At 63.1% G+C, this 55,900-nt stretch carries 51 protein-coding genes and 1 tRNA gene (1 of these 52 cut by a window edge); 28 read left to right on the top strand and 24 right to left on the bottom strand.

Annotated elements, in window-relative coordinates:
* Nucleotides 1-93: 93 nt before the first annotated feature.
* The 3 genes from HOY34_RS01990 to HOY34_RS01980 form a co-directional block, all read right to left on the bottom strand.
* Nucleotides 94-687, bottom strand: coding sequence for a TadE/TadG family type IV pilus assembly protein (locus HOY34_RS01990; protein ID WP_172359613.1), 594 nt, complete (start codon nt 685-687; stop codon nt 94-96).
* Nucleotides 688-759: 72 nt separating this feature from the next.
* The gene (locus HOY34_RS01985; protein WP_172359612.1) at nt 760-1,320 is read right to left on the bottom strand and encodes a TadE/TadG family type IV pilus assembly protein; all 561 of its coding nucleotides are present in this window, start codon (nt 1,318-1,320) and stop codon (nt 760-762) included.
* Nucleotides 1,317-3,188, bottom strand: coding sequence for a TadE/TadG family type IV pilus assembly protein (locus HOY34_RS01980; protein WP_172359611.1), 1,872 nt, complete (start codon nt 3,186-3,188; stop codon nt 1,317-1,319). The genes HOY34_RS01985 and HOY34_RS01980 overlap by 4 nt, the downstream gene beginning before the upstream one ends.
* Before the next feature lie 655 nt (nt 3,189-3,843).
* On the opposite strand from HOY34_RS01980, the gene HOY34_RS01975 reads away from it, so the two are divergent.
* From HOY34_RS01975 to HOY34_RS01955, 5 genes are all read left to right on the top strand, one after another.
* Nucleotides 3,844-5,094 (top strand): sarcosine oxidase subunit beta family protein, encoded by a 1,251-nt coding sequence (locus HOY34_RS01975; protein ID WP_172359610.1) that lies wholly within the window; start codon nt 3,844-3,846, stop codon nt 5,092-5,094.
* 112 nt (nt 5,095-5,206) lie between these two features.
* On the top strand, nt 5,207-5,503 hold the full coding sequence (locus tag HOY34_RS01970; protein ID WP_172359609.1) for a sarcosine oxidase subunit delta: 297 nt from the start codon (nt 5,207-5,209) through the stop codon (nt 5,501-5,503).
* Nucleotides 5,500-8,415, top strand: a complete 2,916-nt coding sequence (locus HOY34_RS01965) for a sarcosine oxidase subunit alpha family protein (protein ID WP_172359608.1) — start codon at nt 5,500-5,502, stop codon at nt 8,413-8,415. The genes HOY34_RS01970 and HOY34_RS01965 overlap by 4 nt, the downstream gene beginning before the upstream one ends.
* Nucleotides 8,408-8,971 carry a sarcosine oxidase subunit gamma gene (locus HOY34_RS01960; protein ID WP_366926894.1) on the top strand — a complete coding sequence of 188 codons (564 nt, stop codon included), beginning with the start codon at nt 8,408-8,410 and terminating at the stop codon, nt 8,969-8,971. Before HOY34_RS01965 ends, HOY34_RS01960 begins: the two co-directional genes overlap by 8 nt.
* A gap of 178 nt (nt 8,972-9,149) precedes the next feature.
* Complete coding sequence (locus tag HOY34_RS01955; protein ID WP_172359664.1) at nt 9,150-10,346, top strand: DegT/DnrJ/EryC1/StrS family aminotransferase; 1,197 nt, start codon at nt 9,150-9,152, stop codon at nt 10,344-10,346.
* A 70-nt stretch (nt 10,347-10,416) separates the two neighbouring features.
* Here the strand turns inward: HOY34_RS01955 and HOY34_RS01950 are convergent, their stop codons facing one another.
* The 4 genes from HOY34_RS01950 to phaC form a co-directional block, all read right to left on the bottom strand.
* Nucleotides 10,417-11,373, bottom strand: coding sequence for a LysR family transcriptional regulator (locus tag HOY34_RS01950; protein WP_172359607.1), 957 nt, complete (start codon nt 11,371-11,373; stop codon nt 10,417-10,419).
* 26 nt (nt 11,374-11,399) lie between these two features.
* Entirely contained in the window at nt 11,400-11,957 is a 558-nt protein-coding gene (gene phaR, locus HOY34_RS01945) for a polyhydroxyalkanoate synthesis repressor PhaR (RefSeq protein WP_172359606.1), read from the bottom strand.
* Between the two features lie 228 nt (nt 11,958-12,185).
* Entirely contained in the window at nt 12,186-12,632 is a 447-nt protein-coding gene (locus HOY34_RS01940; RefSeq protein ID WP_172359605.1) for a Phasin, read from the bottom strand.
* Nucleotides 12,633-13,013: 381 nt separating this feature from the next.
* Nucleotides 13,014-14,834, bottom strand: coding sequence for a class I poly(R)-hydroxyalkanoic acid synthase (phaC, locus tag HOY34_RS01935; protein ID WP_172359604.1), 1,821 nt, complete (start codon nt 14,832-14,834; stop codon nt 13,014-13,016).
* Nucleotides 14,835-14,987: 153 nt separating this feature from the next.
* Between phaC and phaZ the strand changes: the two genes are divergently transcribed.
* The gene (gene phaZ / locus HOY34_RS01930; protein WP_172359603.1) at nt 14,988-16,304 is read left to right on the top strand and encodes a polyhydroxyalkanoate depolymerase; all 1,317 of its coding nucleotides are present in this window, start codon (nt 14,988-14,990) and stop codon (nt 16,302-16,304) included.
* A gap of 116 nt (nt 16,305-16,420) precedes the next feature.
* Here the strand turns inward: phaZ and HOY34_RS01925 are convergent, their stop codons facing one another.
* Nucleotides 16,421-17,389 carry an alpha/beta hydrolase gene (locus HOY34_RS01925; RefSeq protein ID WP_172359602.1) on the bottom strand — a complete coding sequence of 323 codons (969 nt, stop codon included), beginning with the start codon at nt 17,387-17,389 and terminating at the stop codon, nt 16,421-16,423.
* Nucleotides 17,389-18,144 (bottom strand): alpha/beta fold hydrolase, encoded by a 756-nt coding sequence (locus tag HOY34_RS01920; RefSeq protein ID WP_172359601.1) that lies wholly within the window; start codon nt 18,142-18,144, stop codon nt 17,389-17,391. The genes HOY34_RS01925 and HOY34_RS01920 overlap by 1 nt, the downstream gene beginning before the upstream one ends.
* A 280-nt stretch (nt 18,145-18,424) precedes the next feature.
* Here HOY34_RS01920 and thrS point away from each other — a divergent pair, with 280 nt between their 5' ends.
* Complete coding sequence (gene thrS, locus HOY34_RS01915) at nt 18,425-20,371, top strand: threonine--tRNA ligase (RefSeq protein WP_172359600.1); 1,947 nt, start codon at nt 18,425-18,427, stop codon at nt 20,369-20,371.
* Between the two features lie 280 nt (nt 20,372-20,651).
* Nucleotides 20,652-20,858: a cold-shock protein gene (locus HOY34_RS01910; RefSeq protein ID WP_172359599.1), complete on the top strand. Its 207-nt coding sequence runs from the start codon at nt 20,652-20,654 to the stop codon at nt 20,856-20,858.
* Nucleotides 20,859-21,081: 223 nt separating this feature from the next.
* Here HOY34_RS01910 and HOY34_RS01905 read toward each other — a convergent pair whose 3' ends face one another.
* From HOY34_RS01905 to HOY34_RS01890, 4 genes are all read right to left on the bottom strand, one after another.
* Nucleotides 21,082-21,411, bottom strand: a complete 330-nt coding sequence (locus HOY34_RS01905) for an arsenate reductase family protein (RefSeq protein WP_172359598.1) — start codon at nt 21,409-21,411, stop codon at nt 21,082-21,084.
* Between the two features lie 38 nt (nt 21,412-21,449).
* A complete protein-coding gene (locus HOY34_RS01900) occupies nt 21,450-21,836 on the bottom strand; it encodes a hypothetical protein (RefSeq protein WP_172359597.1) in 387 nt (128 codons plus the stop codon).
* Nucleotides 21,837-21,994: 158 nt separating this feature from the next.
* Nucleotides 21,995-22,486 carry a dihydrofolate reductase gene (locus HOY34_RS01895; protein ID WP_172359596.1) on the bottom strand — a complete coding sequence of 164 codons (492 nt, stop codon included), beginning with the start codon at nt 22,484-22,486 and terminating at the stop codon, nt 21,995-21,997.
* Between the two features lie 24 nt (nt 22,487-22,510).
* The gene (locus HOY34_RS01890; protein WP_172359595.1) at nt 22,511-23,407 is read right to left on the bottom strand and encodes a thymidylate synthase; all 897 of its coding nucleotides are present in this window, start codon (nt 23,405-23,407) and stop codon (nt 22,511-22,513) included.
* Nucleotides 23,408-23,736: 329 nt separating this feature from the next.
* Here HOY34_RS01890 and HOY34_RS01885 point away from each other — a divergent pair, with 329 nt between their 5' ends.
* From HOY34_RS01885 to HOY34_RS01875, 3 genes are all read left to right on the top strand, one after another.
* A complete protein-coding gene (locus HOY34_RS01885) occupies nt 23,737-24,165 on the top strand; it encodes a VOC family protein (protein WP_172359594.1) in 429 nt (142 codons plus the stop codon).
* Between the two features lie 254 nt (nt 24,166-24,419).
* On the top strand, nt 24,420-26,213 hold the full coding sequence (locus HOY34_RS01880; protein WP_172359593.1) for a DUF4153 domain-containing protein: 1,794 nt from the start codon (nt 24,420-24,422) through the stop codon (nt 26,211-26,213).
* Nucleotides 26,214-26,424: 211 nt separating this feature from the next.
* On the top strand, nt 26,425-28,248 hold the full coding sequence (locus HOY34_RS01875; protein ID WP_172359592.1) for a diguanylate cyclase: 1,824 nt from the start codon (nt 26,425-26,427) through the stop codon (nt 28,246-28,248).
* A 155-nt stretch (nt 28,249-28,403) separates the two neighbouring features.
* Here HOY34_RS01875 and HOY34_RS01870 read toward each other — a convergent pair whose 3' ends face one another.
* Together HOY34_RS01870 and hpbA are read right to left on the bottom strand one after the other, a co-directional pair.
* Complete coding sequence (locus HOY34_RS01870) at nt 28,404-29,168, bottom strand: lytic murein transglycosylase (protein ID WP_172359663.1); 765 nt, start codon at nt 29,166-29,168, stop codon at nt 28,404-28,406.
* 213 nt (nt 29,169-29,381) lie between these two features.
* Complete coding sequence (gene hpbA / locus HOY34_RS01865) at nt 29,382-31,418, bottom strand: N-methyl-L-proline N-demethylase HpbA (RefSeq protein ID WP_172359591.1); 2,037 nt, start codon at nt 31,416-31,418, stop codon at nt 29,382-29,384.
* A gap of 124 nt (nt 31,419-31,542) precedes the next feature.
* On the opposite strand from hpbA, the gene HOY34_RS01860 reads away from it, so the two are divergent.
* Nucleotides 31,543-32,178, top strand: a complete 636-nt coding sequence (locus HOY34_RS01860; protein ID WP_172359590.1) for a TetR/AcrR family transcriptional regulator — start codon at nt 31,543-31,545, stop codon at nt 32,176-32,178.
* Between the two features lie 51 nt (nt 32,179-32,229).
* Entirely contained in the window at nt 32,230-33,042 is an 813-nt protein-coding gene (locus HOY34_RS01855) for a YdcF family protein (protein ID WP_172359589.1), read from the top strand.
* 88 nt (nt 33,043-33,130) lie between these two features.
* Here the strand turns inward: HOY34_RS01855 and HOY34_RS01850 are convergent, their stop codons facing one another.
* Complete coding sequence (locus HOY34_RS01850) at nt 33,131-34,192, bottom strand: quinone-dependent dihydroorotate dehydrogenase (protein ID WP_172359588.1); 1,062 nt, start codon at nt 34,190-34,192, stop codon at nt 33,131-33,133.
* A 97-nt stretch (nt 34,193-34,289) separates the two neighbouring features.
* Nucleotides 34,290-34,628: a DUF952 domain-containing protein gene (locus HOY34_RS01845; protein ID WP_172359587.1), complete on the bottom strand. Its 339-nt coding sequence runs from the start codon at nt 34,626-34,628 to the stop codon at nt 34,290-34,292.
* A 201-nt stretch (nt 34,629-34,829) separates the two neighbouring features.
* Here HOY34_RS01845 and HOY34_RS01840 point away from each other — a divergent pair.
* The 9 genes from HOY34_RS01840 (at nt 34,830) to HOY34_RS01800 (ending at nt 43,971) form a co-directional block, all read left to right on the top strand.
* Nucleotides 34,830-34,903: transfer RNA gene (locus HOY34_RS01840), tRNA-Gly, on the top strand.
* A gap of 992 nt (nt 34,904-35,895) precedes the next feature.
* Nucleotides 35,896-36,687 carry a 23S rRNA (guanosine(2251)-2'-O)-methyltransferase RlmB gene (gene rlmB / locus HOY34_RS01835; protein WP_172359586.1) on the top strand — a complete coding sequence of 264 codons (792 nt, stop codon included), beginning with the start codon at nt 35,896-35,898 and terminating at the stop codon, nt 36,685-36,687.
* A 539-nt stretch (nt 36,688-37,226) separates the two neighbouring features.
* Nucleotides 37,227-38,519 carry a crotonyl-CoA carboxylase/reductase gene (gene ccrA, locus HOY34_RS01830; protein ID WP_172359585.1) on the top strand — a complete coding sequence of 431 codons (1,293 nt, stop codon included), beginning with the start codon at nt 37,227-37,229 and terminating at the stop codon, nt 38,517-38,519.
* A 171-nt stretch (nt 38,520-38,690) separates the two neighbouring features.
* On the top strand, nt 38,691-38,867 hold the full coding sequence (locus HOY34_RS01825) for a hypothetical protein (RefSeq protein ID WP_172359584.1): 177 nt from the start codon (nt 38,691-38,693) through the stop codon (nt 38,865-38,867).
* A gap of 128 nt (nt 38,868-38,995) precedes the next feature.
* Complete coding sequence (locus HOY34_RS01820; RefSeq protein WP_172359662.1) at nt 38,996-40,525, top strand: ATP-dependent DNA helicase; 1,530 nt, start codon at nt 38,996-38,998, stop codon at nt 40,523-40,525.
* A 132-nt stretch (nt 40,526-40,657) separates the two neighbouring features.
* The gene (locus HOY34_RS01815; protein WP_172359583.1) at nt 40,658-40,894 is read left to right on the top strand and encodes an Lrp/AsnC ligand binding domain-containing protein; all 237 of its coding nucleotides are present in this window, start codon (nt 40,658-40,660) and stop codon (nt 40,892-40,894) included.
* 1,285 nt (nt 40,895-42,179) lie between these two features.
* Nucleotides 42,180-42,695 carry a hypothetical protein gene (locus tag HOY34_RS01810; RefSeq protein WP_172359582.1) on the top strand — a complete coding sequence of 172 codons (516 nt, stop codon included), beginning with the start codon at nt 42,180-42,182 and terminating at the stop codon, nt 42,693-42,695.
* Between the two features lie 17 nt (nt 42,696-42,712).
* On the top strand, nt 42,713-43,090 hold the full coding sequence (locus HOY34_RS01805; RefSeq protein ID WP_172359581.1) for a phage holin family protein: 378 nt from the start codon (nt 42,713-42,715) through the stop codon (nt 43,088-43,090).
* Complete coding sequence (locus HOY34_RS01800) at nt 43,087-43,971, top strand: hypothetical protein (protein ID WP_172359580.1); 885 nt, start codon at nt 43,087-43,089, stop codon at nt 43,969-43,971. Before HOY34_RS01805 ends, HOY34_RS01800 begins: the two co-directional genes overlap by 4 nt.
* 256 nt (nt 43,972-44,227) lie before the next feature.
* Here HOY34_RS01800 and HOY34_RS01795 read toward each other — a convergent pair whose 3' ends face one another.
* From HOY34_RS01795 to HOY34_RS01785, 3 genes are all read right to left on the bottom strand, one after another.
* Nucleotides 44,228-46,045 (bottom strand): sensor histidine kinase, encoded by a 1,818-nt coding sequence (locus tag HOY34_RS01795; RefSeq protein WP_172359579.1) that lies wholly within the window; start codon nt 46,043-46,045, stop codon nt 44,228-44,230.
* 11 nt (nt 46,046-46,056) lie between these two features.
* A complete protein-coding gene (locus HOY34_RS01790) occupies nt 46,057-46,794 on the bottom strand; it encodes an RNA polymerase sigma factor (protein ID WP_172359578.1) in 738 nt (245 codons plus the stop codon).
* Between the two features lie 76 nt (nt 46,795-46,870).
* On the bottom strand, nt 46,871-47,047 hold the full coding sequence (locus HOY34_RS01785; RefSeq protein ID WP_172359577.1) for a NepR family anti-sigma factor: 177 nt from the start codon (nt 47,045-47,047) through the stop codon (nt 46,871-46,873).
* Nucleotides 47,048-47,139: 92 nt separating this feature from the next.
* Between HOY34_RS01785 and HOY34_RS01780 the strand changes: the two genes are divergently transcribed.
* Entirely contained in the window at nt 47,140-47,973 is an 834-nt protein-coding gene (locus HOY34_RS01780; protein ID WP_172359576.1) for a response regulator, read from the top strand.
* Nucleotides 47,974-48,170: 197 nt separating this feature from the next.
* On the opposite strand, the gene HOY34_RS01775 is transcribed toward HOY34_RS01780, so the two are convergent.
* The 4 genes from HOY34_RS01775 to HOY34_RS01760 form a co-directional block, all read right to left on the bottom strand.
* Entirely contained in the window at nt 48,171-49,169 is a 999-nt protein-coding gene (locus tag HOY34_RS01775; RefSeq protein ID WP_172359575.1) for a GT-B fold glycosyltransferase domain-containing protein, read from the bottom strand.
* 5 nt (nt 49,170-49,174) lie between these two features.
* Nucleotides 49,175-49,966 (bottom strand): arginine deiminase family protein, encoded by a 792-nt coding sequence (locus HOY34_RS01770; RefSeq protein WP_172359574.1) that lies wholly within the window; start codon nt 49,964-49,966, stop codon nt 49,175-49,177.
* Between the two features lie 102 nt (nt 49,967-50,068).
* Nucleotides 50,069-51,610 carry a serine/threonine protein kinase gene (locus tag HOY34_RS01765; RefSeq protein WP_172359573.1) on the bottom strand — a complete coding sequence of 514 codons (1,542 nt, stop codon included), beginning with the start codon at nt 51,608-51,610 and terminating at the stop codon, nt 50,069-50,071.
* Entirely contained in the window at nt 51,607-52,383 is a 777-nt protein-coding gene (locus HOY34_RS01760) for a metallophosphoesterase family protein (protein ID WP_216654600.1), read from the bottom strand. Before HOY34_RS01760 ends, HOY34_RS01765 begins: the two co-directional genes overlap by 4 nt.
* A gap of 234 nt (nt 52,384-52,617) precedes the next feature.
* On the opposite strand from HOY34_RS01760, the gene HOY34_RS01755 reads away from it, so the two are divergent.
* The 5 genes in view from HOY34_RS01755 to HOY34_RS01735 are tightly spaced (at most 14 nt apart) and all read left to right on the top strand, a layout consistent with a single transcriptional unit that may run on beyond the window.
* Nucleotides 52,618-52,827 carry a TOBE domain-containing protein gene (locus tag HOY34_RS01755; protein ID WP_172359572.1) on the top strand — a complete coding sequence of 70 codons (210 nt, stop codon included), beginning with the start codon at nt 52,618-52,620 and terminating at the stop codon, nt 52,825-52,827.
* A 4-nt stretch (nt 52,828-52,831) separates the two neighbouring features.
* Nucleotides 52,832-53,338 (top strand): SAM-dependent methyltransferase, encoded by a 507-nt coding sequence (locus HOY34_RS01750; RefSeq protein ID WP_172359571.1) that lies wholly within the window; start codon nt 52,832-52,834, stop codon nt 53,336-53,338.
* Nucleotides 53,335-54,381, top strand: coding sequence for an ABC transporter substrate-binding protein (locus HOY34_RS01745; RefSeq protein WP_172359570.1), 1,047 nt, complete (start codon nt 53,335-53,337; stop codon nt 54,379-54,381). Before HOY34_RS01750 ends, HOY34_RS01745 begins: the two co-directional genes overlap by 4 nt.
* 14 nt (nt 54,382-54,395) lie before the next feature.
* Nucleotides 54,396-55,412, top strand: coding sequence for a FecCD family ABC transporter permease (locus tag HOY34_RS01740; protein WP_172359569.1), 1,017 nt, complete (start codon nt 54,396-54,398; stop codon nt 55,410-55,412).
* On the top strand, nt 55,400-55,900 hold the 5' portion of the coding sequence (locus tag HOY34_RS01735; RefSeq protein WP_172359568.1) for an ABC transporter ATP-binding protein. The gene runs 285 nt beyond the window's last position; only the first 501 of its 786 coding nucleotides appear in the window; the start codon lies at nt 55,400-55,402; its stop codon lies off the right edge, out of view. Before HOY34_RS01740 ends, HOY34_RS01735 begins: the two co-directional genes overlap by 13 nt.

Genomic DNA, 55,900 nt, shown 5'->3' with positions numbered 1-55,900 from the left:
GTATAGAAAGGCCCCGGGCCAAAGGACCGGGGCGCGCGTGTCTGAGGCATCAGGTAGCCATGGCAGCAGGCTGAAGGCTTATCCGCCTGGCGGTCATGTCCCTTCCGCGAAGGGGCAGTTGTATATCTGCTCGGCCAGGCAGACGCTGCGATAGCCGCGTGGTTTGGTCACGATGAAATTGCGGAACGTCTGATCGCTGATGCCGATGTTCGCCAGAAAGGCGCGGGGGCTTGCATTGTTGGTAGTGCCGTCGCGTTCGATTGTCCCTTTCGCGGCGGGGGTGAAATCGAGCCAGGTCTCGACGATCACGGTGGTCTCGCTTGGGTTCAGCTCGGGGATCAGATAAGCAAGATCCTCGACATCCTGAGCGGTGAGGGCCGGTTTGGCCGAACGTGGTGACCTTGAGAAAATCACCGAATAAGAGCCCTCATTCGTATCCGGATCGACGTTCCACTGGATCGATGTGATGCGCAGCGAAATGTCGCCCTGATAGCCGATCAGCGCCTCCATCACGGTTTGCATCCCATTGATGAAGGGAAGGTTGACCGTGCTTTGGCGCGAGACAAGGTCGGCGACCACATAAGCCGCCTTCTGAGACTCGTTGATCGTGCGCCAGGTGTCCCAATAGACCATCATGGCAAGGAAAGCCCAGATCAGCAGGGGCAGCACGAGCAGAAACTCGGTCATGACCACCCCCGACTCGTCTGCCGCGAAGCGCTTTATTCTGTAACGTGACCATTTAATCATTAACAGTATTCCTCAACGAGGCTCGGTCACAACGATCGTCGCGCTGGCCAGTTCATATTTTCCCGAACTGTCCTGTTGCAACCTTGCTGCGAAATGGGTGGTCGGAAAGATCGGATCCTCAAGGACACAGACCCGGATAAGCGCCAGATCCTGCGCGCCGGTCGGATTGATGGCTCCCGCTATGGCGGGGTTGTTCAGCGGCTCGTTGCGGTCGGTGCAGCGAACAGAGCCCCGCGCAGGCAGCGCCCATGTCGTGGTGCTGATCGGCTGGATCCAGACTTTGAGGTTATTGTCACAGTTCGCAACATAGACCGTATAATCGCAGATCCTGTTGCGGATATCCTCATAGGTCATGTTTTCCAGGCGCCCCAGCCTGTATTCGCGTATGACCATGTCCAGACCGCGCTCAAGCAGCGCACTGCGCACCATGTAAAGGCCGGATTCCATCGAGGCCATAAAGATCAGCAGGGTGATCGGAATCGCGAAACAGAACTCTATGGTTGCCGTTCCGTCCTCGCGGCGCCAAAGCCGTTTCAGGCGCCGCCCTATCGCTGAGAATGGTCGCATCATCATTGCGTCAGCCTCAGCGCACTCAGGTTCGATGCAATCATGCGGAAAGCATCATTGATCCGCGAGGTTTCGGTCACATCGAAGTAATAGGTCGTGTCAGGAATAGATGCGCAATTACGGATTGCAGCCCGGCCGTTGGTCGGAGCCTGGAAAGCGATTCCATATACAACCACGCCTGCAGTGCGGGCTGCCCGGCAGTTAGACGCAAGCCGATTGTCCATTTCCGTATTTGTCGCGTAAGTATTTACACTGTTATTAAAAAGAATTCCCGCAACTGTGGTGTAAATCGCCTGGCGCTTATTGGTGTTCGACTCGCCCAGCGGACGTGCGATAAGCTGCCGCACCACCCAGGCCATTCTGAAATTGTTCCAGAGGTTCTGCCATTGGACGACGACGGGGTCGCCGGGGAAGAACATGCGGTTCGGATCGTAGCATGTTGTGGGGGAAAGGCCTTCAGGCACGCTTTGCCATTTGTCCGTGCGGGGAACGTAATAGGGTCTGCTGCCGCAGATATTCCCCGCATTCACCCGGTGAGAGAAGAAGACAGAGAAATCGCCAGAGGTGGCGTTCGCGCGCCAGATTGTGGCGGTTGTGGCCACGTTCTGATTGCTCAGGTTCGAATAGGTAAAGCTAATTGTCGCATTTCCGGTCTTGTAATTGGGGTTGCTGGCTGTTGGCGGCGCGTCGGTACCCCTGATGCGCTTATGCGCCACATGCTCGCCATCGGTCATCAGAACGATGATCTTCAGTGCTTCTGCGGCGCCGTCATTGGGGTTGTTATAGTTGTAAGGGCGCCCCACCATGTCGGCATGCAGAAAGCCATCCTGCCGCAGCTCATCATAGATTCCGCGGGCAGAGGGATCCAACAAAGCGGTTGCCCACCGCATTCCCAGAAGAATCGAGGTATTGCCCTCGGCACGCATGGCGTTGATGCCGGCTTTGGCCTCGTTTGCATTTTTGGTCGGCAGGGTAATTTCAGAGGTCGGCGTCGGGTTGCACCAGCGATAAGCGGCGCTGTCTGCCGGCCGTGCGGCAGGATCACTATAGGGGACATACACATTGCTGGTATTGGAGGTGGACTGATGGTCCACAGTCGACATCAGCGGCATCTCAGTGGTGCGCGACAGGGCAAGAGATGTGAACATGTTGTTCAGCTCTGTTCCGATCGGGATCTCGACGCAATTCGAGTATGCCATTCCGTGCGCGTTGGTGAGGTTGTATTTTGAGGCCAGCGCCCCGCCCAGGTTGACCTGGGCATTATAGGGAATGACGCCGATCGAAATGCGGTTTTCATCGTCGTCGGCTTTGACCTGGTCGATAAAATTATTGGCCGCTACCTTGAGGGCTGCGATTTTACTCCCGCCCATCGAGCCGGAAATGTCGAGAACCAGCATGATCTCGATATCGGTGATGCGCTGTTCCGCAATTGAGCCCGTCGCTGTCGCCAGTTCGGGGGTTCCGACAAGGTACATGAAGATATTGCGTGAAGTGACATCTGCCTCGACGCGCACGGTCCGATAGTTCGCGCCCTCGTCCAGATGGACGGACTTCAGATATTCAATCACCCCGGCCTTGGTGAAGTAATCTTCAACGATACGCTCGGCGCGTGCCTGTTTGGTGGTGTAAACATTATCAATGGTCAGCGCCGAGTTCATGTTCGCCACCGCAAGCGCGGCGCGGTCGAGGGTGTTTTGCACCGTGACGCGTTTGGTCTCAAAGCGCATGACGTCAACGGCGATGCCGCCAAGCACGATCATCAGAAAGAAGAAAATGATAATCATGGGTGCCATGAGCCCATCTTCAGCGCGGGCAAAACCATGAATTCTGTTGGCCATTCGTCTGGCCAGCGCCTTAGTCACATTTCTCTTCATCTAACTCGTCCCTGGTTACCGGGCTGGCCTGGACCGGAGATCGCGCGTTCGGGGCCGCAGGTTGGGGGCAACCCCAGCGGCATGTCAGCGTGATGGAATCCGGGCGTCTGTGCCCATGGTCAATCTGGCGTATTGATTGGACGGAATTGTGGCGATGCGGGGTCGCAGGGCTGACTTTCCGGTGTCAGCGAAACGATCACCGGGCGATAATGGGGATTGTTTGAAGGGTGACGACAGAAAGCGGGGGCTGCCGGGGGAGGAAGCTGCCGTTAATCATTGATAAATTCTTTGTAAGATCGAATCACTTTAAGCCAAATCCGGGTGTTCCCGGTGCTCGGTCTTTGGTGTTCGGCCCCCGGCGCTCAACCTCCGGCGCTCCAACTCCGATGCTCCACCTCCGGTGTTCCGGGCCCGGTTCCCCGACACTGGTTCCCCTTCGCTGGTTCCCCGACACTGGCTTTCCGGCCCCGGCGTTTCGTCTGCTGACAAGTCTTACAGGCGGCGCTGTGATCGGGTCAGCCGGGCGGCCGCCTGCGTCCTGATGTCCTGTCATCCTGTCGGGCCAAATCGTCGCGTATCGGCGGGCTTCATCCTGGCCCCGTTGAAATTCCCCCGACTTCGCTGTCTGATGGTGGCAGCAATTCCGAGGTGCCCGATGCGTTACTCTGGCTGGAAAGTCTTACTTGAGGGGCTGCGCGGCAATCGCGGATGGAAGCCCGTCTGGCGCGATCCGGCGCCCAAAGCGCATTATGACGCCGTGATTATCGGCGGCGGCGGACATGGGCTGTCGACGGCCTATTATCTGGCGAAAAATCATGGGCTTACCAATATCGCCGTGCTGGAGAAGGGCTATATCGGCGGCGGCAATGTCGGGCGCAATACCACCATCGTGCGGGCCGATTACATGCTGCCGGGCAATGCCGAATTCTACTCGCACAGTCTGAAGCTGTGGGAAGGGCTTGAGGCAGAGCTGAACTACAATGTCATGCTCAGCCAGCGCGGCATCATCCGGCTGTTCCATTCCGACGGCCAGCGCGATGCTTTCGTGCGGCGCGGCAATGCGATGATCAACCAGGGCGATGATGCGGTGCTGCTGGACCGCGAGGGCCTGCGCGAGCAGCTGCCCTATCTCGATTATGACCAGGCCCGTTTCCCGGTCCATGGCGGCCTTTTGCACCCAAGGGGCGGCACCGCCCGCCATGACGCGGTTGCCTGGGGCTATGCCCGGGCCGCCGATCGCCGTGGCGTCGATCTGATCCAGAATTGCGAAGTGACCGGAATCGATGTCGAGGGCGGCCGGGTGCGCGGTGTGCAGACCACCCGCGGCGTGATCCGCGCCGATAAGGTGGCGATCATCACCGCAGGGCGCTCGGGGCAGGTGGCGGCGATGGCGGGGATGCGGCTGCCGATCGAATCCCATATCCTGCAGGCCTTCGTGACCGAGGGGCTGAAGCCCGTCATCGACCATGTCATCAGCTTTGGCATGGGGCATTTCTATATCAGCCAGTCCGACAAGGGCGGGCTGGTTTTTGGCGGTGACCTGGATTTCCACAGCTCTTACGCGCAGCGCGGCAATCTGCCGATGGCCGAGCATGTGATGGAGGCCGCCATGACGCTGATGCCGATGATCGGGCGGGCGCGGGTGCTGCGCTCCTGGGGCGGGATCATGGATATGACGCCCGACGGCTCTCCGGTCATCGACCGCACGCATATTGACGGGCTGTTTGTTGATTGCGGCTGGAATTACGGGGGGTTCAAGGCGGTGCCTGCCTCTGGCTGGTGCATGGCGCATCTGATGGCCACCGGCGAAAGCCATGAGGTCGCCCGCCGCTTCCGCCTGAACCGATTTGCGACGGGGCACCTCATTGATGAGGAAGGCTCCGGCAGCCAGCACAATCTGCATTGAGGGATATGATGCGTTCCCCCCTTCTGTTTTGCGTGATCGGGCCAGGCCTCAGCGCGACTGTCCCTGTCAGCCCGACCATCGCCCGCAGCCTGACCACTGGCGGAGACCAGCCATGAGACTGACCTGCCCACTTTGCGGCCCGCGTGACCGCCGCGAATTCACATATCTCGGGGCAGAGGATTATCTGCACCGTCCCGCCCCCGATGCGCCCCGGGATGCGCCCCCCGATGCGCTCTCTGAGGCCTGGGACAGCTACCTGCATCTGCGCGACAACCCCGCTGGGCCGACGCGCGATCTGTGGTATCACGAGCAGGGCTGCGCCGCCTGGCTTCTGGTCTCGCGCAATACGATCACCCATGAGATCACCGGGGTCGAGCTGGTCGCAAACCGCAAGGGGGGCGCGGCATGAGGATTGAGGGCAAAGGCATCATCGACCGCACGCGTGAGGTCAAATTCCGCTTTGACGGGCGTGACTACAGCGGCTTCAGGGGGGATACGCTGGCCTCGGCGCTTTTGGCCAATGGGGTGCGGCTGATGGGCCGCTCGTTCAAATATCACCGCCCGCGGGGCGTGCTGAGCGCCGGATCAGAAGAGCCGAATGCCCTGGTTGAGGTGCTGGGAAAAACCATCCGCACCCCCAATACCCGCGCCACGATGCAAGAGATATTTGAGGGGCTGGACACCCGCAGCCAGAACCGCATCGGCAGTCTGCGCCATGATCTTCTGGCGGTGAATGACCTTTTCTCGCGCTTTCTCAGCGCCGGGTTCTACTACAAAACCTTCATGTGGCCGCGCCATTTCTGGGAAGGGCTTTATGAGCCGCTGATCCGCCGCGCGGCAGGGCTTGGCAGCCTGGCGCAGGTGCATGATGAGGGCGTCTATGAAAAGGCCTGGGCGCATTGCGATCTGCTGGTGATCGGCGCGGGGCCTGCCGGGCTGATGGCGGCGCTGGTGGCGGCGCGATCAGGCGCGGATGTGATCCTGGCAGAGGAACAGCCGATCCTGGGCGGGCGGCTGATCGGCGATGGCGGCGTGATCGGGGCAGAGCCTGCGGCGCTTTGGCTGGCGGGCGTCGAGGCAGAGCTGCGCGCCCATCCCAATGTGCGCATCATGACCCGCACCACGGTGACGGGCGCCTATGACAATGGCACCTATGGTGCGCTGGAGCGCGTCGGCCTGCATCGCAGCCCGCGCCCCAGCCTGCCGCGTGAATGTTTCTGGCGCATCGTCGCCGGGCGCACGGTGCTGGCCTCGGGCGCGCATGAACGCCATATCGCCTTCCCGATGAACGACCGGCCGGGGATCATGCTGGCCTCGGCAGTGCGGACATATCTGAACCGTTTCGGGGTGGCCCCGGGCAAGCGGGTGACGCTGTTTGCCGCCAATGATCAGGCCCGCCAGACCGCGCGTGATCTGATGGCGGCGGGCGTTCAGGTGGCGGCGATCATCGACCCGCGGCAGGATGTCTCTGTGGTTGAGGATTGCCCGGTCCATAGCGGGGCCGAGGTGATCGACACCAAAGGCCGCCATGCCTTGCGGGCGATCACTGTGCGCAAAGGGGCCGAGGTTTTCGACATCGAGACCGATTGCCTGGCGGTTTCGGGCGGCTGGAATCCGGCGCTGCATCTGACCTGCCATATGAACAGCCGGCCGCGCTGGTCGGATGAGCTGGCGGCCTTTGTTCCGGTTGCCGATGCGGTGCCGGGCCTTGAGGCGGTGGGCGCGGCGAATGGCGATTTTTCCACCCATGCCGCGCTTTTGGGGGGCAAGGCCGCTGCCGGGGCGGCGCTGCTGGCGCTTGGCCATAAGGTGGCCCCGGTCGCGCTGCCTGCCGCCGAGGATGCGCCCTATACCCATCGCGCCATCTGGGCGGTGGCGGGCGAGGGGCGGGCCTGGCTGGATCTGGCCAATGATGTGACGCTGAAAGACGTGCAGCAATCGGCCCGCGAAAACTTCGCCAGCGTCGAACATATGAAGCGCTACACCACCCAGGGCATGGCCCCCGATCAGGGCAAGAACTCTAACGTGGCGGCGCTGGCGGTGCTGGCCGATGCCACCGGGCGCGGCATTGCGGAAACGGGAACCACCACCTTCCGCCCGCCTTACGTTCCGGTTTCCATCGCCGCGATGGGGGCAGGGGGGCGCGGAAAAGGCTTTGCGCCCGAGCGGTTCATGACCTCGGACCAGGCCTCACGCGATCGGCTGGCACCGATGATCGAGGCGGGTCTGTGGTATCGCCCCGCCTATTTCCCCAAACCCGGCGAGACCACCTGGCGCGAGGCCTGCGACCGCGAGGTTCTGATGGTGCGCAATGCGGTCGGGGTCTGTGATGTCTCGACGCTGGGCAAGATCGACGTGCAGGGGCCGGATGCCGGGCGTTTCCTCGATCTGGTTTATGCCAATACAATCAGCACCCTGGCGCCTGGCAAGGTGCGCTACGGGCTGATGCTGCGCGAGGATGGTCTGGTGATGGACGATGGCACCGCCGCGCGGCTGGGCCAGGATCACTATCTGCTGACCACCACCACCGCCGCCGCAGGCCAGGTGATGCGCCATCTCGATTTCGTCCATCAGGCGTTCTGCGCCGATTGGAAGGTGCGGGTGATCTCCGTCACCGAAGGCTTCGCGCAATTCGCGGTCGCCGGGCCAAAGGCGCGGGCGCTGATCGACACCATGCTGGATGCGCCTTTGGGCGATCTGCCCTTCATGGGGGTCGTGCAAACGGCCATTGGCGGTGTGCAGGCGCGGCTGTTTCGCATCTCATTTTCCGGCGAAGAGGGCTATGAGATCGCTGTCCCCGTCGATTATGGCGAGGCGCTGTTCCGCGACCTGTTGGCCCGGGCCGAGACGATGGGCGGCGGCCCCTACGGTGTTGAGGCGCTGAATGTTCTGCGCATCGAGAAGGGCTTTTTGACCCATGCCGAGCTGGATGGCCGCGCCAGCGCCGATGATCTGGGCCTGGGCGCTATGGTCAGCACCAAAAAGGATTGCATCGGTCGTGCCGCCAGCCGCCGCCCCGGCCTGCATGGGCCTGCGCGCGAACAGCTGGTCGGGCTGAAGGCGATGGCAGAGATCAGCGCCGGGGCCCATCTGTTCCGCCCCGCCGATGCGGTCGAGCGGGTGAATGATCAGGGCCATGTGACCTCGGTCTGCTGGTCGCCGGTGCTGGATCTGTGGCTGGGCCTTGGCTTTTTGCAAAATGGCCGGGCGCGATATGGCGAAAAGATCCGCCTCGTGGATCACCTGCGCGGCATTGATGTGGAATGCGAAGTCACCCATCCGGTGTTCTTCGACCCTGACGGAGGGCGGATGCGTGGCTGAACTGATCGCAAAATCCCCGCTTGAGGGCCAGGCCCCGCTGACCCGCGCGGGCCTGACGCTCAGCATGGTGGCACCCAGGTCCATCTGGTCGCTGGCGCTTTATCCGGGCGCAGATCCTGGCCCGGCGCTCGGCCTGCCGGGGCTGCGCTTCCCTGCGCCCGGCGAAAGCGTCACAGAAGGCGATGTTTCGCTGATCTGGACCGGGCGCGAGCAGGCGTTTTTACTGGGCATGGCCCCGCCTGCGGGTCTGTCAGCACAGGTCGCTGTCACCGATCAAAGCGGGGCATGGGCCGGGCTGCGGCTTGCGGGGCGCGGTGAGGAGGGCGCTGAGGCCGCCTTGTCCAGGCTGGTGCCGCTGGATCTGCGGCTGCGGGCCTTCCCGCTGGGCCGGGTGGCGCGCACGGCCCTGAACCATATCAACGCGATTGTCTGGCGCAGGGATGAGGCCGGGTTCACGCTTTTCGTTCCCCGCTCGATGGCGTTCAGCGCCTGGCATGAGATCGCCGTGGTTCTGGATCGGCTGGCGGCCAGAGAGAGTGGCAGAGGCCGGGGCTGAGCCCCCTGTCGTCGGGGAGGATATTCTCTTTCTGCCCCGGCTGACGGCGCAAATGTCCTGGCAAGAACCGGCCTGTTGAAAATTCGTCACTGGAATGTCGTCGGCTGCAGGCTTAAATGGATCCTGAATAGAGTTTTCAGGAAAGCTGAATATGGCGCCCGACGGTCAGAACCAGGTGATGGATGATGCAACCTCCGGGGCGCCGCGCCGCGCCCCCGACCTGCATGAGGCAGAGCCTATTCCGGCTGCCGCCCGCCAGGCGATCGAAGAGCTGCTGCAATCCGCCGACCTCTTCCGCTATAACGCGCCGAAAGACGCGCCTGTTGCCCTGCTGGAAGCCGAATTCGCTGAACTGTTGGGCGCAAAATATGCGCTGGCGGTGTCGTCCTGTTCGGCGGCGCTGTTCCTGACGATGAAGGCGCTGGATCTGAAACCGGGCGCGAAAGTGCTGATCCCGGCCTTTACCTTTGCAGCCGTGCCCTCGGCGGTGGTCCATGCCGAATGCGTGCCGGTTCTGGTCGAGGTGGGCCAGGATATGCGCATCGATATCGCTGATTTCAAAGCGAAACTGCCAGATGCAGACGCGGTGCTGATCAGCCATATGCGCGGCCATACCTCTGATATGGACGCAATCTGCGCGCTTGCCGATGAGGCCGGCATCCCGGTGATCGAGGATGCGGCCCATAGCCTTGGCACGCTTTGGCACGGTAAGAAGCTGGGCACCATCGGCCGCGCGGGTTGTTTCAGCTTTCAGTCTTACAAGATGGTGAATGCGGGTGAGGGTGGCATGATGATCACCGATGACCCCGAGCTGGCCGCCCGCGCGATCATCATGTCGGGCGCTTATGAGGAAAACTGGAAGAAGCACGGCGGGCTGCAGAACAGCTTCGGCCATTGGCAGAACAAGCTGCCTTTGTACAATGTGCGGATGCAGAACCTCTCGGCGGCAGTGATCCGGCCGCAGTTGCCGATGCTGGCAGATCGGGTGGAGAAGGGGCGGTCAAACCACGATCATGTGGCCGGGCAGCTGAATGGCAGCCCCTGGCTTTCAGTGCCCGCTGCGCTGGCCCCGGAACAGCGTGCCCCGGATTCGATCCAGTTCAGTCTGGTTGGCGACTGGAGCGATGAGGAAGCCAGAGCCTTCCAGGCCGAGGCGAAAAAGCGCGGTGTCCCGGTGCAGATCTTTGGTCTGTCCGAGGGCAATGCGCGGGCCTTCTGGAACTGGCAGTTTCTGGGCGAAACGCCGGATCTGCCGATGACACGCGCGATGCTGATGCGGGCCTGTGACATGCGTCTGCCTGTTCGTCTGTCACGTGAGGATCTGGATTATCTCGCAGAGGCCGTTTTGGCTGCGGTGCAGGTGATCAAGGGCTGAACCCGGTTCCTTGCAAGGAACCGATCCGAAATCTTGCAAGATTTCGGCGGTGCGCCTTTTGAAGCGGCTTTTACAAAACCAGCAACTGGTCCTTTAGCCAAGGCCAGTTTACCAGCGCAGGGGTCTGAACCTCATCGCGTACAAGGATGCGCAGCCGGGCTGCAATCAGGGCCGGAATGTCACGAAACACTCCGGCCCGTGCAACCAGTGACAGGCAGCGCGCCAACGGTTCGAATGGCAGGGGCGCAACCGCCACCTCGCCGCGAAAACGCCAGGCCTGGTGCAACGCAAGGGGGGGCAGGATGGCCCAGCCTTCGCCCGCCGCCACCATCGCAAGGATCGCGTGATAACTGTCCAGCTCAAACCGGGCTGCAGGGCGAAGGCCGACACTGCTGAGATGCGCGGCGATCTGGCGGCCCATCAGGTGACGGGCTGAATACTGGATCAGCGGCAGGTTTGAGGCGGTGTTTGTGGTCCCGTTTGCAGGGTGAATCGCCAGAAAGGGCTCGCGCAGGATGGGGTGCGACTCGCGTTCATCGGCGGTTGCGCGATCAGTTGGCAGATCTGCGGCCACCACAATATCCAGCGCCCGCGCCTCAAGCTTTTCCAGCAGGCGATGCGATGGCCCGGTTTCCAGCAGAAAGCGGCACCCCGGCAGTTCCTGCGCCAGGGCAGACAGCAGGCGCGGGGTTACGTCGGCCTCAAAATCCTCAATCATCCCGAGGCGCAATGTCGTCAGCCCCGCCAGATCCGAACGTGCCAGCTCTGCCCGTGCTTCCTGCGCCGCATTCAGCATGGTCTGGGCATGGCGGCGAAACATCGCGCCCGCAGGTGTCATCCGCACCGGCCTTGCGCCCCTGTCCAGCAGTATCGTGCCGAGCGCCGCCTCAAGCCCGGTCAGCTGCTGGCTGACCGCCGAGGGGCTGACGCCCAGCCTGCGTGCTGCAGATGAGATCGCGCCCTCTTCGGCGGCCGCGAGGAACACCTCGATCCCCCAAAGCGTGATGCGGCCTTCGCTTTCCGCCATGATCCCCCGGATCCTTTCCGATCAGATCACAGCTTTGACAGCTTTGCCTGCAATTCGGCCAGCTGTTTGCGGATCTCTGCGAGATCTTCGTCTTTTTCCTCTTCGGTCTCGGGGGCGGGGCTGGAGGTGGCACCCGGCCAGCCCGGCATGCCGCCCATCATTGATTTCAAAAAGGCCTCCTGCTGTTTTCGCATGGCCTCAAACCCCGGCATCGAGGCCATGGGGTTGGGAAAGCTGGACAGGTTCTCGACCATTTTCGACTGGCTGTTGCGCAACATCTCAAAGGAAGAGGCCAGGAATTGCGGCATCACCGCCTGCATCCCGGTCGTATAGCTGCGCACAAGGTCTGTCAGCACATTCACCGGCAGCACATTCTCGCCCTTGGCTTCATGATCGGCCACGATCTGCAGCAGATACTGGCGCGTCAGGTCATCACCGCTTTTGAGGTCAATGATCTGCACCTCGCGGCCCTTGCGGATCAGCGCCGCGATATCTTCCAGCGTCACGTAATCCGAGGTCTCGGTATTGTAGAGGCGGCGGCTGGCATAGCGCTTGATCAGCAGCGGCTTGTCGGTATTGGACATGATGCCCTCTCTCCTCCCAGAGTTTTTGGCGGCTTTTCTGGCCCTTTGCCCGGGGAAATGCAGACCGGAGAATGCAGAACCGTTTGCGCCTGCAGAGAAGCTTAGCGGCGCGTATGATCAAAAAGCAAGAGCGGGCTCGACCGAGCCCGCTCTTTCACCTGTTCGCCGTCATGGGAAACTGGCCTGATACCGATCGCCATGGCACCGGCCAGAGCCGCCCTTCGCCGCTTATTTTGCAGCGGTGGCTTTCTTGGCAGCAGCCTGCACCTCAGAGGTGGCTTTTTTCACAGCGGTGGTTGCGTCTTCCTGGGCTTCTTTGCCAGCGGCCAGCAGCAGCTCGACGGTTTCGACCTGCACTTTTTTCGCAACTTCGGCGAAGGCGGCCAGGTTTTCTGCGGCCAGCTCTGCGGTTTTTGAGGCGAAATCGGTCACGGCCTTGCTGTAATCTGCAGGCTCGGTCTTGGCTTTCGAGATGTCGCCCAGACGCGAGAAGGTCTCTTTGGCCCATGCAGCCGAGATCTCGGTCGATTTTTCAGCGGCCTCAAGCGCGACTTTCGAGAATTTCTCGCCGAAAGCGGCCTGGGTTTTGAATGCGTTCTGGAAAGCCGAGGCGTCAACCGGGAAGGAAGCCAGAACGTCCTGGAATACTTTGGTGAAATCGGTGGTCTTGGTCATTGCAATTCTCCTGATGCGGGCATCTGGTTGCGTAATCGCCCGTTTCCTGTGCAATTATATACATGCTGCAATGCAGCATTTCAAGATTTATTCTGCAATGCAGCATCAGCCTGCGCCAATGGAGAAAGGGCGGGGGCCGTGCTGGCGGCGGTGATCGGGTGCTGTTTTTGCAGTCGGCTGAGTTTGCACGATAATTCAGCTTTGCCCGGTCAGGGCGCCTGATGCTTTCGGCGCAGGATCTGGCGGCCTGGGGGCGAAAGCGCAGGCCTGGGCAGGCGTTCCGGCAGCGGCCGGATGGGTGTTCTGCCCGCCAAAAGCACAGGCCGGGGGCTTACCGGCCTGCAAATCAGAAGCTGCCAGTCAGAATCACTCTGACGCGCGTCAGCCGTTCTCTTCATCCCCGGGTTTTGCGGTGACATAGCGGCCGGGGGCAGGGGCCAGGACCGGGTTTTCCGGCCCGCCCGGGGCGCGTGCCTTTACCTTCGCGCCAGAGGATGCCGCCAGCCATTCGCCCCAGCGGGGCCACCAGCTGCCCGGGGTCTTTTGCGCGCCTGCAAGCCAGGCCTCGGGGCTGCCCTCAACCGGGGCCTCGCTGGTCCAGTGGCCGTATTTCCGCTTTGAGGGCGGGTTGATGATCCCGGCGATATGGCCCGATTCTGAGAGGATGAAGGTCTTGTCCTTCGACCCCATCTGCTTGATGCCGTTAAAGCTGCCCTTCCAATGCGCGATGTGATCGGTCTCGCAGGCGATGGCGCAAAGCGGCACCTGCACCTGGCCCAGATTGACCTTCTCACCGAAGACCTCGAATGCGCCCTGGGCGAAACCGTCCTGCTGGCACAGGCCGCGCAGATAGTCGACCGCCATCTTTGCGGGCAGGTTGGTGGCGTCGCCATTCCAGAACAGCAGGTCAAAGGCGGGCGGGGCCTCGCCCATCATATAGCTTTTGATCGCCGGGGTATAAATCAGGTCATTCGAGCGCAGGAAGCTGAAGGTGCGCTGCATGAAGACGCTTGAGAGAATACCGTCCTGGGCCGACTGCCGCTCGATCCCGTCGACGAAGTCATTGTCGAGGAACACCCCCACTTCGCCCGGGTCCGAGAAATCGGTCAGCGTGGTGAAGAAGGTGGCGGTCCTGACCGTCTTGTCACCCGCCTTTTGCAGATGCGCCAGCGTCAGCGCCAGCGTGGTGCCCGCGATGCAATAGCCGACCGCGTTGATCTGCTTTTCGCCGGTGATGCGACGCACCTCGGCCATCGCCCGCAGATAGCCGTCGCGGATGTAATCATCGAGGCTGACATCGGCATAAGAGGCATCGGGGTTCACCCATGACACCACGAACAGCGTGAAGCCCTGATCGACGATCCAGCGGATCAGCGAGTTCTGCGGCTTCAGATCCATGATGTAGAATTTGTTGATCCAGGGCGGGAAGATCAGCAGCGGCACCTTATGCACTTTGTCGGTGGTGGGTGCGTATTGGATCAGCTCGAACATCTTGTTGCGATAGACGACCGAGCCCTCGGCCGTGGCGATATTGCCGCCGACGGTAAAGGCATCCTTATCGGCCAGGGTCACCAGCAGCTCGCCCTGATTGGCCTCGATATCGCGGACCAGATTCTCAAGCCCCTGCACAAGGCTTTCGCCATCGGTCTCAACCGCACGTTCCAGCGCATCGGGATTGGTGCCGAAGAAATTCGTCGGCGAGAACATGTCGACAATTTGTTTCGTAAAATAATCGACGCGGCGGCGATCCTCGGGGCTGAGAACATCGCTTTCGCCAATCGCGCCGGTGATTGCGGCGGCATTCAGCTGATACTGTTGCTTGAGATAGTTGAAAAAGGGATGCGTTTCCCAAAGCGGATTGGCAAAGCGGCGGTCTTTGGGGCCGGGATCGGCGGGGGCACGGAACTCGCCTTTGGCAAGGGCCTGATTTGCCTCGACATAATGTTTCAGCGTCTTGCCCCAATAGCCGATCTGCTGCTCCAGCATCTTGCCCGGATCGCGCATCATCGAGGCAATCCAGGCCGCCGCCGCCTTGACATAGATATCCGAGGCCGGGCCATCCAGCGCCGGATCATGCGAACGACGCGCCGAGACCGCCGCCGTCAGACGCTGGGAGAGGGCGTCAATGCGGGCCAGATTGGCATTCAGCCGTTCCATCCGTGCGACACTATCCGTTTCTTCTTTTTTTTCGGCAGTTGTCATAAGAAAATTTCCCCCCTAAAATTGCTGCTGCGCAGCATAACGACTCCTGCCCCGCCACAAGGTTCTGTCCTGAGGCCCGGTCCGGTCGCCGCTGATGGGCGCCTTTCTGCGGCTATGGCCCCGGTTTGTCCCTCGTGTGTATGGAGACGTAATGTGAAGTATATGGCCACCTACGATCTGATGGAAAGCGTCCGTAACACGAATGAGTGGATGGGAGCCTCTGTTCAGGCCCTTGCCAGCTATCCGATCTTTGCATTGTCGATGAATCCGATGCTGCCGATGATGGCCGCCTGGGGCAAGGTTACAGAGCGCAGCTTTGCACGCATGGTGGCAAAACCCGACTGGGGCATTCGCACCGTGGTTGGCCCCGATGGCCAGGATCACCTGGTCGATGAGAAGATTACCCTGGCGCGGCCCTTCGGCGATCTGGTGCAATTCTCGGTCCGCCGGCGCGAGCCTATGGCGCGGCGCATCCTGATCGTGGCGCCGATGTCGGGCCATTATGCGACGCTGATGCGCTCGACCGTGGCCTCTTTGCTGCCCGATGCCGATATCTGGGTGACCGACTGGCACAATGCGCGGGATATTCCGGTCTCGGCGGGGGCCTTCGACGTCGAGGATTACACGCTTTATGTGGCCGAGTTCCTGAAAGAGCTGGGCCCCGACACCCATGTGATCGCCGTCTGTCAGCCGGTGCCGCTGGTTCTGGCCGCCACCGCCTGGCTGGCGCAGGAAGACCCCGATGCCCAGCCGCGCAGCCTGACGCTGATGGGCGGCCCGGTCGACCCCGATGCCGCCCCGACTGAGGTCACCGATTTCGGCAACCGTGTCACCATGGGCCAGCTGGAAGAGCTGATGATCCAGCGCGTCGGCTTTAAATACAAAGGCGCGGGGCGGCAGGTCTATCCGGGTCTTTTGCAGCTGGCGGGCTTCATCTCGATGAATGCCGAGCGCCACTCCAAAGCGTTTTCCGACCAGATCATGCGCGAGGCGCAGGGCGAGGCCTCGGATCAGGACGGGCACAACCGTTTTTATGATGAATATCTGGCGGTTATGGATATGACGGCCGAGTTCTATCTTTCAACCGTCGAGCGAATTTTCAAGAACCGCGAGATTGCCCGCAACGCCTTTACCTTGCGCGGCAAGCATGTGGATATCGGCGCGATTACCCGGGTGGCGGTGAAAATTGTCGAGGGCGAGAAGGATGATATCTCCGCGCCCGGCCAATGCCTTGCGGCGCTGGACCTGCTGACCGGGCTGCCGGATCGGCTGAAGGCGCAGCACCTGGAGCCTGGCGCAGGCCATTACGGTATCTTTGCAGGCAAGTCCTGGCGGCTGAATATCCGCCCGCTGGTGCTGGATTTCATCGACGCACATGCCGCACCGCCGCGCCCAGACCGCAAACGCGCCCGCACAGTGACGCCGATCCGCCCTTCGGTGGTCGCGCAGACGCAAGACAAGGCAGGCTGAGGCAAAGGCAGGCTGACGACAAGGCGGGCTGAGGCAAAGGCGGGTTAAGGACAAGGCGGGCTGAGGGCGGGGCAGGCTGACGACAAGGCGGGCGCCTGCCTGCAAGACTTTGGCTCTTACAGCCCCTTTGCCCAGGTGATGATCAGATCCGAGACAGCCTCGGTCTGGCCAGGAGAGAAGATATCTCCTGCAATCACATGGGCATAGGGGTCATCGCCTGCCTGCATCACCCGCTCGCGCACCTCAACCGCGCCGCCCCATGAGGCAATGACCGGGGCGATGGCGGTGGGATCGATGATCTGATCGGCGGGGGCGTAAAACACCAGAAGCGGCATCTTCGCGGCGGTGTAATCCGCAGCCCGTGCCTCACGCATCAGCGCAGCCAGTGGGTAAAGCGCGGCAGTCGGCCAGCTGGTCGCCCAGAATTTGCTATGGCCCTGGTTTACCGCCGGGCTGGTCTGGGTGCGGCCCAGCAAAAGCGGCGCCCAAAGCCTGGGGAAGGGCGCATCCATCATAAGGGCGGCCACGCCCTGCAGCGAGAAGGCAGGCGAGATCAGCACCACCCCTGCCATGCCGCGCGACAGCTGCGGGTCAGTTGCACTGAGCGCGGTCAGCGCCCCGCCCATCGAGGTGCCGATCACGATCACCCGATCCCCCAGCATACGGCCAATCGCCATTGCCTCGGCCATGTCCTGGATCCAGTCTCCGGCGGGCGTGTCCGCCATCGCCTCGCCAGAGCGGCCCTGACCGCTAAGCCGGGTATAGAAAAGATTGGCACCAAGGGCGCGGGCGACCTCATCGGGGACCGGGCGGATTTCTTCCGCCGAGGCGGTGAAGCCGTGGACATAGACGATGGAAAGCGGGGTCTTGCGCCCGCGCTCGCCTGCCCAGAGGATGCGTTTGACCGCGCCGGGGCGGATATCGGTATATTGCTGCTCGCTGACCTGCAGCCAGATTTCCGGGTCGTCCCCCAATGCTGATGCGTCAAAACGGATCGTGCGGTCCATCGCTTCACGGGGCGCCAGAAACCAGGTCGCAACCAGCAGCGCTGCGAGTATCCCAAACCCGCGCAACAGGCGGCGCATCAACGCGCGCCGCCTCTGGAGGTGACCTCTGCGATGCTGGTGGCGATCAGCTGCAGGCAGTCGGGGGTGGAGAAACGGTGATCGGCCCCCTTCACCAGCGTCAGCCGCAGGTCGTCACAATCGGCATGTTCGCTAAGCGCCAGCGCCACTGAGGGGGGCACGTCTGTGTCTGCGCTGCCTTGCAGCAGGCGCACCGGGAAGGGCAGGGGCAGGGGGCGGTCAAGCACACGCTGTCTTGCGCCATCCTCAAACAGCTTGCGGGTGAAGATATAGGGATGATCGGCGTAATCCGAGGGGATCTCGATCCGGCCGTACAGGGTGACGTGATCGCGCTGCGCGTCGGTCAGCTCTTCGTCCCAGGTGCGGGTGGTGAAATCGGGGGCGGCGGCGATGCCGACCAGCCCGCTGATCCGGCCTGCCAGCCTGCGCGTCAGCAAAAGCGAAATCCAGCCCCCCATGGAAGAGCCAACAAGGATCAGGGGGCCGCTGGTTCGTGCCTCAATTACCGCGGCGGCATCATCGGCCCAGTCGCCGATGCAGCCATCCTCAAATTCGCCCGAAGACTGACCGTGACCGGAGTAATCCAGTCGCAGGAAGGCACGCCCCTGGGCCTTTGCCCATTCCTCAAGGAACAGAGCTTTTGATCCCTGCATATCGGATTTGAAACCGCCGAGGAAAACCACGGTCGGCCCCGCGCCTTCGCGCTTAACATATGCCAGGCGGCGCCCCTGGGGCGAGGTGAGGAAACTGGTCATGGCTGCTCCTTTTCGGGCGTCTGATGCGCCGGCTGAAGGCTAGCAGAGGCCAGGTCGCGCCGCCACCCCAAGGGCGCGCCACACGATTTCTTCGAAGAAATCGTGACGGAAACCGCTGCGGTTTCCGCGCCGCTGGCGATGTCGTCAGGAGATGGCAGACCTGCGGCTTAAAATTGCGCTGGCGCTTGACCTTGCGCGAAACCCGGCGCAAGAGAAGCGCATCATATCAACCGAGCAACCGGGCGTTCCGTGGGCGCCAGACCGACGAGGAGCAAGGCCGATGGCCCAGATTTCCCTTACATTTCCCGATGGCAATATCCGCAGCTATGAGGCTGGCGTAACCGCAGCCGAAGTGGCCGCATCAATCGCGCCTTCACTGGCCAAAGCGGCAATTTCGGCGCAGGTCAACGGCCAGCACTGGGATCTGGCCTGGCCGATCCACGCGGATGCCACTCTTTCGATCAATACGATGAAGGATGAGGCACCGGCGCTTGAGCTGATCCGCCACGACCTCGCCCATATCATGGCGCGCGCCGTCCAGGAGATCTGGCCGGATGTGAAGGTCACCATTGGCCCGGTCCGCGATCAGGGCTGGTTCTACGATTTCGACCGCGCAGAGCCCTTCACGCCAGAGGACCTGGGGCAGATCGAGGCGCGGATGAAGCAGATCATCAACGCCCGTGACCCGATTCGCACCGAAGTCTGGGACCGCGCCCGGGCACGCGCCTATTATGAAGAGCGCGGCGAGCCCTTTAAAGTTGAGTTGCTCGACCGGATCCCCGGCAATGAAGACATCCGCATGTATTGGCATGGCGACTGGCAGGATCTTTGCCGTGGCCCGCATCTGCAGCATACGGGCCAGGTCCCGGCGGATGCCTTCAAGCTGACCCATGTTGCCGGGGCCTATTGGCTGGGCGATGCTTCGCGCCCGATGTTGCAGCGGATCTACGGTCTGGCCTTTAAGAATCGCGACGATCTCAAGGCGCATCTGACCATGCTGGAAGAGGCCGCGAAACGCGACCACCGCAAGCTGGGCAAAGAGATGGACCTCTTCCACCTGCAGGAAGAGGCACCGGGCATGGTGTTCTGGCACCCCAACGGCTGGCAGATCTGGCGCGGGCTTGAGGACTTCATGCGCGGTCGTCTGCGCGCCGCCGGCTATCAGGAGATCCGCACGCCCCAGGTCGTTGACCGGGTGCTGTGGGAGAAGTCAGGCCATTGGGAAGCCTACCGCGAGAATATGTTCATCGTGGAAGTGGACGAAGAGGGCGCCAAGGAAAAGCGCATCAACGCGCTGAAGCCGATGAACTGCCCCTGCCACGTTCAGGTCTATAACCAGGGCCTGAAATCTTACCGCGATCTGCCGCTGCGTCTGGCGGAATTCGGCTCGTGCCACCGTTACGAGTCGTCGGGCTCGATGCATGGTCTGATGCGGGTGCGCGGTTTCACCCAGGATGACGCGCATATCTTCTGCACCGAGGATCAGATCGAATCCGAATGCGGCGCGTTCATCCAGCTTTTGTCCTCGGTCTATCGTGATCTGGGCTTTGAGAAATTCGACATCAAACTGTCCACCCGCCCCGAGGTCCGTATCGGCACCGATGCGCAATGGGACAAGGTCGAGGGTGCGCTGCAATCGGCGATTGAGAATCTCGGCCTGCCCTATGAGATCAACCCGGGCGACGGTGCTTTCTACGGGCCGAAGCTGGATTTCAAACTGACCGATGCGATTGGCCGTGAATGGCAATGCGGCACCTTCCAGGTCGACCCCAACCTGCCAGAGCGACTGGATGCGGAATATGTCGGCGAGGATGGCGCAAAGCACCGCCCCTATATGCTGCACCGCGCGATCCTGGGCTCGTTCGAGCGCTTTATCGGCATTCTGATCGAGAACTATGCGGGCAAGCTGCCCTTCTGGCTGGCCCCGCGCCAGGTGGTCGTGGCTTCGATCGTCTCGGATGCGGATGGTTACGTGAATGAGGTGGTCGCGGCGCTGAAAAAGATCGGCGTGCGGGCCGAGGCCGATACGCGCAACGAGAAGATCAACTACAAAGTGCGCGAGCATTCGGTCGGCAAAGTGCCGGTTATCCTGGCTGTCGGGATGAAAGAGGTCGAGGAGCGGACCGTTTCCGTGCGTCGTCTGGGCGAGACCCGGACCGAAAGCATGGGATTCGAATCCATCCTGAACGCGCTGGCGCTTGAGTCCCTTCCGCCCGCGCTGAACTGAGAATCGGGTAAAAGCGGCGGAATTTCTGATCAGATGGTCAGGAATTCTGCCGCTTTCCCGTTAAGAATGAGTGGAATTTTGCCCTTTTCCCGCGATTTGGCGGCAAATTCGCAGAAAGCCTCGGCAAAATTCTTGATTTCCGTTTCGGTCGTGGCATCCTGCCCCTGTAACGGCAGACTTTCTGACTAGCCTTCTCTACCCGTGAAAGGCCCGGAAGACCTGGCGGCTACGCCCGGGACGCAATTCCGCTGCCTGGGGGGTTACTAAGGGAGAGACGGGAATGCCGACTGGCACCGTGAAATGGTTCAACGCAACCAAAGGCTATGGTTTCATTGCGCCTGATAATGGCGGCAAAGATGTCTTTGTGCATATTTCAGCTGTCGAACGCGCGGGCCTGAAAGGTCTGAACGACAATCAGAAAATCGGATACGAGCTGCAGACTGGCCGTGATGGCAAAGAATCGGCAGGCGATCTGAAACTGCTCTGATCAGGGCATCCCCTGCATCCTGGCCTTTGCCCGGCTTGCCGGGCAGGGCACATTCAGGGTGCTGACTTCTCTGATATACAGATGGCCTCGCCCGGAATGGCGGGGCTTATTTGTTTCCGGGGCTTATTTGCTTCTGTGGCAGTGGTTCCGTGCAAAGAGAACCCTGTCAGAGGCAGGGCGTTTGAGTGGCAGCGCAGAGCGGGATCAGCGCTGCCCCCCTTTGTTACGCAGCAGTCAGTTTGCCTGCCGTCGCCTCATCCCAGCCCAGATACCAATCTGCACCATCGCGGATCACCGGGCGCTTCATGACCGTCGGCTGGGCGGCGATCTGGGCCTCGGGTTCTGACTCGCGCAGGAAATCAGAAAAGCTGCGGTAGGTCGTCGACTGGCGGTTGATCGCACGCTCGCCGAATTCGGTGACGATCTCAGCGATCTCGGCCTCGGAAAGCGGGTCTTTGCGGATGTCGCGGAACTGAACGTCGCGGCCCGCGGCCTCAAGGGCGCGGATCGCTTTCTTCGTCGTGTCGCAGGTGGGGATGCCGTAAACGATCATGGGATGCTCTGTCTTTGTCGCAGGGGGGGGGGGCGGTTTCAGCCGCCCGATTTCACGCAGGCCACGCGAAAGCCCTGCTGCACCAGCGGCTCGCCATTCTCAAGCAGCACATCGACCGGGGCAATCTGGCCCTGAACGGCGGCCACGCGGCCAGTGGCGGCGCAAAGCGGCGTCACGGTGCGGGCGGCGGTGGCCTGATCGACAAAGCCGGGCTGGAACAGAACCGCATAGCGATGGGCCGAGAGTTTCAGCACATGGGTCTGATAGCGCTTATAGGCCCCGTTCACATCGGTCTGCTCATTGCCGGGGACAAAGCTGTCATAATGCATCTGGGCTGCCGCAGGGGTACCCAGACCCAGGGTCAGACCCAGGCCCAGGGCCAGAGCGAATGCGGCGATATGCGGGGGAAACTGGCGCAGGACCATCTGAAAACTCCTGTAACGGGGCCCGGGCATTGGGGCGGGGTATCGGGGGGGCCGGGTGTCGGGGGGACCGGGTGTCGGGGGGACCGGGTATCGCGGCTGAGCCTTGCACAATTTCTGCAAGGCGGAAAGAGGGGGTTGGCCTGTGGCCGGGACGGCGCTCAGCTGGATGGTTGCGGCTGCAGGCGCAGATATTCATCAAGCCGGCAGGCCGGGTCGGCCGCACGCAGCGCCAGGCTGCCTTTGCGGATCCAGGCCTCAGGCGGGAAGGCGGGGAAGAAGGTATCGGCGTCTTTGATGCTGACATCGACCTCGGTGATCAGCAGCCGATCCGCCAGTGGCAGCGCCGCCGCATAGATCGAGGCCCCGCCGATCGCATAGATCCGCGAATGGCCAAGTGCTTTGGCATGCTCCAGCGCCTGTGCAAACGAGGGGCGGATAAAATCGCCGCTCATGGTGGTTGAAACCACGATATTGTCACGGTTTTTCAGCGGCTTGAACGGCAGGCTTTCCCAAGTGCGACGCCCCATGATCACCGCGCCGCCCAGCGTCTCGCGCTTGAAGAACGCCAGGTCCTCGGGGGCGTGCCAGGGGATGTCGCCATCCCGGCCAATGGCCCCCTCGGGCGAGCGGGCGACGATCAGGCTTAGCATGGCAGACCTTTCCCGGGCACGGCGTCAGACTGCGACATCGGCGCGTATAATGGCATGGGGATCATAATCGGTGACCTCGAAATCCTCGATCCGGTAGTCGTCGATGCTGGCGGCATGGCGGATCAGGCGCATCTTCGGCATCGGGCGCGGCGCGCGCGACAGCTGCTCGCGGGCCTGGTCCAGGTGGTTGAGGTAGAGATGCACATCACCCGCCGTCCAGACCAGATCGCCCGGGGTCAGCCCGGCCTGCTGTGCGATCATCAGCAGCAGCGACGAGGCCCCGACCCAGTTGAACGGAACCCCCAGCAAAAGATCGGCCGAGCGCTGGAAGAACAGCATATTCAGCCGCCCGTCGCTGGTCACATGGAACTGATAGACCATATGGCAGGGCGGCAGCGCCATCGTGCCCAGCTCGCCGACATTCCAGGCGTGGAACAGCATGCGACGGCTGGAGGGATTGGTGCGCAGCGTCTCGATCAGCCCGCCGATCTGGTCGATCTCGCGCCCGTCAGGCGCCAGCCAGCGCCGCCATTGTTTGCCGTAAACCGGGCCCAGATCGCCCCAGCGGGCGGCAAAGGCGTCATCGGCGACGATGCGGTCCTCGAAATCCTGCTGGCTGATTTCTTCCCCGGTCTCGCGGCGATAGCTGGCCAGGGGCCAGTCGCTCCAGATCCGCACATTCTCGCGCAGGAGGGGCTGGATATTGGTGTTGCCGGTCAGAAACCACAGCATCTCTTTGATGGCGGTTTTCCAGTAGACGCGTTTGGTGGTCAGGATCGGCGCTTCGCCCTTTGACAGATCGAACCGCGTCATCGCCCCAAAGACCGAGCGCGTGCCGACACCCGTGCGATCAACGCGCTGATCGCCCGAGGTCAGCACCTGCTGCATCAGATCGAGATATTGATATTCCGGGTGCCGCAAAGCCTGGCCTCATTTCACAGGGTCTGATGCGCTGCGGGGGCGGTGGCGGCATTGATGCGGGGGTGCGGGCAGGCGGATTGTGCCAGGCCAGCTGAGCCCCGGACCGCGCGCCCGGGCCCTGCAGCAAGGTGATCTTCCATAGACTACAGCAAGGGGCAGGGTGCAAGCCGCAATCCCCAACAAAGCCGCGCAGGCCCGGCCGGGTTTTGGCCGGGATTTGGCGGCGCCCTGCTTGCAGGCAGGAACAGGGACAGGGACAGGAAAACCCTCTCTGTCGCAAATCGCGCGGGCGTGTTAGGCCGGGGCATCCTTTCGCAACGGAGGCGCTGATGACAATTCGCTATCTGCACACCATGGTTCGTGTCCTTGATCTTGAGGCGAGCATGGCCTTCTTTCGCCTGCTGGGCCTGGAAGAGATCCGCCGGATCGACAATGAGGCCGGGCGTTTCTCTCTGGTCTTCATGGCCGCCCCGGGCCAGCCGGAATGCCCGGTAGAGCTGACCTGGAACTGGGATGGCGACAAAGGCCTGCCCTCGGACAGCCGCCATTTCGGCCATCTGGCCTATGAGGTCGATGACATCTATGCGACCTGCGCCCATCTGCAGGCCAATGGCGTGGTGATCAACCGCCCGCCGCGTGACGGGCATATGGCCTTTGTGCGCAGCCCCGACAATGTCTCGGTCGAGCTGTTGCAGGCAGGCGCGGCCCTGGCCCCGGCAGAGCCCTGGGCCTCGATGCAAAACACCGGTCACTGGTAAGCAGGGTCATGGGTAAGCAGGGCCACGGGTAAGCGGTCCTTTGACGCGGTCTGCTGATCCCTTCCTGCTGCCGCCATCCTTGCTGAGCCCGTTTTGCTGACACCGGCCTGCTGTGGCTCTGGCCTGCTGTGGTTCTGGCTTCCTGATCCCAATGGCCCTGCGGCCAGCCCATAGCGGCCCCTTCCGGCCGATCTATTTGCAATGCCGCAGGAGATGCTCTCCTCTGGCCGATCCTGTTCACCCGTGAGGCGTTGATGTTGTCCACCGTTCTGAACCGCTGGTTTTTCGCATTGTTGGGGGGGGCTGCGGGCTTTGCGCTCTGGCAGCTGCATGCAATTGGGGTCAGGGCTGTCGATCCACATCTTACGACGGCGGCCAGCGGGTTTGTGCTGGTATTCGCCTGGGCGTTTTATGCGATGGCGGGACCATTGCGGATCCGCGAGGCCCTGGGGCGGGCGCTGCCGCTGGCGGCACTGACCGGGGGGCTGATGCTGCTGATGTCGATGCGCTGGCCGCTGACGATCGACATCTTTGAGACGCCCGGGCATCTGCTGGCGATGCTGGCGGTGGCAATCATCCCGGTGCCCTTCCTGCTGGCCGAGATGGGCGTGGGCTCTGACAATGGTGCGGGCGAGAGGGCAGGCGGATCGCTGGGGCGCTGGAACGCCTATCCGGCCTTGTTCGGGATTGTCTGGGGCATCACGACCAGAGTTCTGATCGCGCTCTTCTTCACTCTGGCGGTCTGGCTGGTCGTGGCGCTTTCGGCCTTTTTGCTGGATGTGGTCGGGGTGACGCTGATCGACCGGCTGCTGATGCGCGGCTGGGCGGCGCCGGTGATTTCCGGTCTGGCCTTTGGGCTGGCGGTGGCGGTGGTCAATGAGATGGTCGGCACCCTGCCTGCGCGGGTCATTCACTGGCTGCTCAGGCTGCTTTTGCCGGTGGTGACGCTGGTCTCGCTGGTCTTTGCCGGCGCCTTGCTGATCTGGGGGGTCGAGCGGAACTTCGGGGGGATCTCGCTTGCCTTTACAATGCTGGCGATGGCGGCGGCGGGGATTGTGCTGGTGACGGTGGCGCTGGACGCCGATGATGCCCATGCCAGCCGCAGCCTGCTGATCCGGGGCTCGGCGCGGGTCATGGCGGTTCTGATCGCGGTGCTGGCGGGGCTGGCGCTTTGGGCCGTCGGGATCCGGATCGCGGATCAGGGGCTGATGCCGAACCGGCTGTTCGTGCTTTTTCTGGCGATTATCGGGCTGATCTATGGGCTGGCCTATACGGCCGGACTGTTGCGTGGGCGCGGATTTGCGGGCTGGATCCGGGCCGCGAACCCCTGGCTTGCCCTGCTGACGCTGCTGGCGGCGGTGCTGTGGCAAACGCCTTTGCTGAATGCCGAAAGCTGGTCGGCGCAGGACCAGGCGCAGCGGATCATCGACGGACGCAAGCCCGCCAGCACGTTTTCGCGCCGTGTGGTGGAAAAGCTGGGTATTGCCGGCGCACAGGCCAGCCAGCGGGTGCTGGCACATGCCCGTGAGACGGGGAACAGCGCGCTTGAGGCCGAGATTCAGAACCAGCTCAATGCCGGTTATCTGCCGCAAAACGCCTATGCGCCCGTTGAGATCAGCGAAGAGGCCATGCGTCAGAAACTGGTCGAACAGATGCCGATCATTCCGGCACTTCCTGCCGAAACCAGGGCCGGGCTGATCGACCGCATTCCGGGCTGGTTCCTTGAAAACCATGTCGAGGCCTGCGCACGCAGGCTGCCCTCGGGCAAGCCCGCCTGCCTGATGCTGGTTGCCGATCTGCTGCCAGAGATCCCCGGAGATGAGATCATCGTGCTGGCCGAGCACAGCCGCGGCCTGGAATCCTACGCGATTTACGCCGCCGGAGACAGCTATCTGACGGCCAGTCTGCTGAACAACAGAGGCGCATTCGCCAGCCGTGATGAGCTGCTGCGCAATCTTGTCGACTGGAGCGAGGCGGCCCCGCCGCTTGTCCCGGCCCCGGTGATGCAGCTGGGCGAGGGCAGCTCGGGGCTGTTTTTCGTTCCCTGAGCGGCCCCTGTCCCCGGCGTTGCCCGTGATCTGCTGCCCGTGATGTGCTGCCCGTGATCTGCTGCCATTCCCCCCGGGGGGCTCGTGGGGCCTTCCGTGACGCATCCTGTCAGGTTTCACAGGGCGCCTCGCAAGATGCAGGAAGTTGTTAACTTCTTTGCGTCACAAAGGGCAGGCCGCACCCTTGCGGCTGTCGGTGCGGGCTGGCGGAATGTATGGACTTTTGCTTCGTGCGTTGCAGGATTACGTCCTGGCAACCTTTGATCCGCAATCATGGGAGCGGATCCGGATCGCTGGTGGCTTTCTGCCTCAGGGGTTTGAACCTCTGATGCACTATAATCATGAGGTGCTGCGCGCCGCGCTGCGCCAGACATCCAGCGCGCTCGGGCGGCCCGTTCCGGCGATCCTTGAAGATCTGGGAACCTGGGTGGTGGCAGCCGCCTATGATGGCGCCCCGCGTCGGCTGCTGCGCTTTGGCGGCGCGGATTTTGCCGATTTCATCTTCTCACTTGATGAGTTGCGTGACAGGGCGCGGCTGGCGCTGCCGGATCTGGTGATGCCGGATTTGCGGGTCGAAGACGTGGCCCCGGGGCTTTTCCGGCTCAGCTGTGCAGACAGTCTGCCGGAATTAAGCTGGATCCTGATCGGGGCCCTGCGGGCGATGGCAGATGATTACGGGGCCCTGGTGCTGATCGAGGAAGAGGCGCCCGCGCAGGGGCGCGGGATTTCACTGGCGATCCGTCTGCTGGAACCCCGTTTCAGCCCCGGGCGACGTTTTGACCTTGCACGTGAGGCAGATACGGGCGCGGCAAGGGCAGGCATTACCCCTGATCCTGATGCTCACCCCGATGGTCAGGAAATGCCCGGCGAATTCGGGGGCCTTTCCCAGGCCGCTTTGCCCCTGGACCCGCGCGCCGGGGTTGATTTCGCCAGTGACCCCGGCGGATCCGCCCCTGATAATCCCGCCCCATATCATGGCGTGGCGGATGGGTTGGCTTTGCTGTCTCAGGGGGATTTTGCGCGGCTGCTGCCGCTGCATCTGATCGTCAGCCCTGAGGGGCGGATCGAGGCCGCAGGCCCATTGCTTTCGCGGATGTTCCCCGGCCAGGAGATGGTTGGCGCATCGCTGTTTCACTACTTTCAGCTGCGTGGCCCGGGGCGGACCTGCACATTGATGCAACTGCCGCTGATCGGCGGCCAGCAGTTGCGGCTTGAGCAAAAGGGCGGCGGATTGCGGCTGCGCGGCACCGCCTTTTCGCTGGGTGACGGGGCGCGGCTGCTTTTGGTTTTTTCCTTTGGCATCGATACCGTCCGGGCGGCAGAGCAGCTGAAACTGGCGGATTCCGACTTCTCGGTTATTGATGTCGCGCTTGAGCTGCTTTGCCTGACCGAGGCAAACGCGCTGGCCATGCGCGAGATGCGGGGCCTGAGCAAGCGGCTGGAACGCGCCCGCCGCCAGGCCGAGGATGACGCGCTGACCGATCCGCTGACGGGGCTGCGCAACCGCCGCGCCAGCGACAGTTTTCTTATGCGACTGTGCCAGGATCAAAGCCCGTTCACGCTGTTGCACCTGGATCTGGACCTGTTCAAATCGGTCAATGACCAGTTCGGCCATGCGGCCGGGGATGAGGTATTGCTGGCCGTTGCGGCTATATTGCTGCGCCACACCCGCACACGCGATTGCGTGGCCCGGGTGGGGGGCGATGAATTCATTGCAATCCTGCCGGGCCTTGAGCCCTCGCTGCGCCAGGATCAGCTGGCAGAGCAGCTGGTCGTGCAGATCGCGCAGCCTGTTCCCTGGCGCGACATGGTTTGCCGGGTCTCGGCCAGTATCGGGGTCGTCAATGTCGGGCGCGGTCACGCCCCCGAGCCGGCAGACGTCCTGGCGCTGGCCGATCAGGCCCTTTACGCGGCCAAGGCGGCAGGTCGCGGGCGGGTGCGCCATTGCAATTTCCCGCCCCATTCCGCCGCCGGACCCGGCCAGGAGGCCCCGGTTGTGCTGCCTGGTGGCAGGGGGGCTGTGGTTGGGAAGTGAAGCCCGGCGTCTGGCTGGCAGTTTGGATGTCACCGCCCGTTGCCAGAAAGCCCGAACTGAAAAGCCCGAAATGAAAAGCCCGGGCGTTCGCGCCCGGGCCTTCCATTCGGTCATTGCGATCTGCGAAGCACCAGGTGCCGCAGCCCGGGCGCGTCTCAGCCGTCGATACGTTTGCCCATGATGGCGATTGCCTGCTGGTAAACGGTCGCGGCATTCCACTGCTTGATGACCGCGAAGTTCGGCTCGCCTTCCTGATAGCCCTGACCGGGTTGCCAGCCTTTCTGGCGCAGGAAGTTCGCGGTCGAGGCCAGGGCGTCGGTCATATTGTTCAGATCGACCTTGCCATCGCCATTGCCGTCAACGCCATATTTCAGCGCATTGCCCGGCAGGAACTGGGTATGGCCCAGCTCGCCATGTTTTGCCCCCTGGCTTTTCGGGGTGATAGAGCCGCGATCCACCAGGATCAGCGCCGCGATCATATGCGGGGTGAAAAAGTCGCTGCGACGGCAGTCATAGGACAGGGTGGCAATCGCCGAAACGACGTTGGTATCGCCCATATAGCCACCAAACGCGGTCTCCATGCCGTGAATGGCCAGCAAAACGCCCGCGGGAACGCCATATTGCTGCTCGATCGCGGCATAGAAATTCGCATTCTTCGCCTTGCGCGAACGGCCCTGTTTGATGATCGTTTCCGCGCCGCGCACCTGAAGGAATTTATCCAGGGTGTATTTGAAGCTTTTCTGATTGCGGTCGGCAGAGATCGTCGCTTTGGAATAGCTGCTGCCCATCAGCGCCTGGATGCCGCGCTCGCCCACGCCCGCGGCCCGGGCCTCTTGCGCGATCAGCGGTTTCCACTCTTCATAGCGCCCCCCGGTGTCAGAGCAAAAAGCCGCAAGCGTCGGCGAGGCAAGGCCCATCATCAGCGCAGTGGCTGCCGGAAGGGTAGAGAGAAAACGGAAATAACGCACGGGTTCACCTGCTGGCTGATTTCACCCAATTCTAATAGGAAGCGGCCCGCAATCAAGCATAAGCCGTGCGGCAGGGGATAACTATATCGCCAGATATCTGCCAAAACGCCCGCCCGCTCAGCTGTCGTGGCAGATGAACGGGCGGGCAAGCGGCTGGGGCGGTTGTTACAGGTCTTTGCACAGCCGCAGCGCGTCATAGATCGCGGCATGGGTATTGCGGGCGGCCACCGCGTCGCCGATGCGGAACAGCCGAAAGCGGGCCTCCGGGTTGTGTTGAACCGTCTGAACCTGGCCTGTCGCCAGCGCCTCATAATCGACCTCGCCCAGGTTTGACGACAGCGGCTTCAGCGCGAAATACAGCTCATCCAGCGGCCTTGTGCCATGGTTGACGACCACCTGATCGACCAGTCGTTCGCGCCGGAAATCGCCGTAATCACTGCCCAGCGTCGCCCGCAGCCGATTGCCCTCGCGCACAACGGAAAGCAGCCGCCAGGTCACGGTGAAGGTGGTGTCGCGCTTTTGCAGATTGCGCATATAGGGCACCAGATTCATCGCCATCACCTCGGGTGCGAAGCTGCGATCCGGGGTGACAATCTCGACCGCAGCCCCCGTGGCCGAGATCAGATCCGCCGCCTGTAGCGCCGCGTGATCGCCCGCATCGTCAAAGATCAGCACCGAGGCGCCCGGCTTCACATCCCCCGCCAGAATGTCCCAGGCCGAGACCACCAGCTCATTTCCGGCCGACAGAACCTCGGTATGGGGCAGGCCGCCGGTGGCGACGATCACCTCATCGGGGTTGGTTTCCAGCACCCTGTCAGCATCGGCGAAGGTGTTGAAGCTGAATGAAACGCCTTTCGCCTCACATTGCGCCAGCCGCCAGTCGATGATGGAGATCATCTCGCGCCGCCTGGCATCCAGCGCGGTCAGGCGGATCTGGCCGCCGGGGCGGTCGGCGGCCTCAAGCACGGTGACATGATGGCCGCGGGCGGCGCTGACGCGGGCGGCCTCCATGCCCGCCGGACCCGCGCCGATGATGGTGATGCGCTTTGGTGCGGGCGCGGGCGCGATTTCATGCGGCATGGTTTCCTCGCGCCCCGAGGCGGCATTGTGCAGGCAAAAGGCCATGCCGCCCTGGTAAATCCGGTCGAGGCAGTAATTCGCGCCGACGCAGGGGCGGATGTCATCCTCGCGCCCCTGAACCAGCTTTCTGACCAGATGCGGGTCGGCCAGATGCGCCCGCGTCATGCCGACCATATCCAGCTTGCCGCTGGCAATCGCGTGGCGGGCGGTGGCGAGATCCGGGATCCGCGCCGCGTGGAAGGTGGGAAAGCCGGTCGCCGCCCGGATCTCGCCCGCGAAATCCAGATGCGGGGCCGAGGGCATGCCCTGCACCGGGATCAGATCGGTCAGGCCGGGATCGGTGTCGATATGGCCCTTAACCACGTTCAGAAAATCGACCAGCCCGGAATCGCGCAGCCGCTTTGAGACCTCCAGCCCCTCATCGGCGCCCATGCCGCCCGCCAGGCCCTGATCGCCCGTATAGCGCAGCCCGACGATGAAATCCGGCCCGCAGCGTTCGCGGATCGCGGCCAGCACGTCAAAGGTAAAGCGCAGCCGATTTTCCAGACTGCCGCCATAGGGCGCGTCGAGGTCATTTGTCAGCGGCGACCAGAATTGCTCCAGCAGATGGCCGTAAGCCTCCAGCTCGATCCCGTCGACGCCCGCGGCCTTCATCCGCTCGGCCGCGTCTGCGAAATCGCGGATGACGCGGGCGATGTCCCAATCCTCCATCCGCTTGGGGAAGGCGCGATGCGCGGCCTCGCGCTCATGCGAGGGGGCCAGAACGGGCAGCCAGTCGCCCTTGTCCCAGCGGGTGCGCCGCCCCAGATGGGTCAGCTGGATCATCACCGCCGCGCCGTGATCGTGGCATTCATCGACCATCGCCTTCATCCAGCCGACGACCTCATCCTTCCAGGCCAGGATATTGTTGAAAACCGGGGGGCTGTCGCGCGCGACCGAGGCCGAGCCCGCCGTCATCGTCAGCGCCACCCCCGCCTTTGCCCGCTCGACATGATAGGCGCGATAGCGCGATTTCGGCATGCCGTTTTCGGGGTAGGCGGGCTCATGACTGGTGATCATGATGCGGTTTCTCAGCGTCAGATGTTTCAGCTGATACGGCTGGAGAAGGGGGTCATTCGACATATCGGGCGAACCTGCTGGATGATCGTTGCGGTGATGCTGCGCAAAATGTTCACTTGTGTCAAGTTTTCGATCATGACTGAACATTGCATTGCATGCGGATCGCCCGGCGATTAGGCTGTCGGATATGGAGAGCACGGAAATTCAGGAAACGGGCTGGCGCGGATCGCCGGAAATCTGGCTGAATGCGGCCTGTCAGGCGCTGACCGAGGGCGGGATCGACCAGGTGCGAATCCTGCCGCTGGCAACCAGGCTTGGGCTGGCGCGAACCAGTTTCTACTGGCATTTCAAGGACCGCCAAAGCCTGCTGGATGCGCTGGCCGATCGCTGGGAAAGTCGCACGACGCAGCCGCTGGTGTCGGCCTGCGCGGCCTATGCCGCAAGTGAGGCTGAGGCGCATCTGAATGTGATCTCGGTCTTTCTTGACGGCCAGGTCTTTGATGATGCGATGGAATTTGCGGTGCGCGGCTGGGCTTTGCAGGACGCGGGCATCACCGCCCGCATCCATCAGGCTGACCGCCTGCGGCTGGCGGCACTCAGCGAGATGCTGATCCGCTGGGGGCATGCGCCCGGCGAGGCCGATGTCCGCGCCCGCGCGATCTATCTGACGCAGATCGGCTATATTTCGATGCAGGTGCGCGAGACCCTGGACGAGCGGATGCGGCGCGTGCCCGATTACGTGGCGATTTTTTCCGGCGCGGGCAGGCCCGGCCCGGATGAGCTGGCGCGCTTTCATGCCCGCCATGGCTATCTGCCTGGCTGAGGCGGGATTCCACAGCTTGCACGGGCGGGCGGGGCGGGGCACAACCCCCGGATGGACACGCTTTTCTTTGCCGCCTCGAAAATCATCTGGACGCTGATCCGCCCCGAAACCTGGCTGGTGATCGGCCTTGCGCTGACTTGCCTTGGGCTGTTCCTGGGCCGCAGGCGGCTGGCGGGCTGGTCGGGGGGGCTTACGCTGAGTTATGCGCTGGTGCTGGCGATTCTGCCGGTGGGCGACTGGGCGCTGCGCCCGCTTGAGCTGCGCTATCCGATCCCTGCGCCTCCGGCCCGCGTCGATGGGATTCTGGTTCTGGGCGGCGCCGAGGATGGGCTCTGGACCGCTCAGGGCCGCCAGGTCCGCTTCAACGAGGGCGGCGAGCGTTTCACCGAGGCGCTGCGGCTGGCCCGGCTTTACCCTGAGGCAAAACTGGTTTTCTCGGGCGGTTCGGGGGCGCTTGGCAATCTGGGGGCGCTGGCGGTGGCCCCGGAAAACACCACGGCGATGGTGTTTTTCCTGGAACAGGGCATCGCGCCGGAACGGCTGATCCTGGAGACCGCCTCACGCAATACGGCCGAAAATGCCGCTTTCAGCCTGAAAATGCTGGATCCGAGGCCGGATCAGACCTGGCTGCTGGTCACCTCGGCCTTTCATATGGAGCGCTCGATGCGCACCTTCGCGGCGGCAGGATGGGTTACGGCGGGGGCGGGCACGGAAGGAGGCCTTCTGGCCTGGCCGACCGATTTCCGCTCGCGCCCGTTTCCCTGGGCCGGGCTGGGCTGGAACCTGGCCTATAACCTGCGCCAGCTGGATGTTGCGACCAAGGAATATGTCGGCCTGGTCGCCTATGCCCTGACAGGGCGCTGATCTGACGGGGTGCTGATCTGACAGGGCCCTGATCTGACAGGGCCCTGATCTGACAGGGCACTGACCTGACTGGCCGCTGACCCCTGCGTCAGAGCCAGCGCTCGCGCCCGCTGCCCACGGCATCCGCGACCGAGGCAAAGCCGTTTTGCGCCAGCAAAGCGTCCAGGCCGCGTGCGATCCCGGGGATCAGCGACAGGCCCTGATAGACCATCGCCGTATAGACCTGCACCGCCGAGGCCCCGGCGCGAATCTTCTCAAACGCCTGCTCGGCCGAGCCGACGCCGCCCACCCCGATCAGTGGGATTCGCCCCGCCGTCGCCTGCGACAGCTGCGCCAGCACCCGGGTTGAGCGTTCAAACAGCGGCGCACCCGACAGCCCGCCCGTCTCATTGCGATGCGGGCTGGCCAGCCCGTCGCGCGACAGGGTGGTATTGGTGGCGATGATCCCCGACAGGCCAGAGGTCAGCGCGGTTTCGGCAATCGCGGCGATTTCATCGGCGCTCAGATCCGGGGCGATTTTCAGGAAAATCGGAATCGGGCGCGGCAGATCGGCCCGGGCCTCCATCACGCCCGCCAGCAGCGCATTCAGCGCCGCCGGGCCCTGCAGATCGCGCAGTTTCTCGGTGTTCGGAGACGAGACATTGACGGTGGCGAAATCGACATGGGGGCCGCAGATGCGCAGCACTTTGGCGAAATCGGCGGCGCGATCGGTTGAATCCTTGTTCGCGCCCAGGTTCAGCCCGACCGGCACATCGCCTTCGCGCCGGGCCTGCAGGCGGGCGGCAATCGCCTCGGCGCCTTCGTTGTTAAAGCCAAAGCGGTTGATCGCGGCCTGATCCTCGCGCAGCCGGAACAGACGCGGGCGCGGATTGCCGGGCTGTGGGCGCGGCGTCGCAGCGCCCACCTCGACAAAGCCGAACCCTGCGCGGGAAAGCGGCGCGATGGCGATGGCATTCTTGTCATAGCCCGCCGCCAGCCCGACCGGATTGGGCAAAAGCATCCCCGCAAGGCTGGTGGTCAGCCTGGCCGAAGTCACCAGCCCCGGCAGAGGGGCCAGCCCCGACTTCAACGCCGTCAGCGACAGGCTATGCGCCCGCTCTGGATCAAGGCGGTGCAAGAGGCAAAGTCCGGCGCGTTCAGCGATGTTCATCTGGCAGGCTCTGTTGGATATTTATCGGGGTCTTATCGGGGCTGGGGCAGTCGTGGTAAGCGAGGGGCCGCAGATGCGGGCAAGGCCCGGGCGCCGTTTACAGCAGACCTTCGGGGAAGATATGGCCGGTTGCCCCCAGCGGCAGCGACTTGTCCCAGATCACGTCGCTCAGCCGAAGGGGGCGATAAAGATGCGGGAAAAGCGCGCCGCCGCGCGATTCTTCCCATTTCAGATCGGGGGCCAGCTGCGCCGGATCACAGGCCACCAGCACCAGATCGCTTTCACCTGCGAAATGTTTTGCGGCGGTTTCCGCGGCCTGAACGGGGGTCGAGAAATGGATATAGCCATCGGCAAGATCAACCGGAGCCCCGGCGGTCTGACCGGCAGCGCGGAAGGCATCCCATTCGGTTCGGCGGAAAATCTTGAGGATCAGCATGGCGCGTTTCCTGCACCCGAAGCGGGTTCAGGTCAAATGAAAACACAGCTTATGGGCGGGTTCCGGCGGGCAGGGGTGGCGCTATTGCGGCAAAACCGTCGTATAATGATGCGCTGATCTTCTTGCACTGTCCGGCGAAGCCCGTTATTGAAACCGGGTGACCAGATCTTTGGGTCGATGCCCTCGGGCAGGTCACGCGCTGCGGGCGTTGTGTAATGGTAAGACCTTAGCCTTCCAAGCTAATGACGCGGGTTCGATTCCCGCCGCCCGCTCCATCCCACCAAGATAAGACCATGATTTCCAATCGGTTAGGACGCATTGTGTCCCACATGAAAGCCGCGTTTGGGATACCCCTCGATTGCGATCTGTCGCGGTCTCTTTGCTAACACCTCAAGCTTGGCATGCATCGGGTTTGGATTGAGTTTGATTGCAGGAAATAATCCTGACTTCACAAAAGAATCGCGAGGCCACACCTGCCGAGGTCAGCCACTCGACTATTTCTGCAGTTTCTCCCCGTCAGTAGCTGGTGCAGGTGACGTTAGTGCCCAGTCGATTGCAGTTCGTAGTGGTCATGCGCGGCGCGGGTGCGGCAACTATCGGTGGCGGTTGGTAAGACTGCCCTCTGAATTGGAATGTCGGCATTCCCCCGTCACTGCGCCCACATTGATAAGTCATGTAATACCACGTGACCGGACCGGGCATTATATCGGCAACAAGCCCCCCGGCTTTGCTGTAGCTGTCCACAACCTGATAGGGGCCCCTGCAGGTCTCAGCCGCCTTCGACAGGCATCCTTCCGACGACCTGCTACACTTCGCTGTGTTAATGGGTTGCCCTGACGGGCCGGAGACGGTGGTCTGGGATGGCTCTACACATCCGTTCAGATGAAGAGTGAAGCTGATCAAAAGCAGAACTGCCCGAAATTGCATGAAAATCGCCTTAAGGTTTAGTTGGATATAGCAGTGCGGCAGCTGCATCTGTCAATCTCGATGGCATTATTCACGTGCCGATTGCACTTTTGTTAGCGCTCAGCTGTTCAGCTCAACAGCGCTTCCCCAGTATGATTTCGGCAAGCTATTGATGAATTTCACAATGATCAGTGTTGTCAGGTTTGATCCTAAGCGCTGTTTCCTGCCGCCCGTTCCATCCTCCCTTTTGGGGTCTGCAGCCTCTACCGTTTATCGGCTCATGCGGCTTTGGTCTTGCGCTTTGCGTCGCTTTCGGCCTTTGGTCTGGCGGGAAATGACGGCGTCTGACGAGGGACCGGCGATGAAGAAACCAGCTTGGGTTGTCGATAAGGAACGTACAAAGCGGGCCGAGGCGAAGGAAACGGTCTGGCTCTTCGGGCTGCATGCGGTGCGTGATGCGCTGCTGAACCCAAAGCGCGAAAAGCTGCGCCTGGTGGTAACCCGCAACGCCCTTGATAAGCTGGCCGATGCGGTTGCCGCCTCGGGGCTGGAGCCGGAGATGGTCGATCCGCGCAAATTTGATGTGCCGATTGATCCGGGCTCGGTCCACCAGGGCGCCGCGCTTGAGGTTAAGGCGCTGAACTGGGGCAGCCTTGAGGATGTCGCGGTTTCGGGCGCGGGCGAGCCGCTGGTCGTCCTGCTGGACCGGGTGACGGATCCGCATAACGTCGGCGCGGTTCTGCGCTCGGCTGAGGTTTTCGGTGCGCGGGCGGTGATCGCGCCGCGCCATCATTCGGCACCAGAGACCGGGGCGCTGGCCAAAACCGCCTCTGGCGCGCTGGAGCGGCAGCCCTATCTGCGGGTCACCAACCTGTCAGAGGCGATGAACGAGCTGCGCAACATGGGCTATTTGCTGATCGGTCTGGCGGGCGAGGCGGAGCTGCCGCTGGCGGATGCGCTGGCACAGGCGGGCACGCGCCCGGTGGGGCTGGTGCTGGGGGCCGAGGGGCCTGGCCTGCGCGAAAAAACCCGCGAGACCTGTGATCTGATCGCGAAAATCCCGGCGGCGGGGGCATTTGGCAGCCTGAACGTCTCGAACGCGGCGGCGGTTTCGCTTTACGCGGCTTCGCTGCGCAAACCTGCCGAGGGCTGAGGTAAGGATCCGGGGCGGTAAAGATCCGGGGCGGTAAAGATCCGGGGCGGTAAAGGCCGGGCTGGCATCATGTGTCATCCCCGCTTTTCAGGCTGCAATCCGGGGATGAGAGCGGCAGGCCGCAGTAGCGCCAGGGGCAGAGTGCCTCCTGGGCGGCCAGATCACAAAAATGCTATCCGCCCTTTAATCCGGCAGTAATGTTTCTAAGTCATGTTCAGAAGGCGCGGGAAATGGAACCCCCGTCCCTTGATTGCACTGTCCCTCGTTCCACAACTGGCGCCCGCGCATTCAGCGAAGGGCGCCTTTCTTTTTCCCGATCTCCACTGGTTTGCCGCTGGCCTGGCTGCTGCTCTGCCAGTTGACCGCCCGAAGAGGTGTCGATCAGGTCCGCATTGGCGGCATTTGGGTTGCGCTGCATTGCGGCAGACATAAAATTACCCACGATTGTCAAATATGGTTGCATTATTGCGCGTTGAATTTTAAACCTCCTGACAACGGCCGCCGATCCTGCGGCGCGGCACGAGATCAGGAGTTCGCTCATGGCACTGGACAGACAGGCATCGATCATGACCTACGACGCCCCGAAGAAAGACCTCTACGAGATTGGTGAGATGCCGCCGCTGGGTCATGTGCCGGCGAAAATGTATGCCTGGGCGATCCGGCGCGAGCGCCACGGAGAGCCGGAAACCGCCATGCAGCTGGAGGTGGTCGATACCTGGAAGCTCGACAGCAATGAGGTGCTGGTGCTCGTGATGGCGGCGGGGGTGAATTACAACGGCGTCTGGGCGGGGCTGGGCGTGCCGATCTCGCCCTTTGATGTGCATAAGCAGGATTTTCACGTCGCGGGATCGGATGCTTCGGGCATCGTCTGGGCGGTGGGCGAAAAGGTGAAGCGCTGGAAGGTCGGGGATGAGGTGGTGATCCACTGCAATCAGGACGATGGCGATGATGAGGAATGCAACGGCGGTGACCCGATGTTCTCGCCGACGCAGCGGATCTGGGGCTATGAGACGCATGACGGCTCTTTCAGCCAGTTCACCAAGGTCCAGGCGCAGCAGCTGATGGAGCGCCCGAAGCATCTGACCTGGGAGGAATCGGCCTGCTACACGCTGACCCTGGCCACCGCTTACCGGATGCTGTTCGGCCATGCGCCGCATGATCTGAAGCCGGGGCAGAATGTGCTGGTCTGGGGCGCCTCGGGGGGCTTGGGCTCTTACGCGATCCAGCTGGCGAATACGGCGGGGGCGAATGCGATCGGGGTGATCTCGGATGAGACCAAGCGCGATTTCGTTCTGTCGCTGGGGGCGAAAGGGGTCATAAACCGCAATGAGTTCAAATGCTGGGGGCAGCTGCCCAGGGTGAACTCAGAGGAATATAATGTCTGGCTGAAAGAGGCGCGTAAATTCGGCAAGGCGATCTGGGATATTTTCGGCAAAGGCGTCAGCCCCGATATCGTGTTCGAACACCCGGGCGAGCAGACCTTCCCGGTCTCGTCGCTGGTGTGCAAAAAGGGCGGTATGGTGGTGATCTGCGCCGGCACCTCGGGTTTCAACTGCACCTTTGACGTGCGCTATATGTGGATGCACCAGAAACGCCTGCAGGGCAGCCATTTCGCGCATCTGAAACAGGCCTCAGCCGCCAATAAACTGATGTGCGAGCGCCGCCTTGATCCTTGCATGTCTGAGGTTTTCCCCTGGGCCGAGATCCCGCGTGCCCATACGCTGATGTGGAAAAACCAGCATAAGCCCGGCAATATGGCGGTGCTGGTGCAGGCACCGCGCACCGGCCTGCGGACCTTTGACGACACGCTTGAAGCCAGCCGCAATCGCTGAGGCAGCAATCACAGGTTGCTTGCGATGCCGCATCCGAAAAGGATGCGGCATTTTGATTTTAATTGTTTCGAACTATGCACATATTGTGCAGAACTGTTCGAAAAGTGACGGATACCCTCAGGCCCCCGGCGGGTGTTACACTTATTGGTATTTTCAAGCCTGGGTGGTATTATGGGGCATGACTGGGTATTCGATGTCCTCAAAGATCTGCGGACCTATGCGCTGGCCAATAATCTGACGGCATTGGCGCAAAAGGTAGAAGAGGCGCTGCGGACGGCCGAGCTTGAGATTGGCCAGCCAGACGCGCAGGGCAATCTGAAACCGCCCGGCAAGGGGCTGCCACATTAACGCAGTCACCGCCTGGCCAGTTGATCTGCGGCTGATATGCGGCTGATCCGGGGGCAGAGGTGCTGTCCCTGTGGATCGCCGAAGACAGCCGCTGGCGCTCTGGCCGGGCAGCGGCTAATCTGCGCGCCATGCAAGCATCGGCCCCCATTTTTTCCGACGATCAGGCCGAGGCCTGGGACCGCATCGCCTCTGGCCTGAAGGCACAGGGGGTTGATCTCGACGATGGCATTCTCTCGCCGCCGGGCGAGGGGGGCTCGACCGTGATGGCGGTGATCGGCAAGGCGGGCTCTGGCAAGACATTGTTGCTGGCGCAGCTTTACAAAGCCCTGCAGGCGGCGGGGGTTGAGATCGTCTCTGGCGATTGGGAGGGCAAGCGACGCAAAGAGCGGCGGACGCTTGCGATCCTGGCGCCGACCAACAAGGCCGCCAGCGTGCTGCGCCAGCGCGGCGTGCCCGCAACCACCATCCACCGCATCCTCTATACGCCGGTCTATGACCCGCAATATGAGAAGATCGCCGAATGGCTGTCAGGCCAAGGCGAACGCCCAAAGGTCGAGGGGCTGACCGAAGAGGCGCTGGACCGGGCGCATGCCTTTTATCAGCAGGTGGCCTCGATCCCCGGGGCGCTGGCGGCGGCGGGGCTGAAGGGATCAGACTTTATCCAGGGCTGGAAGCGGCGCGATGATCCGCTTGATATCGGCTTTGTCGATGAGGCCTCGATGCTGGACGAGCGCCAGTTCAATGATCTGAAAGAGATTTTTCCGCATCTGGTTCTGTTTGGTGATCCGGCGCAGCTGGCCCCGGTCGGGCAGTCGGGGCAGATGGTTTTCGACAGTCTGGCGGCAAACCAACGGCTGGATCTGCACCGGATCCACCGTCAGACCCAGGACAATCCGATCCTGGATCTGGCGCATGCGCTGGCGGATGATCGGCTGGGCTTTGACGATTTTGAGCGCCTGGTGCGCGAAAAAGCGGCCCAGGATGATCGGGTCGTCTGGGCTGAGCGGGTCGATGCCGATCTGATGGCCCGCTCGCCTGTGCTGGTGTGGCGCAATGCGACGCGGGTGAAACTGATCACCGCCTTTCGCCTTGGCCATGGTGCGCCCGACCATGACCTGGTGCCGGGTGAGCCGCTGATCTGCGACGGCATCGAACTGCCGCTGAAACATCGCAAAAAGCGCGTCGATCTTGAGGCCCGCGGGCTGATCAAAGGGGCGCAGGTGATCTATCTGGGGCCAGGCAATCGGACAGGATTTGCAAAACTGCATGTGATCGGGGCCGAAGATCCGCAGCTCTCGGCTGCCTCGATCATCAAGATCGAAAAGCCGGAAGAGGAAGAGCCGTTCATCCCGCATGCCGCGACCATGGGGGCTGCCTTTTTGCATGGTGCAGCGGTCACGATCCACAAAGCTCAGGGCTCTCAATGGCCAGAGGTGCAGGTCTTTGCGCCTGATCTCTCGGCGGCCGCCTGGGCCAATCGCAGTGAGGCAGGGGTGCCGCTTTGGAAGCGACTGGCCTATGTTGCGATCACCCGCGCAGAAACCAGGCTGCATTGGGTGGTGCGCAACCGTCTGGCCCGTCCACGGCAGCCGCTTGGCATATCCGATCTGAAAGCCGCACCTAAGCTGGAGCTGCGTTCACAAAGCGATGAGGGCTGAATTGGGGCACCCGGAGTTTTCCAAAACTCCGGGACGATTTCTTGTAAGAAATCGTCGGTTCCCTGGTGGTGGCGGGATTTCTCTTTTCGTCAGAGAAGGGTAATCTGCCGGTGGAAGAGAGAGGATCCCGTCATGTCATTGGTTTTCGTTCAGATCCGTTGCACCCCGGGCCAGACCTACGAAGTGGCCAATGCAATCTGGGATCGTGAGGTTGTCAGCGAGCTTTACTCGACCAGCGGTGATTTTGATCTTATGGCCAAGGTCTATATCCCCGAAGGTGAGGATACCGGCCATTATCTGGCGTCGCGGCTGTTCGATATTACCGGAATTCAGCGCACATTGACGACAATGACCTTTCGCGCTTTCTGATCCCTGACAGGTGGCACCACGGAAGGTTCCACCGCAACAGGTTCCGTTGTTCAGAAAAGCCCAAAGCACCCCGGGGGGCTTGTCGGGGGGGGCTTGTCATGGGGTACCTGCCGCCCCCTCTGCCGTGTGATGCCAGGTGGTCAAAGACCTTCTGGCAAGGCGCAAATGGGGCGGCGGTACGGACAACCACGATACTGGTTAAAAACAACGCAAGAACTTGTTAAAACAGGTTAAAATAGCACTCGTAACACAACTGACGGCCTGAGGTTTGCCGAAAAAAATCCTCAGACTCTTCTGCACTTGCAGAGTTTGTGACGGGTCCGGCTCACACAATAACATGTAACCGGATACAAGGTGCCGGACCCGCCTTTAACTGACCGCCGCTTTCAGGCACACACTCATAACAGCGAAAGCAGCAATCTCTTCGCCTCCCTGACCGGGGGTGCGACCGCGCCAGTCTGGGGCTGGCGACGGCTCGTGGATCTGGCCTCGAAAATTGCGGGGCCGGACCTGTTCTTATCCTGTTGCAAGCACCGCTCAGGCAGCACAACAGGGCGCGGCAAAGCCACGGGTGTTCATTTTCAATTTTCAGGAGATTTCGCCTGAGAATGACGCGGGTGCAGCGGAAATGGGGTGACCCACGGGCCGCCGTCCCAATGATATAGTCCCTCGGTTATGGACGGGTGATTAACTCTTAAAACTCTTTACGCCGGACACTAACCCCCGGACTCTAACCCAGAGTGTCGCGCCAGCACTGTTCCAAACACACTGATCCGGATCACCGTCCCCTTTGTCGCATCTTAACTAATCGTTTCAAAGCAACGCCTTGCGCAACGACACAGGTTGCTTTGCTGCTTCGATGTGTTAACGCGATTGCCACCGGGCGGTTCCCGATAAAATTTAAAAAATTATATCTCGGATATATTCATCTTATGGGGTTTCTGTTGGCAGGAAAGTGCTGCCCTGGGTTGTTTTTTGCCCAGCCTGGGCGTCTGCCCGGGACGGGCTGTCGCTTTCGCTTTGCTGAGCATCGTGGTCTTTGCTGCCGGGCCAGCCTGTGGCGGTTTTTGGCCTGGTTCTCCTGGCTGGGCCGCAGGCCGGGGAACCGCTGCCGGAGGCGGTGCGTTTTCAGATATGGCCCCGTGCTTTAAAGGGCGCGCGCTTTAAGGGCCGGTCTGCGCGGGAACTCTGTGCAGAGTTTCTGTATGCACGGGCTGAAAAGAGGTGCAGGATCGCTGAGCGTCATGCGTTTTGTGATCCAGCCTTAACAATGAGGAGAAGACAGATGGCACAAGCGGAAAAAAGAACGGATGCAAAGGCCTCTGGCAACGGCAGGCCTGCTGCCGCCTCTGCCAACAGAATGCGCAAGGCTGGCAAGGTTATGGCTGAGACGGTGCATGACGCCGCCGAGACCGCCAGAGAGAAGGCCGGGACTGTTGCGGCCTCGGCGGCCCGTCGGGTCTCTGATGGGGTCAATACGGCCGGACGTGAGGCGGCAGAGCGGGCAGAAGAGGCCCTGGATGCGCTTTCCGAAGCCGGTGAGCGTCTGAGCGGTCGTCTGCGCCGGGCAGCGAGCAGTGCCGCCGGGCGGGCGCAGGATGCGGTGCATGACATTCCCGCGCGCGTGTCGCAAAAAGCAGCCGAGGCGGCTGATGCGGTCCGCTCTGGCCCGGTTGGCGAGATCGCGGCAGATCTTCGCCATGTGGCCCGGCGCAATCCCGGTCTTTTCATGCTGGGGGCCGCAGTCGCAGGCTTTGCGCTGGCCCGGTTGCTGACGTCGCGCAACGGGCGTGACAGGTGAGCAGGGGCCCGGGCGATATGTCGTTGACCGCTTTGATTGCGCAGGTCGCCCAGGGTGGTCTGCGGCTTTTGAGTGGTGAGATAGAGCGGCGCAAGGCCGAGGCCAGTCTGCAGCTTTCCATCGTGATCCGGGGGATCGTGGCGCTGCTGGCGGCCCTGGTGCTGGTGCTTTTGGGGCTGGGGCAGCTGACAGATGCGGCCCATGCCGGATTGGTTCTGGCAGGGCTTACGCCGCTGATCGCCTCGCTGGTGACGGGGCTGACGCTGTCAGCTCTGGCGGCTGCGCTGCTTTGGTGGGGAAGCCGGCAGATCCGGCGCTCGGCTTTTCTGGCGCGGGAGGCCTGGTATCTGGGCCATCGGCCCGAACGCCGTCCCGATGAAGGAGATGAGGAATGAGCCGCACTGAAAAAAATTGTGACAGTCTTGAGGCGGATCGGGCTGCTTTTGCCAGCTCGATTGCTGCGCTGCGGGCGCGGTTGTTTCCCGGGCAGCGTGCAGGCCGGGCCGATGAGGATGATACGGCGGAAGAGACATCATCCGGCTTTGCGGCGGCGGATGGCAATGCAGCCCTGAAGGCGGCAATGCCCGCACTCAAAGCGGCAGGTGCCACAATCCGTGCCAATCCGCTGGCGGCGGCGCTTGCCGGGGCTGGGCTGGGCTGGCTGGCTTTCAGCGGGATATCGCGTGCGAGATCAAAGCCGCGCGAGGCCCGGCCGGAATGGCTGGTCGAGGTCGATCAGCGCCGCGATGAGGCCGAGCGCCTGCGCCAGAAGATCAACCGCGCGGCGGAAGAAGGGCTGCTTGACGAGGCAGAGGCAGATGAGAGCCTGGCCGAGGTTGAGACCTCGTTGCAAAGCGAGATCCGGCGTTTGATGGGCCGGGGCCTTGACGGGCTGGAAAGCGAGACCCGTGCCGCTGCGCTGGCTGCACGTCAGGCGGCTTTGACCCGGGCGACCTCGGGTAAGGGGTTTGGCCGCAAGGTGGTTCGCACGCTGGGGGCGGGCGGTGGCCTGGCGGCTCTGGCCGCGCTGGTCGCCGCGATGACAAGGCGTGACCCGGCAGCGCCCGGGCCGGATGAGGATGACGCTGCGGCCGCGCGCGAGGCGCTGGCGCAAGAGGCGGCCCGGCTTTCGGCCCTGGCCGCCGAGCTGAGCGCGGCGGTTCGGGGGGTGCTCTCCCAGGCGCTTGAGATCGGGAAAGAGCAGCGCGAAGACCCCGATCAGAATGCTGTGCCGCCCAGGGGCGACACGGGGCCCGCATCCGGCAATGAGGGCTGAACACAGGCCGGGGCGCATGCCTTCGGGTTTCGAATATGGCCCGCCTGACCTGTTGGGCGGGCTGTTTTCGGCGTTTCCTGTGCGGCTGTCTGTAAATCTGTGAAGGTCGGGGTTGCGCCCCGGAGCGCCCCCAGATCGCCCCAGATCGCCCCGCAAGCGCTGTCGTGACGGGGGGCTGAGGCCTCAGATTGGGTGCTCTCAGGCTGTCGTATTCAGAACGTCCTGCCCACAGGCTGCCCGCCCCAGCCGCCCGCTTTCAGTGCAGAACCTGGTTTGCGGCGGCGGACGGGGTGCCGGGGTTGCTGGCCTCTGCACTTTTTATAGAGGCGGGGATGCCGTCCGTGGCCTGGCTTTCATCGGGCTGGAAGGCAAAACTGACCACCGCGCTGACCCTTGGGCCCTCTTCGACAATCTCAAGCTGGCCCGCCAGCTGGGTGACAAACCCCCGGATCAGCCTTGCGCCGATCACCGAGGGGGCGCCGCTATGTGCGCCGATCAGGCGGCCATGTGCCGTCGCGGCACCAGACACCTCAAGGCGCACCAGCGACTGTGTTGCGCTGTTTGTCTCATGGCGCAGGCGGATACGGATGGGCTGTGCCCCGGCCTCGGCGGGCGGGAAGCAGGACAGGATCTCTGCCAGCAAAAGCGCCAGCGGCACCGCCTGTTGTGAGGGCAGCAGCAGCGGCATCAGATCGGCCCGGACGCTGCCGGTCTTGCCGGTGCGGCCATGGATCAGGTCAACCTTGGTGATCACCTCGGCCATCAGCAGATCGACCGCCACCTCGCTGCCACCCGCCATCCGGTAAAGGCCCAGGTGCACCGATGACAGCGACATCACCCGGTTGTGCAGATCATCCAGCACGAGGCGGATATCCTCATCCTCGGTTTCGCGGCGATGCATCCTGAGGAAAGAGGCGATCAGCTGCAGGCTGTTGCCGGTGCGGTGATGCACCTCGCGCAGCAATTCGTCTTTCTGACGCACCAGGTTTTCCAGCTCTGCCTCATCGCGCAAAATGGTGCGCGTCATCACCTGATAGGCCTCGGCGAGGCTGGCGATCTCGGCGGGCGGGTGATCCAGCGAGACGCCCTGCGCCAGGCGGTTCTCGGCGGTGAAATCGCGCATCGCCCGCGAGAGGCGGCGGATGTGGCGGGTCACCAGACGCTCGACGCCCAGAATGGTGACGCCCACCCCCACCAGCCACATCAGCGCCGGGAAGAGATAGGGCAGGATATAGTGGTTGAGAAAACCGTCAGCGGCCGGAACCGGCCAGGCTGCCAGCAGCGCCAGATCGGAATTGACCGGCGCCCAGGAAAACATCTGCCGGTGGCCATTTTTCGCATCATCGAAAAAGCTGCGCGCCTCGGTTCCGGCCAGATCGCTCAGGGGGGTGCCCTGCGGCAGGAAGGCCGCCGCATCGGCAATTCCGGTTGAGGAAAAGATGACCTCGCCGGCGCCATTGACGGCGATCATCGCATCGGGATGCTGCGCGGGCCCGGGGGCGCGGGCGGCCGGATCATCGGCCATCCGCAGTATCACCGCCTCTGGCAAAGACAAAAGCACAAGGCCGGTGGTCTGGCCCCGGGCATCGGTGACGGGCCAGGTCAGCGAGATATCGGTTTCGCCGGGGCGCGCCCAGGCGGGGTCATAGAAGATCCGCGATCCGGGCGCGGCAAGCACCCCGGCAAAGCGGCTGCTTTGACCAAAATCCTGGCGGCTGCCGTCAGAGCTGCAGATGATCTGCCCGTTTGGGGAAATCTGCGCCGCCCTTGCGATCAGCCTGTCTGCGGTGACATAGGCGGAAACCACCGGGCCGCAATCTGCGGGGGCATTGCGCAGCGAGGCCGCCAGCAGCTGCGCTGTCACCTGGGATGCGCGGAGCAGGCGGATCTCACGCAGGGCCTCTTGCAGGGTATGTCCGACCGAAGCGGCAAGCCTGGTTTCCTCGGCCTGGGCCACGGTTTTATGGGTCTGGGCCAGGGCCAGAAATCCCAGCGGCAAAAGCGCCAGCATGATCATTGCGGCCAGTCGCAGCGCCAGACCCGAGGTTATGCCTTTTGCTGTCGCCAGCCTCATAGAACCCAGTCTCATAAGGCGGGGGCGGCCGAGCGGCTGAGAACGGCGGTCGTGGCGGCATCCATGCCGGAAAACAGGTCTTCACCCTCGGCAAGGCCCATCAGTTCCGACAGGCGCTTGCGGGCCCGGCTGGCGCGGCTTTTCACCGTGCCAGGCGCCACGCCCATCATCGAGGCGGCCTCTTCGACCGAATAGCCCGAGGCCCCGATCAGGATCAGCACCTCACGGTGTTCGGGCGAAAGCTGGTCAAAAGCGCGGTGGAAATCGTTATAGGCCAGGCGGCCGTCATGGGCCGGGCGCTCATAAAGGCCCGCGGCGAAGGTGCCGTCGCTGTCCTGAACCTCACGCCGGGTTTTGCGCAGGAAAGAGTAATAGGTGTTCCTGAGGATGGTGAAGAGCCAGGCCTCAAGATTGGTACTGGGGTCGAATTTATCCATATTCGACCAGGCTTTCAGGATGGTTTCCTGAACGATGTCATCGGCCAGAACCACATTGCGCGACAGGCTGATCGCAAAGGCCCGCAGATTGGGCAAAAGCTGGGCCAGTTGCGTGCGCGGGTCGGTGGTGACGGCTGACCCCTGCGCTGCTGCTGACTCCTGCGTTTCCGTTCGCTGAGATCCTGCCTGAGCTTCGGTCCCGCGCGCGGGGCTGCCTGGAGTGGCGGCGGCCTCTTCATGGGCGGGATGTTTCGGGGCAGGGTGTTTTGGGGCGGGATGTTTTGCCGCGTTTTTGGCGGGGCGCTCGCTCATGTGCTGATCCCGATCCTTTGGCTCTGGCACCCGTCTCCGGCACCGTCCAGCCTGTCATGCACCAGCCTGACAGGATTCATTTTTCGGTTTTTTCGGCGAATTGAGCTGCGCCCGGCAGCCGTGCAAGCAGATCGAGGAAGCGATCGGGGACGTCCTCGGTCAGGACCTCATCGTAAACCCGCCGTAGATTTTCGTCGATCTGGGTGCGGATCGCTGCGCGATTTGTCGCCCCTGCGGGTTTACCTGGTAGCATTTTCTTCGCAGTCCTGCCATTGCTCGTTGGAACCAAACGCCCCAGCCCGGCGTTTGGTTCCCATGAACTGCGCGCAGAACGGAGAAAATTTTATGTCCGATAGCACAGCCCCGGGTGGGCAGGCAGCGCCGGGGGAAGATTTGTCTCAGGCGATCAGCCGGGAACTTCCCTTTCTGAGGCGCTATGCAAGGGCATTGACGGGCAGCCAGAGCAGCGGCGACCGCTATGCGATGGCCACGCTTGAGGCGATCCTTGCTGACCCGGCCGCATTGCAGACGGGTCTGACCGTGCGGGTCGGGCTGTTTTCGGTCTTTCACAGCGTCTGGCAAAATGCCGATGCCCCGGTTGCAAAGGCAGAGGATCGGCTTGCCGCCGCCGCCCAGGCGCATCTGGCGCGGCTGACCCGCAATTCGCGCGAGGCGCTGCTTTTGCAAACGATCGAGGGCTTCAGCGCCGCCGAGGTCGGGCAGATTCTTGGCACCAGTGAGGACGAGGCTGCCGCCCTGGTGGAGCGCGCCTTTGCCGAGATGGAAAACTCGATCCTCGGCAAGGTGATGGTCATCGAGGATGAGGCGATCATCGCCATGGATATCGCCGCCATCGTCGAGGCGATGGGCCACAGCGTCACCGGCGTCGCCCGCACCCGCAGCGAGGCGGTGGCCCTGGCCGCCAAAGAGCGCCCCGATCTGATCCTCGCGGACATTCAGCTGGCGGATAACTCTTCGGGGATTGATGCGGTCAGCGATATCATCGCCGATATGGGCCTTTTGCCGGTGATCTTCATCACCGCCTTCCCAGAGCGGCTTTTGACCGGGCAGCGGCCAGAGCCGACCTTCCTGATCAACAAACCCTATACCGAAGAGCAGGTCCGCTCGGCGGTCAGCCAGGCGATGTTCTTCTCATCGACCGAGACGCTGAACGCCTGAGGGCGACAGCTCCGGGGAGCCGACGGCGCAGGGGCCAGTCGGCACAAGGTAAAAACAAGCGAAAGGCGCGGAAATCCCGCGCCTTTGTCATATCCGGCGATGGGGCCTGATGGCCTGGTGCGTCCCTGGCAGGCTTTGAGGGGCAGGCTTTGGGGACAGGCTTTTTTGGGGGGGCGCAGGCCTTGGCGCAGGGCGGTTTAACGCATCCACAGCCCTTCGCGGCGCAGGGTGTTGCGCACCAGTTGCTCGCGTTTGGGCAGGTCGTTCTGGTCAAACAGCGCCCGCGCCTTGCGACCACGGTTTTGATAGATCATCTGCTTCGCCTGATCCCAGTCGCGCAGCAGGCGGCGGTTTTCCTTCTGCCGTGCCACATCGTCCAGCACCTCGACCGTCTGCGCGGGGGCTTGCGCGTAAAGCAGCGGCAGCGTCCGGTAATGCCAGGTCACCGCACCATCCAGCCCCGCCAGCTCCGGCCCGGGCCGCCCGCCACCAAAGGATGAGATCACCAGCGGCAACGCGATCTGATCCAGCCAGGGCCAGAGCTCCTGGCAGACCAGTGCCTCGGGACGGTCTTTGTGGATCGCCACCGCGTATTCCAGAAAGCGTTTGCCAAAGGCTGCCGGGCTTTGATGGAAGAACCAGCCCGCGTTGAAATACATATAGCGCTGCCAGTATTCATCGGGCCAGGACAGATCCAGCGAGCGCTCAAAATCCAGGCCAAACCGCTGATAAAGCGCCCCCCAGGTCTGGGCATAGCCGGGGCCGTAAAGCTCGATCTTCGGCCAGGTGTCCTCGCGCCGCATCGAGGCTGAGGGGCGAGCGAAATCAAAGGCAATCCCGGACAGCGGGCCACTGATCAGCGTGTCGGTGTCCAGAAACAGAAAGGGCTGATCGGGCAGCGCCGCCAGCATCTCGATCTTGTTGCCATAGGCATAGGCGGCCCCGAAGACCTTGTTTTCAAAGGGAATGAACTCGGCCCCCAGCTCCAGCAGACGTTCGCGCAGCGGGCCATCGGGCAGGCGCGGATCCTCGGGCCAAAGGGGGCCGGGCTGCGGCTCTGCCAGCAAAAGACGCCCCTGAAAGCCCGGATCCGCCGCCCGGAGAGAGGCCGCCAGCAAAAGCGCCTCATAGCCAAGCCGCCCGCGCTGAACGACGGCTGCGATATTGAAGGGCGGCGACAGGGGAGCGGTGCTCATGGGGGTCAGCGCGGGGTAAAGCGCAAAGACAGGCAGGACATGCCGCCGTCGATCTTCTGGCATTCGGAATTGCCGATCTCGGTGACCTGATAGCCCGCCGCCACCAGCCGGTCGCGGGTTTTGGGAAAGCCTGCCGGGAACAGCACGATATCGTTGAAGCGGATCGCATTGGCGGCGGCCTCTTCGCCCTCGGCGACGGCGATCACCTTATAGCCCTCAAAACAGCCCGAGGCTGCCAGGCGGTCAGTGGCCAGCACCGTTTCCGCATCCATCAGCGAGCAATCGGTCTTGAAGTGCAAAACGCCCGGCGGGGTATGGACCTCGCGCACCACATGGCCCCAGTCGGCGACCAGCCGCGCCAGCTCGGCAATCCCCGCCGCATTGGTGCGGGCCGAGCGGCCGACCAGGATCTCGGTTTCCGCCATCAGGATATCGCCGCCCTCGATATAGCTGTCTGCGCCTTCAATGCGGCGGATCTGGCTGTAAAGAGCGCTGAGGTGCGGCTCCATCTCGGCCGCTTCGCCCAGGCGCGAGGGCGCACCGGGGCGCATGATCACCGCACCTTCGGGCAGGCAAAGCGCGGTATCCTCGACGAAAACGCTGTCGGGATAGGCGTCAAGCGCGTCAAGCACCGTGACGCTCGCCCCGGTCGAGCGCAGGGCCGAAACATAGGCGTCGTGGTGGTCCTGCATCAGGGCCAGATCCGGGTTGCCGGTATCCACCGCCCGCAGGCCGCGAATGATCGAGGCGGCGGGTTTGCGGCTGATTGCATGGCTGAACGTATAGGAACGCGGCATGACGTCTCCGGGAATGGGGCAGGGGCTGCGGTGCTGCAGCGGGGCCAGGGATATGGCTAGCGTGAAATGGCGGCCAGGAAAAGCCCCGGGCGGGGCATCGCCTCAGGGGGGGGATGCGTGATCGGGCGCCGCATCTGGTGTGGGCGTGAAGCCGGATACGGGGCGGTCGGGTTCGGGGCGGCCGTGTTCGGGGCGTCTGGCGGGCAGGCGGACGATGGTGACGCTGCAGGGGGCCTCGGCCACCACCTGGGCCGATACCGAGCCCAGATAGCGCCTGAGGCTGGAGCTGGCCCTGGCCCCCATCACGATCTGATCGGCCATGATGCGCCCGGCGTGGTCGATCAAAGCGGCGGCGGGGTCGCTGCTTTCCAGCACGGTATAGGTGACGCGCCCCTCGGGCAGGCCCAGCTGCGCGCCCCAGGCCTTCAGCGCGACAAGGCGCTGCACATGCAGATTGTTGCCGTCCTGGTCGGTGCCGATGTCAAGACCGATCCGGGCGCTGCGCAGCACATTGACGCAGGCCACACGGGCCTCGGGGCGGAAATGCAGCACCTCGCGCATGGCCTGAAGGATGCGGGCGGAAAGGGGCTCCATCTCGGGGGCCAGATCAACGGCGGCCATCAGAACCGCCGGCTGCAGGCTCTGATCGGTGGCCTGATCGGGCAGGCCTGCCCCGTCGGGTGGCGGCGCGAAACCTCTGATCCGCCGCATCTGCCAGCGCCGCCGCAGCCGCAGACGCCAGCCATCGGCCTGTCGCTTTGCGGCGCGGGCGGTCAGCGCCACCTGGGTCGGATTGCTCAGATCAAACAGCATCTGCGCGGCGGACTGGAAGCGCCGCGCCGGATCAACCTCCAGCGCGCGCAGGATCACCTCTTGCAGCCAGGGCGGCAGATCGGGGCGCAGCGCAATCGGCGGCACGGGATCCTGCCACAGCCTGCGCCGCACCGCCCTGAGCGTTACCGTCTGGCCAAAGGGCAGCGTCCCGGTTGCCAGCTCGTAAAGCATCGCCCCAAGCGCGAAGATGTCTGATCGCGGATCATTGCGGCTGCGCAGATATTGTTCTGGCGCGATATAGGGGAAGGTGCCCATCGGGATGGAAAATTCCTCGGCCAGCAGGTCGGGCAGGTCGAGGTGGCGGGCAAGGCCATAGTCGATCAGCACCAGCGTGCCATCGGCGCGGCGCATCAGATTGCCGGGCTTCAGATCCAGATGGATCACCCGCTGCAAATGCAGCTGATGCAGCGCGGCGGATATTTCGCAGGCCAGGGCGATCAGCGCCTCCAGCGGCATGGGCCTGCGGTCCGTCACCGCGTCAAACACATCCTGCAGCGAGGCGCCGGGCAGTTTTTCGGTCACCAGATAGGGCATCACCGCGAAATCGCCCATGGCGATCACCTCGGGGATATGCGGGCCGGAAAGGCGCGGCAGGATCATCTGCTCGGTCTCGAAGCCGACAATGGTCGGGCCGTCATCCCCATCCAGGATGGTCGGCACTTTCATCACCATATCGCGGGGGTGATCGGGGTGGCTGACCTGCCAGATGGTGGCGAACCCGCCCCGGTGCAGCATCTCGCCCAGGGTGAAGCCGTCGATCTCCAGCCCCTGATGCGGGCGTTTCTGGCGCGGGTTCCGGGTCTGGTTCATTGTCCCTCCCTCAGGCGTTCGGCCAATGCCTCTGCTATGGCCGGGGCCAGGTCAGAGCCGCGCAGCTTGCGGGCGGTCAGCGCGTGATCATAGGCGGTGCGACGAAAGCTGATCTCCTGGCGGTCGCGGTCAAAGATCGCCCAGGCCGCAGCGGGGCTGCCATCACGCGGCTGGCCCACCGCGCCCAGCACCGCCAGCCAGCGGCGCGAGGGCAAAAGCGGCAGCGCATTGCCTGACGCCACCTGCGCCGCGATCTGATGGTCATGCACGCGCCCGACCAGATCGCAGCTGTAAAGCGCCGGGATATGGACATGGCCGCAAAAGATCACCCTGGCGTCAGAGCTGCGGAAACTGGCCATCGCATCGCGCCCCGAGGTGACATAGATCCAGTCGCCGGGGCTATGCGCCGAGGCATGGGTGAAAAGGATCTCCCCCTCTCGCTGCGTCAGCGGCAGGGTGGCCAGCCAGTCGCGCTGTGTCTGCGTCAGGCGCGGGCGGCTCCAGTCGATTGCGGCGCGGGCCTGGGGGTTCATGTCGCGCCCGCCCTCTGCAATCGCGGCATCATGATTGCCACGGATCACCACCGCCCCCGCCTTTGCCAATGCCATAACGCGTTCGACACACCAGGCGGGGTCGGGGCCATAGCCGACGATATCGCCCAGCACCACAAAGTGGCTGATCTGCCGGGCGGCGGCGTCAGACAGCACCGCCTCAAGCGCCTCACGATTGCCATGGATGTCGCTGATCAGCGCCAGACGCATTTGCCCGGTCATCTCCCCTGTTTGCATCATTGTGGCAGAGGCATGCGCCGGGCAAAACGCCTATTTTCGCCACAGCAATTCATGCCGCCGCCCGGGTGGCCAGTTGCAGAACTATGCGCTTTTGCCCCGGTGTTTTGTCAGTCAGGCGGACCTTGTCGCCTGCTGCGTTATATATCATGATACATAATGAGGCTTTTCCCGCCCGATGTGCCACCCCAACCGACACCCCAACCGACGGAGCCAAAGATGAAACTGAGCGCAAGAAATGTCCTGCCGGGCACCGTGATCGAGATCGTGACCGGGGCGGTAACCAGTCATGTGCGCCTGGATCTGGGCGGCTCTGTGGTGACGGCGGCGATCACCAATGAGGCGGTGGCAGAGCTGGGGCTAAAGGTGGGCGCAAAGGCCTCGGCGGTGATCAAGGCCTCGGATGTGATGATCGGCATCGAGGACTGAGCCGATGACCGAAGTGCCGGATCTGGCCCTTTCCGGGGGGCATAACGGGGGCCAGGATGAGGGCCGCGACGCGCTGCGCCCGCATGAGAGGGCGGTCAGCCTGCCCGCGCAGTTTGACGCCTCGGTCTGGTTTATCGGGCGGCTGCGCACCCCCTGGACTGAGCGCAGCCAGTGCCCGCGACGCGGCGATCCTGAAAATGGCCCCGACTGCCGGGTGCAGTTGGACCCGCGCTGGATCGACGGGCTCGCAGGTGTCGCGGGGCGCGCGCGGATCCAGCTTTTATACTGGATGCATCTGTCGCGCCGCGATCTGGTTTTGCAAAACCCGAATTTCGGCGACGCCTCGGTGGGGACATTCTCGCTGCGCTCTCCGGTCCGGCCCAATCCGATTGCGGCGACGGTGGTGCGGCTGTTGCGCGTCGAGGGCGCAGAGCTGGTGGTGCGCGGCCTCGACTGTGTCGACGGCACGCCGCTGCTGGATATCAAAGGCGAATTCGGAGCAATTCCATGAGTTTACTGACCCGGCGTGTCTTTGGTGCGGCCATGGTGCCGCTGCTGGCTGGGCTGATCGGCTTTGCCGCGCCCGCCCGGGCCTTTGACGGCCAGACCGTCCAGGACGCCACTGGACGCCAGGTTCTGGTGCCAGCCGATCCGGCCCGGGTCTTTGCCGCCGGGCCGCCCGCCTCGGTGCTGCTATATGCGTTAAAGCCCGAGGCGATGGTCGGCTGGGTCATGGCCCCGAAGGCCGGGGATCTGCCCTATCTCTTGCCCCAGACCCGCGATCTGCCCGCTTTGGGGCGGCTGACGGGCAAGGGCGACACGCTGAACCTTGAGGTTTTGCTGACCACCGACGCGCAGCTGATCGTCGATTTCGGCACCGTCAATGACACCTACCGCGACCTTGCCACCCGGATCGAGGATCAGGCCGGGCTGCCCTATCTGCTGATCGACGGCAGTTTCGCGGCCACGCCGCAGGCGATCCGGCAGCTGGCGGCGGTCTTGCAGGTGCCTGATCGCGGCGAGGCGCTGGCCGCCTATGCCGAGGCCACCTATGCCGAGGCCGATGCCCTGCTGGCGCAGATCCCGCAGGCCGACCGCCCCCGCGTCTATCTGGCGCGTGGCCCTGAGGGGCTGGAAAGCCCGGCGCGTGGCTCTATCAATGCCGAGATCATTGAGCGGATGGGCGGCACCAATGTTGTCGAGGCCGAGACGCGCGGCCTTGTCACCGTCTCGCCCGAGCAGATCCAGGCCTGGGCCCCCGATATCATCCTGACCGTCGAGCCCGGCTTCCCCGAGCGTGTGGCGCAGATGCCGGAATGGCAGGGCATTCCGGCGGTGGATCAGGGGCGGGTCTATCTGGTGCCCGCGCAGCCTTTCGGCTTTATCGACGCCCCGCCCTCGGTCAATCGGCTGATCGGGCTGAAATATCTGGCGCATCTTTTCTATCCCGATCAGGCAAGCGGCGATCTGCGCGAAGAGATCCGCGATTTCTATACGCTGTTCTACCAGGTCACCCCCGATGAGGCCGGGCTGGACGCCTTGCTGGGCCAATAGGGCGCGGATCCGGGATGCGTCTTTCTTTTTCACTGGCGGCCTCATTTGCGGTCTCATTGGCGGGGCTGGGTTTTGCGCTGCTCCTGGTGATGGCCCTGGGCTTTGCAATCGGGCCCTATCCGCTGACGCCGGGGCAGATCCTTGGCGTTCTGACCGGCACTGAGCCTGATCCCCGCGCCTATACGGTCTTGCGGAATATCCGCGGCCCGCGCGTTGTTTCAGCCGCGCTGATCGGGGCTGCGCTGGCGGCGGCGGGGGCGGCCTATCAGACGGTGTTTCGCAACCCGCTGGTCTCGCCCGATATTCTGGGCGTCTCGGCGGGGGCGGGGTTTGGCGCGGTGCTGGGGATCTTGTTGGGCCTGCCGGTGATGATGATCCAGGCGATGGGCTTTGGCTTTGGCCTGGGCACGGTCGCGCTGGTGATGGGCTTAAGCCTTGCCCTGCGCGGGGGCGCGCAGCTTCTGGTCATGGTGCTTTGCGGCATCGTGATCGGGGCGCTGGTGGGGGCAGGGATCTCGCTGGTGAAACTGCTGGCCGACCCGGACGAGCAACTGCCCGCGATCACCTTCTGGCTGATGGGCAGTCTGGCGGGTGTCAAACGGCTGGATCTGATGGCGGCGGCGCCGGCGATCCTGCTGGGGCTGGTGCCGCTGATCGCGCTGCGCTGGCGGATCGGCCTTTTGGCGATGGGCGATGACGAGGCCCGCGCTATGGGGGTTGAGGCCGGGCGGCTGCGGCTGATCGTGATCGCTGCGGCCACGCTGATGACGGCTTCGGCGGTGGCGCTGGCGGGGGTGATCGGCTGGATCGGGCTGATGGTGCCGCATATGGCGCGGCTGGCGGCGGGGCCGCGCTTTGACCGGATGCTGCCTGCGGCGCTGCTGATCGGGGCGGGGTTCATGGTGCTGGTTGACACCGCCGCCCGTTCCATCGCGCTGATCGAGGTGCCTCTGGGAATTCTGACAGCCGTGCTGGGCGCGCCGGTTTTCGTGGTGCTGCTGGCCAGGGGGGCACGCAGATGGAGCCTGTGACACAGACGCGTCAACCGCTGCTGCAGGCGCAGGGGCTGAGCATCGGCCACGGACGCGAGGCGCTGATCACAGGCATTGATCTGACGCTGGCGGCGGGCCAGGTTCTCTGCCTGCTGGGCCCGAATGGCGCGGGGAAAACCACGCTGTTTCGCACGCTGCTGGGGCTGATCCCGCCGCTTGCAGGCAAGATCACCCTTGGCGGCAGCGATCTGGCCCTGCTGGGCCGGGCGCGGATCGCCCGGCATCTGGCCTATGTGCCGCAATCGCTGCAGCCGCCTTTCGCCTATAGCGCCTTTGATATCGTGCTGATGGGGGCGGCGGCGCGGCTTTCGGGGCTGGCCCGCCCTGGTCCCCGCGAAGAGGCAAAGGCGCATGAGGCGCTGGAACGGCTGGGCATCTCAGATCTGGCCAGGCGCGATGTCACCCGGCTGTCGGGCGGCCAGCGCCAGATGGTGCTGATCGCCCGTGCGCTGGCCCAGGGCGCGGGC

Origin of the sequence: Pseudogemmobacter hezensis (assembly GCF_013155295.1) — a bacterium.
Taxonomy (GTDB): Bacteria; Pseudomonadota; Alphaproteobacteria; order Rhodobacterales; family Rhodobacteraceae; genus Pseudogemmobacter; species Pseudogemmobacter hezensis.
This window is presented reverse-complemented; position numbering and strand designations above follow the sequence as displayed.

Bases quoted from the DNA above. Each gene is read 5' to 3' on its own strand.
- HOY34_RS01990 (WP_172359613.1), bottom strand. From the start codon at position 687: ATGACCGAGTTTCTGCTCGTGCTGCCCCTGCTGATCTGGGCTTTCCTT.
- HOY34_RS01985 (WP_172359612.1), bottom strand. From the start codon at position 1,320: ATGATGATGCGACCATTCTCAGCGATAGGGCGGCGCCTGAAACGGCTT.
- HOY34_RS01980 (WP_172359611.1), bottom strand. From the start codon at position 3,188: ATGAAGAGAAATGTGACTAAGGCGCTGGCCAGACGAATGGCCAACAGA.
- HOY34_RS01975 (WP_172359610.1), top strand. From the start codon at position 3,844: ATGCGTTACTCTGGCTGGAAAGTCTTACTTGAGGGGCTGCGCGGCAAT.
- HOY34_RS01970 (WP_172359609.1), top strand. From the start codon at position 5,207: ATGAGACTGACCTGCCCACTTTGCGGCCCGCGTGACCGCCGCGAATTC.
- HOY34_RS01965 (WP_172359608.1), top strand. From the start codon at position 5,500: ATGAGGATTGAGGGCAAAGGCATCATCGACCGCACGCGTGAGGTCAAA.
- HOY34_RS01955 (WP_172359664.1), top strand. From the start codon at position 9,150: ATGGATGATGCAACCTCCGGGGCGCCGCGCCGCGCCCCCGACCTGCAT.
- HOY34_RS01950 (WP_172359607.1), bottom strand. From the start codon at position 11,373: ATGGCGGAAAGCGAAGGCCGCATCACGCTTTGGGGGATCGAGGTGTTC.
- phaR (WP_172359606.1), bottom strand. From the start codon at position 11,957: ATGTCCAATACCGACAAGCCGCTGCTGATCAAGCGCTATGCCAGCCGC.
- HOY34_RS01940 (WP_172359605.1), bottom strand. From the start codon at position 12,632: ATGACCAAGACCACCGATTTCACCAAAGTATTCCAGGACGTTCTGGCT.
- phaC (WP_172359604.1), bottom strand. From the start codon at position 14,834: ATGACAACTGCCGAAAAAAAAGAAGAAACGGATAGTGTCGCACGGATG.
- HOY34_RS01925 (WP_172359602.1), bottom strand. From the start codon at position 17,389: ATGCGCCGCCTGTTGCGCGGGTTTGGGATACTCGCAGCGCTGCTGGTT.
- HOY34_RS01920 (WP_172359601.1), bottom strand. From the start codon at position 18,144: ATGACCAGTTTCCTCACCTCGCCCCAGGGGCGCCGCCTGGCATATGTT.
- thrS (WP_172359600.1), top strand. From the start codon at position 18,425: ATGGCCCAGATTTCCCTTACATTTCCCGATGGCAATATCCGCAGCTAT.
- HOY34_RS01910 (WP_172359599.1), top strand. From the start codon at position 20,652: ATGCCGACTGGCACCGTGAAATGGTTCAACGCAACCAAAGGCTATGGT.
- HOY34_RS01905 (WP_172359598.1), bottom strand. From the start codon at position 21,411: ATGATCGTTTACGGCATCCCCACCTGCGACACGACGAAGAAAGCGATC.
- HOY34_RS01900 (WP_172359597.1), bottom strand. From the start codon at position 21,836: ATGGTCCTGCGCCAGTTTCCCCCGCATATCGCCGCATTCGCTCTGGCC.
- HOY34_RS01895 (WP_172359596.1), bottom strand. From the start codon at position 22,486: ATGCTAAGCCTGATCGTCGCCCGCTCGCCCGAGGGGGCCATTGGCCGG.
- HOY34_RS01885 (WP_172359594.1), top strand. From the start codon at position 23,737: ATGACAATTCGCTATCTGCACACCATGGTTCGTGTCCTTGATCTTGAG.
- HOY34_RS01880 (WP_172359593.1), top strand. From the start codon at position 24,420: ATGTTGTCCACCGTTCTGAACCGCTGGTTTTTCGCATTGTTGGGGGGG.
- HOY34_RS01875 (WP_172359592.1), top strand. From the start codon at position 26,425: ATGTATGGACTTTTGCTTCGTGCGTTGCAGGATTACGTCCTGGCAACC.
- HOY34_RS01870 (WP_172359663.1), bottom strand. From the start codon at position 29,168: ATGATGGGCCTTGCCTCGCCGACGCTTGCGGCTTTTTGCTCTGACACC.
- hpbA (WP_172359591.1), bottom strand. From the start codon at position 31,418: ATGTCGAATGACCCCCTTCTCCAGCCGTATCAGCTGAAACATCTGACG.
- HOY34_RS01860 (WP_172359590.1), top strand. From the start codon at position 31,543: ATGGAGAGCACGGAAATTCAGGAAACGGGCTGGCGCGGATCGCCGGAA.
- HOY34_RS01855 (WP_172359589.1), top strand. From the start codon at position 32,230: ATGGACACGCTTTTCTTTGCCGCCTCGAAAATCATCTGGACGCTGATC.
- HOY34_RS01850 (WP_172359588.1), bottom strand. From the start codon at position 34,192: ATGAACATCGCTGAACGCGCCGGACTTTGCCTCTTGCACCGCCTTGAT.
- HOY34_RS01845 (WP_172359587.1), bottom strand. From the start codon at position 34,628: ATGCTGATCCTCAAGATTTTCCGCCGAACCGAATGGGATGCCTTCCGC.
- rlmB (WP_172359586.1), top strand. From the start codon at position 35,896: ATGAAGAAACCAGCTTGGGTTGTCGATAAGGAACGTACAAAGCGGGCC.
- ccrA (WP_172359585.1), top strand. From the start codon at position 37,227: ATGGCACTGGACAGACAGGCATCGATCATGACCTACGACGCCCCGAAG.
- HOY34_RS01825 (WP_172359584.1), top strand. From the start codon at position 38,691: ATGGGGCATGACTGGGTATTCGATGTCCTCAAAGATCTGCGGACCTAT.
- HOY34_RS01820 (WP_172359662.1), top strand. From the start codon at position 38,996: ATGCAAGCATCGGCCCCCATTTTTTCCGACGATCAGGCCGAGGCCTGG.
- HOY34_RS01815 (WP_172359583.1), top strand. From the start codon at position 40,658: ATGTCATTGGTTTTCGTTCAGATCCGTTGCACCCCGGGCCAGACCTAC.
- HOY34_RS01810 (WP_172359582.1), top strand. From the start codon at position 42,180: ATGGCACAAGCGGAAAAAAGAACGGATGCAAAGGCCTCTGGCAACGGC.
- HOY34_RS01805 (WP_172359581.1), top strand. From the start codon at position 42,713: ATGTCGTTGACCGCTTTGATTGCGCAGGTCGCCCAGGGTGGTCTGCGG.
- HOY34_RS01800 (WP_172359580.1), top strand. From the start codon at position 43,087: ATGAGCCGCACTGAAAAAAATTGTGACAGTCTTGAGGCGGATCGGGCT.
- HOY34_RS01795 (WP_172359579.1), bottom strand. From the start codon at position 46,045: ATGAGGCTGGCGACAGCAAAAGGCATAACCTCGGGTCTGGCGCTGCGA.
- HOY34_RS01790 (WP_172359578.1), bottom strand. From the start codon at position 46,794: ATGAGCGAGCGCCCCGCCAAAAACGCGGCAAAACATCCCGCCCCAAAA.
- HOY34_RS01785 (WP_172359577.1), bottom strand. From the start codon at position 47,047: ATGCTACCAGGTAAACCCGCAGGGGCGACAAATCGCGCAGCGATCCGC.
- HOY34_RS01780 (WP_172359576.1), top strand. From the start codon at position 47,140: ATGTCCGATAGCACAGCCCCGGGTGGGCAGGCAGCGCCGGGGGAAGAT.
- HOY34_RS01775 (WP_172359575.1), bottom strand. From the start codon at position 49,169: ATGAGCACCGCTCCCCTGTCGCCGCCCTTCAATATCGCAGCCGTCGTT.
- HOY34_RS01770 (WP_172359574.1), bottom strand. From the start codon at position 49,966: ATGCCGCGTTCCTATACGTTCAGCCATGCAATCAGCCGCAAACCCGCC.
- HOY34_RS01765 (WP_172359573.1), bottom strand. From the start codon at position 51,610: ATGAACCAGACCCGGAACCCGCGCCAGAAACGCCCGCATCAGGGGCTG.
- HOY34_RS01760 (WP_216654600.1), bottom strand. From the start codon at position 52,383: ATGACCGGGCAAATGCGTCTGGCGCTGATCAGCGACATCCATGGCAAT.
- HOY34_RS01755 (WP_172359572.1), top strand. From the start codon at position 52,618: ATGAAACTGAGCGCAAGAAATGTCCTGCCGGGCACCGTGATCGAGATC.
- HOY34_RS01750 (WP_172359571.1), top strand. From the start codon at position 52,832: ATGACCGAAGTGCCGGATCTGGCCCTTTCCGGGGGGCATAACGGGGGC.
- HOY34_RS01745 (WP_172359570.1), top strand. From the start codon at position 53,335: ATGAGTTTACTGACCCGGCGTGTCTTTGGTGCGGCCATGGTGCCGCTG.
- HOY34_RS01740 (WP_172359569.1), top strand. From the start codon at position 54,396: ATGCGTCTTTCTTTTTCACTGGCGGCCTCATTTGCGGTCTCATTGGCG.